This window comes from Parasutterella muris, assembly GCF_009767915.1.
In the GTDB taxonomy this organism is placed as follows: Bacteria; Pseudomonadota; Gammaproteobacteria; order Burkholderiales; family Burkholderiaceae_F; genus Parasutterella; species Parasutterella muris.
In genome coordinates this window covers 1-57,671 of the sequence record NZ_WSRP01000003.1, presented here as the reverse complement: position 1 = coordinate 57,671, position 57,671 = coordinate 1, and the positions used below count along the sequence as shown (strand labels likewise).

Below are 57,671 nucleotides of genomic sequence, written 5' to 3'. Positions count from 1 at the left end.
CTCTGCAAAGACCGGTCTTGGCATCGATGAAATTCTTGAACGCATTGTGGAGCGTGTCCCTGCGCCTAAGGGCGACCCGAAAGCGCCGCTGCAGGCGCTAATTATCGACTCCTGGTTCGATAACTATGTCGGCGTTGTGATGCTGGTGCGTGTTGTGAACGGAACACTTCGTCCGAAAGATAAGATTCGTCTGATGGCGACCGGTGCAAACCATTTGGTTGAACAGGTCGGCATCTTTACACCGAAATCTCAGACGAAGACCGAGCTCAGCGCAGGGCAGGTGGGCTTTGTGATTTCCGGAATCAAAGAATTGAAAGACGCCCGAGTCGGTGATACGGTCACAAGCGCTCAGAATCCGGCTTCGGAGCCGCTTCCCGGCTTTAAGGAGGTTAAGAGTCAGGTGTTTGCGGGCCTTTACCCGGTGGAATCAAACCAGTACGAAGCGCTTCGCGATGCGCTCACGAAGCTGCAGCTTAACGACGCGGCTCTGCACTTTGAACCGGAAGTTTCTCAGGCGCTCGGTTTCGGTTTCAGAGCGGGCTTTCTCGGGCTGCTGCACATGGATATTGTGCAGGAGCGTCTCGAGCGCGAATACAACATGGATTTGATTACGACCGCGCCGAGCGTGGTCTACGAAGTACTGCTGCGCAACGGCAATGTTATCCATGTTGAGAATCCTTCAAAGCTGCCGCCGGTGGATAAGATCGCGGAAATCCGCGAACCTATCGATTCAGTGACCATTTTTGTGCCGGACGAGTATGTCGGCGCGGTCATGACGCTCTGCAACCAGAAGCGCGGTATTCAGACGAACCTCGCCTATCACGGCAGACAAGTGCATCTGCACTATGACCTTCCGCTCGCGGAAATCGTTTTGGACTTCTTCGACAAGCTTAAGTCACTGACCCGCGGCTATGCTTCTATGGATTACGAGTTCAAAGAGTACAGAGCCTCTGATGTCGTCAAGATCGATATCATGATTAACGGTGATAAGGTGGACGCGCTCTCTAGCATTGTGCACCGAGCCAACTCGGTTTCCCGCGGCCGTGAAATTGTTTCCAAGATGCGCGGCATTATTCCGAGACAGATGTATGACGTCGCCATTCAGGCGGCCATCGGCGCAAACATTATCGCGCGTGAAAACGTGAAAGCGCTTCGTAAGAACGTGCTTGCCAAGTGTTACGGCGGTGACATTACGCGTAAACGCAAACTACTGGAAAAACAGAAAGCTGGTAAGAAACGCATGAAGCAGGTCGGTACCGTCGAGATTCCGCAGGAAGCCTTCCTTGCAATTCTTCAGCAAGACGACAAATAACCCTCATCGAGGAGCATCACTATGACTTTTTCTCTCATTCTTTTCCTCCTGACCGTTTTTACAGGCGTGCTGTGGGTTCTTGATGTATTTGTCTGGAAACCTAAACGCGTCAAAGTCATGTCTGATGAACTGCAGCAGTTCGACAGAAGCAACGAAGATGCGCTGCGCAGAGGTGTACAGTCCGTGGTGGCAGCTCGCTCTGCGATGGTCACGCGCATGAATGAGCGTCCCAAGTGGCTTGAATATACTGCCGGTTTCTTTCCGGTAATTTTCTTTATTTTCATTCTGCGCTCATTCATTTTTGAGCCTTTCAGAATCCCGAGCGGATCTATGATGCCGACGCTTGAAAGCGGCGACATGATTTTAGTGAACAAATATAACTACGGTCTGCGTCTGCCGGTGCTGAACACCAAGATTGTTCCGATCGGTGAGCCTGAAAGAGGCGATGTGATTGTCTTCCGTTATCCCGCGGATGAAAAAATTGACTACATCAAGCGTGTTGTCGGTTTGCCTGGCGACAAGATTGAATACATCAACAAGCGGCTGACCATTAATGGGAAGCCTGTGCCCGTCACCGCTGACGGTAAGTATTACGATGAAGCCAAGATGCAGGAGCTTGATCAGTTTGTCGAGCAGCTCGGTAAGAAGGATCACCGTATTCTCAACAATCGCGCGGCCCCTGCCGGCGCTTATCCGCTTCCGATTCACAACAACCCCGACGCTTGTGATTACGTGAGAGGCGGATTGATCTGCACCGTGCCCAAGGACACATATTTCGTCCTTGGTGATAACCGCGACAACTCCGAAGACAGCCGCTACTGGGGTTTTGTGCCGGAGAAAAATTTAGTCGGACGGGCCAATATGATTTGGATGAATCTTTCGAAGCCGAGCCGCATCGGTTTCTTTGACTAGGAGCAAATATGCTGCCTCTCAGTGAACTTGAAAATAGAATCGGTTATAAGTTCAAAAACGAATCGCTTTTGAAGCGCGCGATGACACACCGCTCTTTTTCTTCGGAAAACAACGAGCGTTTGGAGTTTCTCGGAGACTCCGTGCTGAACTGCGTCATCGGCAACGCCTTATTTTTGAAGGACAAGCATTTTGACGAGGGTTCTCTTTCACGCGTTCGCAGCAACCTTGTCAAACAGTCCGCCCTTGCGGAAATCGCAGAACGCATCGGTATTTCCGAATTCCTTCGCGTTGGCGAGGGTGAGCTGCATACCGGAGGAAATCGTCGTCCGTCAACTATTGCGGATGCAGTAGAAGCCATATTTGGGGCGGTTTTCACCGACTCCGGCTTCGAATCGGCGCAAACTGTCATCATTCGCTTATATGAGCCGATGCTGAGCAAGCTGACGCCGGATACGCTGGGCAAAGACCCGAAGACCCGCCTGCAGGAAGTACTGCAGGGCCATCATTACGGTCTGCCGGTGTATGAAGTACTGGAGGTTCGCGGACTGCCGCACGATCAGGAGTTCCTGGTGAGCGTGAGCGTTCCGAAACTGGACATTAACCTTCAAGGCGTCGGCCGTTCCCGCAGACAGGCGGAACAGGAAGCCGCGCAGAAAGCTCTGGACAGCGAAGCCGTTAAGAAATTGAAAGGCTAAGTTATGACAGAAAACACAGTTACAGAAGAAACTAAAGAATTCCGCAGCGGATATGTTGCCGTGATCGGCCGTCCGAACGTCGGCAAGAGCACTCTGATCAACGCACTTGTCGGCGAGAAGGTCAGCATCACGAGCAAGAAACCGCAGACCACACGAGACCGCATCATGGGTGTATTAACCACCGACGACACCCAGTATATCTTTGTGGACACACCGGGTTTCCAAACGAAACATTCTTCTGAACTTTTGTCCAGAATGAATCAGTCAGTTAAATCGAGCCTTGCGGACGTTGATGCGGTGGTTCTCGTCATTGAAGCGACCGGCTGGCGTCCCGAAGACCTGACGGTTCTCTCGCTTCTTTCAAAAGAAGCAAAGAATGTCATTCTTGCGATCAACAAGACCGATGAAGTTAAGGAAAGTGAGGCGATGCTTCCTCTCATTACCGAGTCGATGCAGAAGTTCCCGTTTGCCGAAGTCGTCCCTGTGAGCGCAGAGAAGGGTCGTCAGCTCAAGGTACTTCTTCAAGTGATCAGAAAGTTCCTTCCGGAAGGCGACAAACTGTTTGAAGACGACATTTATACGGATAAATCTCCGCGCTTCCTGGCTGCGGAAATTATTCGTGAGAAGGCTTTCCGCCTCTTGGGCGATGAGCTGCCGTACGGTGTCGCCGTCATGATCGATAAGTGGGAAGAAACCGACAAGCTTGCGCGAATCTTTGCGACACTGATCGTTAACCGCGAAAGCCATAAAGGCATCGTGATCGGCGAAAAAGGCGCGAAACTTCGTGAAATTTCCAGACTGGCGCGCGAAGATATTGAAGAAATGCTTGGCAAGAAAGTTTATCTGGAAGTCTGGGTTCGAGTTCGCAAGGGCTGGGGCGACGATGCCGGTGTTCTCAAGTCTCTCGGCTATGGTCAGTAATCTGTAAGCTTTTTAGGACATTAAGCCTCCGACTCAAGATTGGGTTCGGAGGTTTTTCTTATGCCTGAAAAACGGGAAAGGTGCTCAAAAAGGTCAGGGTAATTACTTATTATCGTGTAAGTTCGTTAGGATGCACGGATTACAGATATATCGTCAGATACGGAGGCGTAAATTGAATAAGCAATACACTCTCGAACGTGAGAACGTCCGTTATCAGAAGAACCTCGCAGACAGCCGCAAAGCTCTGGTTAAGAACATTCGCGCATTTGAAAAACTCAGCAAGAAGGATCGTCTGGACATTGTCAAGAGAGGCGAGTATTTCGCTGTGTATATTTGGGACGATGCGATGCATTTCATCCCTGCAAGATGGATTGCATACGGCTCGGGTACCAAGAGCAATGACAAGACTGTCATTGCGGTCAACCGTATCAACAAGCTTCTCGGAGTTGAAGGCCCGGAAGCAAAGAAATCGCTTGAAAAAGCTTTGGACTTTTACTGCGAAAGCCTCGGCGGAGAGCCTGTGCGCAAGAACCATCTCTTCTGGCGCCGTGACTGCATCACCAAACTGACAAGACTCCTGACTAAGTAAAAGTCTTGCAAACAAAATAAATCGGGACGTCGAGTCCCGATTTTTTTGTACGCTAAAAATATTTACGGACGGGCGGGTATTTCAGGCAATAAACGGTCATAATTCCAAGATCGAACTTACAAATACTTGAACAAATGATCATCCGAAGAAAATTTATCGCCGCGCTTGTCAGCAGCGCTCTCTGTGGTTTTGCTGCGCAGGCGAAAGTCGCCTCGGAGCTGTCGGTCCCTAACATTCATTCGCCTGAAATTGAAAAGCAGCCCTTCTATCCTTTTATCGAATTGAAAGGTTCCGCGCTGCAAAGGGGCGTCACGTACGGTCAAAGTGCCGCTGAGCAGATAGACAGAAACATTAAGTTTTATGCATCGGTCTTTCAGTCATCCGCAGGCATTGACTGGGAGAAAGCGAAGTCGCTGGCGGCAAAATTTTTACCGGTCATTCAAAAGTACAGTCCTGAGTCCATTGAGGAAATGAAGGGAATCGCACAGGGAAGCGGAAAATCTTTTGAAGACATTCTCACGCTGAATTGCCGAAGCGAAGTTTTGTTTGCAAACTCGGACGCATGTACCTGCATTATGGTTCCGGCCGAATTAGGAGAAGGCGGCAACGTGTTTATGGGACAGACATGGGACTGGTTTGCAAAGGCAAGATCCAACTCAGTGATTCTGAAAGTGGAACAAGAGGGCCGTCCCACGATTCTAATGGTCTGTGAGGCCGGTTTGGTCGGAGGCAAAGGACTTAATTCTGAGGGTTTGGGTGTTTGTCTTAATGCGGCTTCCGTCGGTAAAGGCAAAATTGGTATGCCGCTGCATCTGATGATGCGCAATATTCTGAATTCGAGCCTACCGACAGAAGCTCTGAAGGCGGTTTCTGCTGTTCCACGGGCTGGTTCCGGTGTCTTTAATATCGCTTCACGCAGCAACTATGAAATGCAGGTTGAATTTTCTCCGGACGCATTTGATGTGATCATGAGTAAGGGCGAAGCGCTTGTCCACACCAATCATTATCTGTCCGCTCTGATTGCGCCTAATGACGTTGCCAAGAGTTTTATTCCGTCAACCTATACGAGGCTGAACAGAGTACAGAAACAGCTCTCAAAGATGAAGGGACCGATCGGCATGAAAGGGCTTTTCCGACTGCTGAGCGATCATGAACTTTATCCGGAATCTGTCTGTTATCACGAAGACCCTCGTTTGACCGGCGATCGCTACTGCACAGTCTACGCCATTGTGATGGATGTGAGTTCGGGTATCCTTTGGATTAGCACAGGATACCCGTGTGAAGGGAAAATTTCTGAATACCGACTCTAATCGTTTAGGCCTTTTGCGGGCAGCAGGGCTGTTTCGTTAACAGCGGAAGTGAGCTCGCCCCCTAATTTCTCTTCGACTTTCCCGAGGTCGGCTTCCAGATCCGCGATGATGTCGCGTTTGGCGGTAAGCATCTTGGTGAGCCGCGCTTTATCCAGCTCACCTACGCAGCGGCCGACGACGACACAGGCGATGCCGTTTCCGATCATGTTGGTGATGGAACGTGCTTCGCTCATGAAACGATCTACGCCAAGGATAAGCGCAAGTCCGGCGACTGGGACATCACCGACTGCGCTCAATGTTGCTGCAAGTACGATGAAGCCGGAACCCGAGACACCGGCTGCTCCTTTACTTGTCAGAAGGAGCACCAGAAGCAGCGTGATCTGCTGGCTGAGCGTCATTTGAATATCGCAGGCCTGTGCGATAAAGACTGCGGCAATTGTCAGATAGATCGCTGTACCGTCAAGGTTGAACGAGTAACCGGTCGGAATGACAAGGCCGCTTACGGATTTACTGACGCCAGCTTGTTCCATTTTCTTCATCATCTGCGGAAGAACCGCCTCGGATGAAGACGTGCCGAGCACAATTAAAAGTTCCTCTTTAATGTAGGCAAGATATTTAAAAAGAGAAAACCCACAGCTTCGACAGATCGCGCCGAGAATAAAGATAATGAAAAACAGACAGGTGGCGTAAAAAACCAACATCAGTTTACCGAGCGGGATCAGTGTATGAATACCATATTTGCCGATTGTAAACGCCATGGCGCCGAAGGCGCCGATCGGGGCGACTTTCATGATCCATCCGATCATGGTGAAAAGGATGTCGGATCCTTTCTTAATCAGACTGTAGACCGGATGGTTAACGCCGCCCAGATGCTGCAGAGCGAACCCGAAGATGACCGAGAAGAATAAAACCTGGAGGATTTCTCCTTCGGCAAAGGCGCCGACAACGGTAGACGGAATAATGTGAAATATGAAATCAAGTGTTGACTGCGGCTTTTCTGAGGCCGCGTACATTGATACCGAACTCATGTCGAGTGTGGACGGGTCCACATGCATGCCGCTTCCCGGCTGAAAGAGATTCACCATGAGAAGACCGATGATCAGTGCGAGCGTCGTCACCGCCTCGAAGTAGAGAAGAGCTAAGCCTCCGACCTTGCCGACTTTCTTCATGTTTTCCATACCGGCGATGCCGGTGACGACAGTGCAGAAAATGACCGGAGCGATGAGCATTTTAATTAGCTTGATGAAGCCGTCTCCAAGCGGCTTCATCTTCGCGCCGAGGTCCGGCCAAAAGAATCCCAGCAGGACGCCGAGAGCGATAGCAGCAAGCACCTGCACATAAAGGACCTTGTAAAAAGGTTTTTTCATTGTTCCGCTCCTAAAAAGCTGAATAACGTATTTACGATTAGTAAAAATACTTAATCACAGGTATTTATATGTAATATATCTGATGAATTAGTGGTTTCCCTTAAAAAGTCCGTGAGTAAATGTTTCTTTTCCCGTGAGAGTCGTTGACAGAGGCGAGTCGGGGATGTGCGTAACAGAGTGTTTTCGATTTGAGCCGTGCCGACTGCAGCCGCTAAAATAGTCGGACCACTGATGAAAGGACATTATTTTTAAATGGCAGAAAAAGCTCGTTCGGACTTCCGCGTCAACGGGCAGCCCACTTTTGTGCTGCACACGTATCCCTGGAAGGAGACCAGTCTGATCGTGGAGTTTTTTACGCGCGATTTCGGCCGCATGTCGCTTGTTGCAAGAGGCGCAAAGCGCCCGATGTCCCAATACAGGGGTTTGTTAAATCCCTTTTGTCCGCTTGCGATTTCTTACTCCGGCAAAGGCGAGATTAAGAATCTGATTCGTGCGGAATGGTACGGCACGATTCCCCTCGGAGAAAAGTTTCTGATGTCGGCGTTTTATATCAATGAGCTTCTGGTGCGGCTTTTGCCCAGAGGAGTTCCGGAGCAGGCGCTGTTTAAATCCTACTACGAGACACTGAAGAAACTCGCTTCGGGCGAAGAGCCGCTTGTGACGCTGCGCTACTTTGAGCTTGATTTTCTGAACGCACTTGGTTACGGCCTGCCTGAGGGTCCCTTTCCGGCATCGAGATACCGCTTTGTGGTGGGGGACCTGATCGCTTCGGACAACACCGCTTTGGAAAACGCCGGGGTCTCTTCCGATACGCTGCGCGCGCTGATTTCCAGAACTCTGCAGCCCGGAGAGCAGGAGAGGGAAGCCCGAATGTTAACCCGTGACCTTATCGGTTATTATCTCGAGGAAATTCCGCTGAACACCCGGCGGATCCTTAATGAACTTAAAAAGATTTAGCAGTTATGAAAAATCCGACACCCGGAAAAAATCCTTTTGAACTGGCTTCCTACGTCGACAAAATGCCGCCTGTGATTCGAGATCTTTATCTTGATATGACGATCGGCTATACCGATTTCGGAGGGCGCACGGGCAGAGCTCGTTTTTATCGCTTTTGGATTTTTACCGTACTTTATTTAGCCGTCCTGATGTGGATCAGCGATACCGCCACAGATACGGTTTTAGTATTTCTCGGACTTCTGATCTGCGGCTGGCTTTACATTGCGGTACCGTCCGCAGCGATTTCGGTGCGTCGTCTTCACGACGCCAACAAATCCGCGCTGTGGGCATGGATGCCGCAGATTCTGATCTTTTACTGCCTTGCGGAATTCGCGATGATGCAGAGCTACAACTGGTTTATTTGGGCGCCGTTAGGCGCGCTCACCGCGGTTTCATTCGGCGTGATGAGTCTTCCGAGTTTTCCGGAGGATAATCGCTGGGGTAAGTACAGCGGCAGCGGAGAGGACAAATGATCGGCGGCTTGGGCTGCGATATCGTAGAAATCGCCCGAATAGAGAAAGCCTGCACAAGACAGCCTAATTTTGCCCGTACGGTGTTGTCTGAAGACGAGCGGGTTGTATATGATCATAGAAATTCGCTATCGCGTGTCCGAGGTCTGCGCTACCTAGCCTCCCGCTGGGCGGCGAAGGAAGCGTTTTCAAAGGCGATGGGCACCGGTTTCAGAGGAAGCGTCAATTTTAGCGATATCAGTGTGCTGAACAATGAGCTCGGGGCGCCGTACCTGAAGTTTGGAGGCGCGCTTGCCGAGGAAATAGAAAGCCGCGCGATGCGGTTTCACATCTCGCTGAGCGATTGTGAAACTACGGCGATCGCCGTAGTGATTTGCGAAAGGAAAGATTAATGGAAAAAGTAGATCGTCCGCTTGGACCCTTGGTGGTTGATATTGCCGGAACGGAACTGACGGATGAAGAAATCAAGCTTCTTCAGCATCCGATGGTCGGCATGGTGATTTTGTTCACACGCAATTTCGAGAATATCGATCAGCTGCACAATCTGACGCATGACATTCACGCGCTGCGCAATCCCCCGCTGATTATCGGCGTGGACCATGAAGGCGGCAGAATTCAGAGATTCCGTGAGGGTTTTACCCGCATTCCTTCGATGAATTCACTTGGTCAGCTTTATGATAAAGAGCCGCAGCGCGCACATAGTCTGGCGGCAGCCTGCGGTTTGGTTATGGCTGCTGAACTTCGTGCCTGCGGTGTGGATTTCACCTTTGCGCCCTGTCTGGACTTGGACTACGGTCAGAGCGCGGTTATCGGCACGCGTTCATTCCATCGCAATCCGAGAGTTGTGAGCATTCTTGCGACCGCGCTGATCGGCGGAATGTCCCAGGCCGGAATGGCCTGTTGCGGCAAGCATTTCCCGGGACACGGCTATGCGTCTGCGGATTCTCATGTTGAGCTTCCGGTGGATGACAGACCCTTATCGGATATTCGCAGCAATGATGAAGTTCCGTATAAATCTCTGGGCGTACTCCTGACATCAGTGATGCCCGCGCACGTGGCCTATTCTCAGGTCGATTCCGCTCCTGCAGGCTTTTCTAAGAAATGGCTTCAGGAAGAGCTTCGGACAAGACTTGGATTCACAGGTTTGATTTTCAGTGACGACCTGAGCATGAAGGGCGCGGCGGAGATCGGTGAGATTACCGCCCGCAGTGACGCGGCGTTTGCTGCCGGATGTGACATGATCCTGATCTGCAACGATCCGGACGGAGTTCAGCAGGTTCTCGCCAACCAGCGCTGGATTCGCACAAAACTCTTTGATGAGCGTTTGGCCAGAATTCTTCCGCGCGGCAAATTCCCGAGCCGTGACGGGCTTGAACTGAATGCCAACTACAAGACGTGTGTGGAGATGATTGAGGCGTTTAACGCTGAACTGAATCAGAAAGCGGAGACGGCTGCGGCGTTTTAACGAGATCGGGATTCAGTAAGGCCGTGCTTGGTGAGCAAATCACTGCGCCGGTCTTTTTTATTCTTTTCGCGCAGCGAAGCACCAATTTATCTTTGGTGATGAGAACGGCAGGCGCCTCACTCACTGCGAGATCGATGAATTTCTGATCCAAAGGGTCTCTGCACCGTGCCTGTGCTTCAGTTGTGACTGCCACGTTTTCTGCGACGGATAAAAAGTCTTTAAGCGCTTCTTCCTGAGCCTTTTGCGTCAGATTAAAAGCCGGTCTGGTCAGTACATCTTTGAATTCATCAATCGCCTCCTGTGTTGTGACGGTTCGGAATTGTCCCGCGCAAGCAGCCTCCCAAAGCGGAGCGGTTGTTTTATCGCGGAAAACAAAGAAATCAAGCAGGAGATTGGTATCAAAGATTACGGTCTGCATAAAAGGAAAGGGCCGCTTTCGCGGCCCGATATCAGAGTCGGTTAGGCCTGTGCAATGATCTGATCGACGATTTCTCTTTCTTCGGTCAGTGCTTTGACATTCTTAGCGATTCTTTCTTTCTGGAAGTCGGAAAGTTCAAGACCTTTAACGATTTCATAGTCACCGTCTTTGCAGACGACCGGGAAGCCGAAGGTGAGACCTTCAGGAACGCCGTAAGAGCCGTCAGAAGGAACAGCCATTGTGACCCAGCGGCCGTTGGAGCCGTTGACCCAGTCACGGACATGGTCGATCGCTGCGTTCGCGGCAGAAGCGGCGGAAGAGTGGCCGCGTGCTTTAATAATTGCGCTTCCGCGGGAAGCGACAGTCGGGATTAAATCTTCTGTGTACCAAGTCTGGTCGATGAGGTTCATGACCGCTTCGCCGCGAACCGTGGCGTTGGTAAGGTCAGGGAACATTGTGCCGCCGTGATTGCCCCATACAGGAAGCTTTTCAATATCGGTGACTTTGCAGTCCAGCTTGTGTGCAATTTGAGAGAAAGTGCGGTTCTGGTCCAAGCGCATCATTGCTGTGAAGTTGCGCGGATTCAGATTCGGAGCGCAGCGGCGGGCAATATAAGCGTTGGTGTTGCAGGGGTTGCCGACGACGAGAACCTTAATGTTGGGGTCAGCGACTTCGTTCATGGCGCGGCCCTGTTCAACGAAAATCTGAGCGTTGGCGGCAAGCAGATCGGAGCGCTGCATGTCGGCGGAACGAGGACGGGCGCCGACGAGCAATGCGATCTGAGCACCGGCGAAGCACTCTTTAGCGCAGCAGGAGGAGCTGACGCTGTTAAGGAGCGGGAAAGCACAGTCGTCCAATTCCATGATGACTCCGCGGGAGGCGGCCATGGAAGCTTCGTTGTTGCGTTCGAGCAGCATAAGATCGATAGGCTGATCCTTTCCGAGCATGTCGCCTGAGCAAATACGGAAGAGCAGCGAATATCCGATCTGGCCCGCAGCTCCTGTGACGGCGACCTTAATTGGTTTTTTCATTTGGAGTATCTCCTTAGTTCTATAAAGATTTAATTGAACACAACCTGATTATTTTATCAGCTGGGTTTGAGGAGAACGCTTTTTAGGCGGATACCGCGGATTTAGTTTCATTCGTATGTTCGGTAGAATTTCCTCATGAAGCCTTTTATCCTGATTTCTCTGATCGCTGTCGAGCTTTTGTGTGCGCCGGTTGCTTTTGCCGAAGTAAAAGCGCATCCGCCGCTTGTGTTCGTTATTAATTCTGCAGTTAATCCGCTGCTGAATCAGGCATTCGTTAACGAAACGATTGAAACCATTCGTCGGAATGTATACCCGCGCAGGCTGGAAGTGAAATACGCCGAGCTTCCGGAAATCGAAGAGATGATGGAGAAGAAGACGGCGGATTTTTATCTCGCAACGAGCAGCACGGTTCGCCGGTTTCAGGATATCGGGCTGCGCGACATGGTGACCGCCTCATCGCCGTTTTCCAAAGATCCGAATAAAAGCGAAGGTTCGCTCATCATCGTGAATGCCGGTCGAAAGGACTTGAACACGATTGACGATTTAAAAGGAAAAAAGGCGGCGGCTGGCAGAGTGACTGCGTTCGGAATGTATCTTGCGGCGATGGGCGAAGTGGCTAAAGCCGGCTACAACCCTCAGCAGTTCTTTTCCGGGACCTCTTTTTACGGGCTTGACCGAGACAAGATCATCGAAGATGTGCTGACAGGAAAAGCAGATGTCGGCATTCTTAGAATTTGTTATTTGGAAGATGCCGTCAATCGAAAAGTTGTGGATCCGACTCGATTGAAATTTATTAACCTTCAGCCGGAAGACGAACATATCTGCCTGCATTCGACTGCGCTGTATCCTAATTGGAGTATTGGTTCAAGCCCGAATCTTCCGGCGGCTTATGTTTCGGCGGTAACAGCCGCGCTTATTCATCAGAAACCGACCGCGCTTGGGATTCATTGGTCGGTCGCGAGCGACTACACTGAACTTGATACGCTCCTTCGCGCGCTGAATCTCGGTGCTTACCAGCGATTCAGCAGGCTTTGGTTTGGGCGGATGCTTCACGAATACAAGTACGTCTTGTTAGGCGCCGGCGCAATGCTTCTTCTTTTGCTCACTTACACGTACTTAGTCTCCAAACTTGTAGAGCGGCGGACTCGACAGCTCAGAGTCTCTCTTGAGCGGGAGAATAAGACGTTTCAAGAGGCAAAAGCTGCTAACGAAAGACTTTTAAGAATGCAGAGAGCCGGGGTTGTCGGTCAGGTCTCCGGACTGATCGCGCATGAACTGAATCAGCCTTTAGCGAGTATTAAGTTATACGCCAGAGCGCTTCAGCGCGCCTCTGAAGCCGGCACGCTCACGGAAGCGAAGATGAAGGAGGTACTTGAAGAGATGCGTGCAGACGCGGATATGGCATCCGCAATTGTCGATCGGGTAAGACAATACGCTAAAGGTCGGGACAGCGGAAGACAGACATTGGCGCTGAGTGAGCTCGCGGCAAAGTCTATTCGTGAATTTAATCGACAGACAGGCTCAGAGTCCGGGATTGTGACATGCTTTAACAGCAGGGCGATAGTATACGTCAATGCCTTGGAAATAGAACTTTGTATTGTCAACCTGCTGAGAAACGCGTCCGAGGCGCTCACCAAACAGAATATCAAGCACCCGAAGATTACCGTCAGTATCTTTGAAGATGCAAAGCGCGCAGAGCTAAGGATCTGTGACAATGGAAATTTATCGGAAGAAAAGCTGAGTCTTTTCAATGAACCGACACAGTCTGACAAATCCTCCGGGTTAGGGCTCGGACTGCAGATTGTTCGCGGAATAGTTGAAAACCACGGCGGAAAGATCTCTTTTAGTCGAAATAACGTCGGCGGTCTTAGTGTTTTAATCACTTTGCCGCTTCATGAGGCGAATCATGGAAAAAAGGCTGCAGAAAACGCTCATACGAATCGTTGATGATGACACATCGTTCTCCGGCGCTCTGAAGTTTCTTCTGGAAACGGATGGTTGGTGCGTAGAGTGTTATTCAGGCGGGAGAGACTTCCTCGTCGGCGACAGCCCGTCCGTGCTCGGCTGCGTGATTTTAGACGTAGCGATGCCCGGGATGAGCGGTCTTGAAGTGCTGGAAGAAATGCGTTCTCGCGGATACGCGACTCCTGTTATTTTTCTGACCGGGCACGGGGACTTGGACATGGCGGTGCAGGCCATGAAGGACGGCGCGGTGGACTTTATTCAGAAGCCTCTTAATGAGTCAAGACTTTTGGAAGCGGTTGCCAAGGCGGTGAAGTGGGATGAAAGTCACCGAGGCTGGACGATTGAATCAACCGATGAGATTAAACGGTTTGAAACGCTGACCAACCGGGAGAAACAGGTGATTCGTCTTGTGGCGTCCGGTCTGATCAATAAGGAAATTGCCGAGAGGCTGTCGCTGTCTGAGAGAACCGTGGAAGTACATCGGCAGAACGCCTCGAGAAAGCTGAAACTTCAGTCGGTCTCCGACATTACGCGTCTTTTGTCGCACATTGACGAAAAAAATTGAAGAGCATTTGATTTTTGTCTTCCTACTTAAGTACCGATTTACCGGATACTCCTTTCATCGAACATCGTTTTGCAACTAATCTGATCTCAGGAGAAAGGCAATGAATAAATTATCTTTAGCGGTTATTTGTGCACTCGGTCTCGGTATGACTGCTGTCAGCGCCGAAGAGGCGGATGTCGTCGTGGTGGGTTCCGGCGGCGCCGGCCTCTCTGCGGCTGTTACAGCAGCTCAAGCCGGTAAGAATGTCATCGTGCTCGAAAAAATGCCGATTATCGGCGGCAACACGCTCAGAGCCGAAGGCGGTATGAATGCCGCAGGCACGCTCCAGCAGCTTGAGCACGGAATTACAAACGATTCAGCTCAGATTATGAGCTTAGACGCTCAGAAGAGCGGCCATTATCTGAACAATCCCGAACTGACCCTGACTTTAGCTGAGAACGCCAAGGACGCCGAACAGTGGCTTCTGTCTTTAGGCGCTCCGTTCTGCCATCGTATGGGCCGCGGCGGCGGTCAGACCAGAGCGCGCGGACACGGCCCCTGTGACGGAGCTCCGGTTGGCGCGGCAGTGGTAAAAGCTCTGTATAGCACCGCATCAAAACTTCCGTCGGTACAGATTCGTCCCTCCAGCAAAGTCACGCAGCTGATTGAAAAAGACGGTAAGGTGGTCGGCGTCAAAGTTGAAGGCAAAGACAAAAAGGAATACACGATTGACGCAAAAGCTGTCGTTCTTGCGACCGGCGGATTCGGCGCAAACGCCAAACTGATTTCTTCTCTGAGACCGGAATACAAAGGCTTTGCGACCACAAATCAGCCGGGCGCTCTTGGTGAGGGTTTGGAGTTGGCAAAGGGCGTTGGTTCTACTTTTGTCGATCTCCGTGAAATTCAGGCTCATCCGACCGTTATTCCGGTTAAAGGTATCCTGATTTCAGAATCTATGCGTGCCAGAGGCGGTTACCTGATCAATCAGGAAGGCAAACGATTTGTCAACGAACTTCTCCCCCGTGACGTCGTTGCCGCCGTGCTCGCGCAGCCTACCGGAAAAGCATGGCTTCTGATTGACGACAAACTCGTCAAGTCCAACAAACTGGCCGCCGGCTATGTGGCCCAGAAACTTGCAGTTTCCGGAAATAACGTATCCGAACTCGCTAAAGCGATGGGTGTTCCCGAAGCCAATCTGAAAGCCGCAATGGCGCAGTACGATGAAGCTTACAAGACGAAAAAAGATACCGCCTTTGATCGTCCTGAAATGATCGCGGCAAACAATGTCTGGCCGATGTACGCGTTCCAGATTACTCCGGCGATCCATCATACGATGGGCGGTGTAAGAATCAATAAGAATGCGGAAGTCATTGGCGTAACCGCAAAACCGATTCCCGGACTGTTCGCAGCGGGTGAAGTCACAGGCGGCGTACATGGCGGTAACCGTGTTGGCGGCAACGCCGTTGCGGATATCGTGACATTCGGAAGAATTGCAGGTGCTAACGCCGCTAAAGCAGCAAACTAATCTGACCGAATAGGTCAAATCGCAGCAGCCCGAGGCTCTCCGGAACCTCGGGCTGATTTTTCTGCTTACCCCGCATTTTTTGCTGAATCGGCACGCATTTTTTCTTCTCTGTAAACATAAAGAAACCTATAATTTAAGTTTGTGTTGCCTCTTAAACACGAAGACACTCGGGAAACCCGAGGCGTCCGTAGGTCCGCTCACGACCGACGAACCCTAACGCGGCAAGAAATTTGTCCAAGGTGAAATTGTGATAAAAGAATTAATTCAGACTTCTTACCTCTTCGGCAGCAACGCTCCTTATGTCGAAGACCTCTACGAGCAGTATCTCGAAGATCCTGCTTCCATCGATGAGAAATGGCGCCAATTCTTTGACCGCCTTCAGCAGACTCCGGCTTCCGACGGACGCGTGGAAACACCTGATGTGCCGCACGCTCCGATCATTGAGGCATTCGCTCAGCGCGCTATGCAGCCAAGAGGCGTCAGCTGCCCGGTCAGCGAAGGTGATCTCGAAATCGCAAGAAAACAGGTTGCCGTTCAGTCCATCATCGGTGCATACCGATTCCTCGGCGCCCGATGGGCAAATCTTGACCCTTTGCACCGCAGAGAACGTCCTAAGATTCCGGAACTTGAGCCGTCTTTCTACGGACTCTCCGACGCGGATATGGACACCGTCTTCTCCGCCGCAAATACGTACTTCGGCGCCGATAAGATGACGCTTCGTGATCTGATCGCGGCATTGCGCCAGACATACTGCGGAGACCTCGGCATTGAATTTATGTACATCAGCGATCCGGTGATTAAGCGCTGGTGGCAGCAGAAACTAGAACCGAACCGTTCGGTTCCTTCCTACGACAACGCAGCCAAAAAACGCATCCTTCAGCGCCTCACGGCGGCCGAAGGTTTGGAGCGCTATCTGCATACTAAATATGTCGGTCAGAAGCGCTTCTCTCTCGAGGGCGGCGAAAGCTTTATCGTTTCTATCGACGAAGTTGTAGAAGCGGGTGCCGAACAGGGCATCGAAGAAATGGTCATCGGTATGGCCCATCGCGGACGTCTGAATGTTCTGGTCAATACGCTTGGTAAATCTCCGAGCGAACTCTTTGCAGAGTTTGAGGGCAAATATAAGAGCAAGGATTTACCAGCCGGTGACGTTAAGTATCACAACGGCTTCTCGAGCGATGTTGTCACTGCGGCCGGCCCGATTCATTTAGCACTTGCGTTCAATCCCTCACACTTGGAAATTGTTGATCCGGTGGTCGTCGGCAGTGTGCGCGCCCGTCAGGACAGACGAGATGATCCGAAGGGACGCCGAGTGATGGGTGTTATGGTTCATGGTGACGCCGCGTTCGCCGGTCAGGGCGTGGTTATGGAAACGCTCAATTTAGCCGATACCCGCGGTTACGGCACGGGCGGCACGATGCATATCGTCATTAACAATCAGATCGGCTTCACAACGTCGGACCCGCGCGATAAGGGTTCGATGACTTACTGTACGGATCCGGCAAAACTGATTGAGGCGCCGGTCCTTCATGTGAATGGTGACGACCCGGAAGCAGTGGCCTACGCGACGCGTCTTGCTATGGAATTCCGCAAGAGCTTTAACCGCGACGTGGTCGTGGATATCGTCTGCTTCCGCCGCCTCGGACACAACGAACAGGATACTCCGAGCCTAACACAGCCTCTGATGTACAAGAAGATCAATGTTCATCCGGGCACGCGTCAGGTTTATGCCGACAAACTAGCGCTTCAGGGCGTGGTTTCTCAGGAAGAAGCCAAAGAGCTTGTTGCTCAGTACCGTAAGAATTTGGAAGAGGGCAGAACGCCGAGAGAAATGCCGCTCATTACCTCTAAGAATCCTTATGCGGTGGATTGGTCAAGCTTTAACGGGCTTTGGAGCGAAGAAGTCCGTACCGGAGTGCCGGTTGATGAACTGAAGCGTCTTGCAGACATCATCACAACAATTCCGGAAGGATTCAAACTGCATCCGCTGCTGCAGAAAGTCATCGGAGATCGTCGTCAGATGAAGGACGGTGCGCTGCGTGTGGACTGGGGGCTTGCCGAACACCTCGCCTTTGCGACGCTTCTCGTGAGCGGCTATTCCGTTCGTATTTCGGGCGAAGATTCCGGCCGCGGCACATTCAGTCATCGTCATGCGGTTTGGCACGATCAGAACCGCGATCGCTGGGATTCCGGTATCTGGGTCCCGCTTGAGCACCTCTCTGAGCATCAGGCGAAATTTACCGTTATCGACTCAGTGCTGTCGGAAGAATCTGTTCTGGCGTTTGAATACGGCTACGCGAGCTCTTCTCCGAAGTGCCTGACGATTTGGGAAGCGCAGTTCGGCGATTTCGCAAACGGCGCTCAGGTCGTGATCGACCAGTTCATCAGTTCCGGCGAAGCGAAATGGGGCCGCAAGAGCGGACTGACCATGCTGCTTCCTCACGGTTACGAAGGTCAGGGCCCGGAACATTCTTCAGCCCGCGTGGAGCGCTATCTGCAGCTTGCCGCCGATACCAATATGCTGATCTGTCAGCCGACAACGGCCGCGCAGATTTTCCATCTGCTTCGCCGCCAAATGGTGGGTTCTGTTCGCAAACCTCTGATCGTTTTCTCTCCGAAGAGCTTATTGAGAAACAAACTTGCGACAAGCGAGCTATCCGAGCTTACCGAAGGAAGCTTCAAGATGGTAATCGGTGAATCCGAACCGATTGAGCCTGATAACGTTCGCCGCGTTTTAATCTGTACCGGCAAGGTTTATTACGACCTGATTAAATATCGCGCCGATCATCAGATCGACAATGTCGCGGTGATTCGTATCGAACAGCTTTATCCGTTCCCGCACAAGACACTCGGAGATGAGCTTAAGCGCTATCCGTTTGCTTCTGAAGTGGTCTGGTGTCAGGACGAGCCTCAGAATCAGGGCGCATGGTTCTATGTCCAGCATCATCTGCTGGAAGAAATGGTTCCGGGAGCCAGACTCGGATACGCAGGACGTCCCGCTTCGTCGTCTCCGGCGGTCGGCTATGCCGGCAAACATGCCGAGCAGCTTAAAGAGCTTCTTGAGAATGCCTTTGGCCGCCTGAAAGGTTTTATCCAGACGAAGTAGTTTGTACAGAGAACAGTAAAGAATTCGGAGTAAAAAATGTCAATTGTTGAAGTTAAAGTTCCCGAACTGTCGGAGTCCGTTTCTGAGGCGAGCCTGATTGAATGGAAAAAGAAGGTTGGCGAGCCGGTGAAGGCCGATGAAATTCTTATCGAGATCGAAACCGACAAAATCGTTTTAGAAATTCCCTCTCCGGCTGACGGAGTGCTCTCAAGTATCGAGCGGCCCAACGGTGCTTCCGTATTGAGTGATCAGCTGATTGCGACGGTTGATACCGAGGCTGTCGCATCCGCTCCCAAGGAAGAGGCACCGAAGGCCGAGGAGGCCGCTCCCGTTCGGCCCGCAGCGCAGACTGCGGCAGCCCCGAAGGCGCCGACCGTGATGCCCGCGGCTGAGAAACTGATGGCCAACAGCGGTATTGATGCGGCGGCAGTCGCGGGAACCGGTTTGGGCGGAAGAATCACAAAGCAGGATGTGCTTTCAATGCTGAAGACACCCGCTCCGGCTGCAAAACCGGAAGTTAAGCCGGCAGCAAAACCCGCAGCCGCACCCCGCGCAGAACTTTCTCCCGCGCTCGGCGATCGTCCTGAACAGCGCGTGCCGATGTCCCGTCTGCGTGTTCGCGTCGCAGAACGCCTTGTTCAGTCTCAGTCCGACTGTGCCATTCTGACGACATTCAATGAAGTGAACATGGCGCCGGTGATGGCGCTGAGAGCGAAGTACAAAGAAAGCTTTGAAAAGAAATACGGCATCAAGCTCGGCTTTATGAGCTTCTTTGTTAAGGCCGCGGTACACGCGTTAAAGCAGTTCCCGATTATCAACGCTTCGATCGAAGGCAGCGATATTATCTATCACGGCTACATTGATATCGGCATTGCAGTGGGTTCCCCGCGTGGGCTTGTCGTGCCGGTTCTTCGTGACGCCGATCAGAAGAGTTTTGCGCAGATTGAGAGAGAAATCGCCGACTTTGCCGCACGCGCCAAGTCCGGCAAGCTGACGCTTGAAGAGTTAACAGGCGGCACATTCACGATTTCCAACGGCGGTGTGTACGGATCTCTGTTCTCAACGCCGATCATCAATCCGCCGCAGTCTGCGATTCTGGGAGTGCACGGCACGAAGCCGAGACCCGTCGCTGAGAACGGCGAAGTCGTGATTCGTCCGATGAATTATCTGGCGATGAGTTATGACCATCGTCTGATTGACGGCAAAGAGGCCGTATTAGCGCTTGTTGCCATGTGCGACGCGCTTGAAGATCCCGCTCGTCTGCTGCTGGATCTGTAGGAGAATTCAATGAGAGAAGATGTTCAGGTTTTTGATGTCGTTGTCATCGGCGCCGGTCCCGGCGGCTATGTTGCGGCGATCCGAGCCGCACAGCTCGGACTCTCCGTTTGCTGCATTGATGACTGGATGAAGGAAGGTAAAGCCGCGCCCGGGGGCACATGCACCAATGTCGGCTGCATTCCTTCTAAAGCGCTGTTGGCGACGGCCGCGCTTTTTGAAGAGATTGAACTTAAAGCGGGTGAGCACGGAATCGAAGTGGATTGTCCCGCGATCGATGTTGCCAAGATGATGGCCCGTAAGGATAAGATTATTCGTCAGACCAATGACGGTATTCTGTATCTTTTCAAGAAGAATAAGATCACCTTCCTTAACGGCAGAGGATCTTTCGCGACTGCAGACGCGGACGGGTATCTGATCAACGTCGACGCGCCGGCAGAGACGAAAGTCATGGCTAAGAGCGTGATTCTTGCAACCGGAAGCAAGCCTCGTGCCCTGCCGAACGTTCCCTTTGATGAAGACCGCATTCTTTCCAACAGCGGAGCTCTCGCGCTGAAAAAAGTTCCGACCACCCTCGGCATTATCGGAGCGGGCGTCATCGGACTGGAAATCGGCAGTATTTGGAAGAAGTTCGGAGCCGATGTCAAAGTTCTTGAGGCGATGCCGGATCTGCTGACGTTTGCAGACTCTTCCGTCACCAAGGAAGCAAAGAAAATCTTTGAGAAGCAGGGGCTTTCCATGGAATTTGGTGTTCGTATCGATCACATTGAAGACAATGGCGAACGCGTCTCTGTTTCTTACACCGACAAGGACGGCAAGAAGTGCGAGATGTGGGTGGAACGCCTTCTTATTTCGATCGGACGCGTGCCGTTCACAGCTTCCCTTGACGCGCCGGTCGTCGGCTTAAAACTCGATGAACGCGGTTTTGTCGAAGTGGACAAAGAGTGCCGTACCAATCTTCCGAATGTCTGGGCAATCGGGGATCTCGTGAGAGGTCCGATGCTTGCGCACAAAGCTGAAGAAGAGGGCGTTGCGGTAGCCGAAAGAATTGCAGGCCGTAAAGCGTTTGTTCATTTGGAGCGCGTCCCCTCCGTGATTTACACCGAACCGGAAATCGCCTGGGTCGGTAAAACGGAAGACGAACTGAAGAAAGCGGGACGAGAGTATAAAGTCGGGCAGTTCCCCTTTATGGCCAACGGCCGCGCACGCGCAGTCGGAGAAACTCAGGGTTTTGTGAAGATGCTTGCGGACGCTCAGACCGATGAAATTCTCGGCGTTCATATCATCGGACCTCAGGCCGGAGAGCTGATCGGCCAGGCCTGTGAAGCGCTTGCATTCGGAGCGACTGCCGAAGATCTCTCACTGATTTGTGAACCGCATCCTTCTTTCAGCGAAGCACTGAAGGAAGCGGCTCTCGCAGTGAATAAAGAAGCGATAAACTTCTGATAATCAGATAAGGGCGGCGCTTGCGCCGTCTTTACTCTTTTTTACGCAACCGAGCTGCTGTATTCGTGCACAATATCGGTTGATTTTTATAAATAATGTATTCGGATCCATCGGAGAGAAGATGAAGATAGCCCACTTACTGCTTTTGCTCGGAAGCTTATGTCTGAACGCTCATGCGGCAGACTATCCGACCAACACACCATTTGCGGACCGCTATCCTCCCGATACGATTACAAACGCACAGAGAGCTCGTGAGGTCATTCAGGCTTACGAGCATGAAAAAAACCTTTGGGACGACTGGTACGAAGCCGAAAAAAAGGCCTGCTACCGGAATTTTTTTGTGACCTACTGCCTCGACAGCGTTCGTGAGGAGCGTTACACGCATATTCAGGAAGCGAGGCAGGTTTGGCTCGTTGCGCGCGATTTCTTACGCAAGGAACGATCCGACGAAGCGGTAAAGACACGCAAAGAAAATGAGGCGAAACAGGCCGCGAAGAACGAGCGCATTGAAGCTGAAGCGGCCGAGCGGGCAAAAGCGAAGAAAAAGCAGCCGGTAAAAACAACACCGTCCTCGAGAAAACCGGCTGAAGCCCGACCGGACAGAACGCTGAGCGCGGAAGAAGAAAAGGCCAACGAAGAGGCTTTTGAACAGAAACAAATCAAGCATCAGGAACGTGTTGCAGAGCAGGAAGAGAAGGCTCCGACACCGCCCTCCGAGACCGAACAGGAACGTATTGACGAGCGCGCAAAACGCCGAGCCGAAGCCGAGAAACGCAAGATTGAAAATATTCGCAAGCGTGAAGCCAAGGCCGCTGAATATGAACGTCAGCTCAAACTGCGTGAAGAGCAGAAAGCTCAGGGACTGGTTAATCAGCTCAATCCCTAAGAAACATCTAAAGGAGTATTGCCTCAATGGAAGGGCAGTTTAGTAAGCAAGTTGAGGCGGTTTTCGCTAAGGACGGTCCTCTGTCAAAAGCGACGGAGAATTATGTTCCGAGAGCATCTCAGATAGAGTACGCGTGTTCCGTGGCCGAAGCGCTTGAAACCGGAGAAAGTTTGGTTGCGGAAGCGGGTACCGGAACCGGGAAAACCTTTGCTTATCTTGTTCCCGCGCTGCTGCACAGCGGCCGAGTGTTGGTTTCCACTGCGGGAAAGACGCTTCAGGATCAGCTTTATTTCAAGGATATTCCTGCGATTTTAAAAGCGCTCGGCATGGGTGCGCGTATCGCGCTTTTGAAGGGCCGCGCGAACTATATCTGCAAACTTCGTTTAGAACACGCCTGTGAAGAGAATGCCGCCAAATCGCGCGAAGAGGTGGTGCATCTGCAGAAGATTCAGCGCTTTGCGCAGCAGTCCGAAACCGGAGAAAGAGGCGATATTGTCGACGTACCGGAAGACTCCGGTATTTGGCCGGAAGTGACGAGTACCGCGGATAATTGTCTTGGCAACAAGTGCGAACATTACGAAGACTGCTTTGTGATGAAGGCCCGAGAAAAAGCCAAGGAAGCCGATATTCTGGTGATCAATCACCATCTGTTCCTCTCGGACATCGCCCTTAAGGACAATCAGATCACAGATTTTCTGCCGGACTTTGATTTGGTTGTGATTGACGAAGCGCACCAGCTTCTGAACATCTGCAGTGATTTTTTCGCGGAGAAGCTTTCGTTATCTGAGATCAACTCTTTTTTGAAAGATGTGTTGGTTGCAGCGGGTACTCTTTCCGGAGAAATCGTTGTTCAGTGGAAAGAGCTGACCAAGAGTGTCGATCAAAGCATGAAAGACTTGCTTCTGACCTCAACCAATATCCTGCAAGATACGGATAAGCCGATCGCGATAAGCAAGTTCTCGGACGCCCGTTTACTTGTTGAACCGATGCAGAGGCTCCTGTCATCGATGGCGGACTTGTCAGACGCTCTTCTGCAGAGCAAAGACGCATCTGCGGAAGCGGAGTCCTGTTATGAGCGTTCCGCTAAATTTGTCGAAAGTCTGCAGTACTGGACGGACGTTTTTTCCGGTAAAAAGACCGACAGTAAAGTTCCCATTATTCATTGGTTCACGCTTCGAAAAAGCACCATGAACTTCAACGCGACTCCGATTTCTTTTTCTGAGAAACTGAACTCGGCGCGCGACAGTCAGGGCAAGCCTTGGGTGCTGACATCCGCGACTCTTTCGATGAACGGAAACTTTGATCATTTCGTCGAAGAAATGGGTCTGGAAGATGCGAAAACAAAGCATTGGGACAGTCCCTTTGATTACAAGAGTCAGGCGCTCTTATATATTCCGGATGACATTCCTCAGCCGGGTGTGCAGGATTTTCCGGATAAAGTCGCCGCAAAAATCTGGCCGTTTATCAAAGAGAATCAAGGCAGAGCGTTTGTTCTGTGCACGACGCTTCGCGCCATGGAGACGATCGGTAAACATTTGCGCTACTACGCCGAGCGTGACGATCTCCCTTTAAAGATTCTGGTTCAGAAAGAGGCGCCTAAGCAGGAGCTTCTGCGGCAGTTCAAAGAGTCGGGCAGCGCCGTGTTAGTCGGTTCCATGAGCTTCTGGGAAGGTGTGGATATTAAAGGAGACGTGCTGTCTCTTGTGATCATCGACAAAATTCCCTTCCCGCCTCCGGGCGACCCGGTATTTGACGGTAAATGCGATTTCGTGACCGCTAAGGGAGAAGATCCGTTCAAAAAGATTTCTATTCCCCAGGCGACCATGCATCTGATGCAGGGAGCGGGGCGCCTGATCAGAGATCATAAAGATTTAGGCATGCTGATGATTTGTGATTCGCGGCTGACCAGACGAAATTACGGGAAAGTGATTTGGCAGAGTCTTCCGGATTTTGCGCGCACCACGAGGATGGATGTCGCCTTTGATTTCGTTAAAGAGATGGCGGCAATGCGCAAGGAAAAATCTTAATTCTTCGGCTGTCGGCACTGAAGCCAGCGCTGAGCCATTTCCTGTTCCCGGTCGACATCCGGAAGCTTTTGGTAGCCGCAGACAAGGCGGCCGAGATAATCCTGCGGCTCCTGACCTGTGAAGCTGAAGGGAACCTTTTGGGAGAATTTGCCCGGCGCGTCTTTAAGATAGTTGATCAGAAGAAGTTCTCCCTGAGGCTTCTTAGACGCGTCACGGCAGGTATTTACAAGAACCCGCACACGATATGGCGTTTGATCGTTGATGTTGTCGCCGACTTCAAGAATTTCCATCTGAAGATAGTCTTTCCTAAGTTCGCGAACCTGTTTTCGGCTGCCTTCCTGAATCCATCGATTAGGAGCATAGGGCCGCCAATCTCCCGGATACTTAACCTGCGTCGTGAAAAACGGAAGACGATTGGACTTCATTGCCTGCTCGGCAAGATAATCCAAATCATCGCAGGTCATTTGCGAGGGGATTTCGGGGATGGTTCTGCATCCGGAAACAAGCACCGCGGCGATCGCCGCAAAAATCAAACTTCTATTCAGCAAAATATTAAACAGAGAGCGCGTCAGGACACGCTCTCTGATATCGATAATAAGTTCAGAAAAATTTTAGTCCTGAACAGGAACACCTGCGGCCTTATATTCTTCGGCTCGCTGGTAGGTTTCAAACGAAGCGCGGTTTTGGTTCGCGTCAATCACGCGTTCCACGTCCTTGACCTTATCTCCCATGCCGAGCTTCTCATAAGAGTTCTTCATGATAAGCAGAGCTTCGTTGGCCTGGGGAGAAGTCTGGAAATCTCTCAGCACGATTTGGGCACGGTTAATTGCTGCGATATAGGCCTGACGATCGTAGTAGAACTTAGCGGTATTGACTTCGTATTTAGCCTGAGCTTCTACGAGTTCATGCATTCTTTCGCGCGCGTCACGGGCGTAACGGCTGTTCGGGAAGCGCAGGACAAGGTCTTTGAAGATATCAAAGGCGTCTCTGGCAGCCTGAGCGTCGCGCTTGGAAAGGTCCTGACGGTTGAGGAAGCTCATCCAGCCTGTGTCTTCGTCAAGCGTAGCAAGACCCTTGATGTATAACGCGTAGGGTGAGAGCGGGTGTTCTGGATACTGTCTGAGGAAGCGGTCGCAGTTGGCGATCGCTTCTGTCGGTTCGTTTTCGCGATAGTAGGAATAAGCGACTTCAACCATGGCCTGCTGTGAATAACGTCCGTAAGGATAGCGGGCCTCAAGTTTCTGGTAGTAGTCGCGGGCGGTTTCGTAGTTTCCTTCATTGAGGTTATCGCGCGCTTCTACATAAAGCTTGTCGGCTGTCCAGCCTTCCGTAGGATCTTCAATTCCTTTAAACATACCGCATGAAGCAGTCGTTAAAATAACGGAACCAAGACAGACACATGCGAGGGTGCGTCTAAGCAAAGACTGACGAGTACGAGACATAGGTTTAGATATTAATTATGGATACTGAATTAACAGATTATAGACAGAGTGAGGCCTCTGACGAACAAGAAGCGGGAAAAATCTCAAAAATAAAAACACTTGAGGTTGGAATTGATCAGGACGGAGAGCGCTTAGACAAAGTGCTCGCCGCCAATCTTCCGGAGGTTTCAAGGTCGCGTCTAAAAACTCTGATTGAAGAGGGTTCGGTCCAAGTGAACGGCGAAGCGGTTATCAAGCCCCGTCATAAGCTGGTTTTCTCGGACTCTGTCCGGGTGGAGCTGACACCGAGAGCGGAGGATCTTGCGTTCAAAGCGGTTCCGATGGTCCTTGATATCGTTTACGAGGACGAGGACATTCTCGTCATCAACAAGCCGGCCGGTCTCGTGGTTCATCCGGCGGCCGGGCACTGGGACGATACACTTCTCAACGGCCTGCTTGCCTACGATCCGATTTTCAGATCGCTGCCGCGTGCGGGTATCGTGCACAGATTGGACCGAGATACCACCGGTCTGATGGTCGTGGCTAAGAATGAGAACGCTCAGCTTGATTTGGTGCGCCAGCTGCAAGAGCGGACCGTTAAGCGCGAATATTGGGCGCTGACCCGAGGTATTGCGCCAAAAGATAAAGTGATCGACAGCGCGATTGAACGCGATCCGCGTAATCCGCTGCGTTTCAGCGTAGGCGCGGGCGGTCGCGCTAAACCCGCAAGCACACACATCAAGTGCATTCAGAGTACAGAAATTAAAGGTAAGCCGTTCTCTTGGGTCGCCTGCCGTCTTAAGACAGGAAGGACCCATCAGATCCGAGTTCATATGGAATCTATAGGTTTCCCTTTAATCGGAGATCCGCTTTACCGCAATAAGCTTCCGAAGCCGAAGGAAGACGGTTCAGTGCTTAATTCATTTAATCGTCAGGCCCTGCATGCGAGTCGGCTTGGCTTAATTCATCCGCGTACCGGCGAGCCTCAGGAGTGGTTTGCAGAGCCGCCGCAGGACTTTATCGCGTTGATGGAGGAGCTTCAGTTCGGGCCTTGGGATGAACCTTCGCAGGTGTTTGGCGATCCGGTGTGGCAGGCAGAAGAAGAAACAGCCGCCTCTGAGGAAATCGGAAGAATCTCTTCCTGGGATGATTTTGATTTCGGGGATGAAGACGAAGAAGATTCTGATCTCTGGAAGATTGAAAGAACAAACGAGTAGAAGTATGAGAAGCAAACCCGAATTAGAGGTGCTGGTGCCGCAGTGGCCCGCACCCGCAAATGTGAAAGCTTTTTTCACGCTGAGAAGCGGCGGTTTATCAGCCGGCGCGTACGGCGCAGAGGACGGTTTTAACGGTCTCAATCTCGGTGATCATGTCGAGGACAGTCCTTACGCGGTTAAGGCCAACCGTGCGATGGTGACTGAAATGATCGGATCGGAAGCCGCCTGGCTTCGTCAGATTCATTCGACAATCGTTCTTGAGGCGGATCAGGTTAAAGACGCCCCGCAGGCTGATGCCGCGTTCACGACACATTCCAAGGTTCCCTGCGTTGTCATGACCGCGGACTGCGTTCCCGTGCTTTTCTGCGAAAAGAATGGAAAAGCGGTCGCAGCGGCGCACGCCGGCTGGAGAGGTTTGGCCGACGGCGTGCTTCAGGCTTGTGTCGAAGCGATGAGCGGCAAGCTGGAGGACAGCAGTGCGGAGATTATGGCTTGGATCGGACCGCATATTCGTAAGGAAAGTTTTGAGATTCGCGAGGATGTCGCGGATTATTATAGGAATTCAAAATTAAGCGGCGTTTGCGGCGAAGCGATTGAGAAAAAAGCAGACGGCTCGATGCGTTTGGATCTCTCTATCTTTGTTCGGGAGGCGCTCAGGCTAAGCGGAGTCAGCGAGGTATACGACTGCGGTCTCGACACTTTCAGCGATCCGAAACGTTTTTACAGCTACCGCAGAAGCGGCAGGACAGGCAGACATGGGGCATTCATCTACAAACTTTAATACTCGAAACGCTTCCGAGGAACTGACGTGGTATTACGTTCAGCCCGGATTTAAGCTCATAACGCCGATCAAATTTTTCCTGGCAGTTTTGGCTTTTGTCTTGATTCTGGTACTTTTGGCTCTCTTAAACCCGCAGCTGGTATTGGATTCTTATTGGACGCTTCTGATTGTTCCGCTGGATGCGCTTTTTGTGGGCTGGATGCTTCTTACGCTTCAGCCGCATCGTCAGATCTATTACCGGCTGGATTCAGAAGGTGTTTCAAGTGAGTTTCGATCCACAGCTTCTCCGCTGGCGGGGCTCGTCAGTTTTCTGCTTGGAACTTTCTGCACGATGATTGGGCTGAAGAAGTCGCTTTATTTGAATAACCATTCTTCCCGAAGCCGAGTTCTCGATTGGGGGGAAATTGTTTCTGTTCAAAGTTCTCCGAATATGAGAAGGATTGTGCTTCAGGCAGGACTTCACGGTCAGCTAACGCTCTGGACGAATGCCGAGAACTTCAATCATGTACTCACTCTAGTGAAAACTTATATCGATGAAGCGAGGAAACACTATGATTAGAAAGCTTGTTTTGTTTGCATTGTTATCGGGAGCCATGATGGCAGCTGAAGCTAAAACATTTACGATTGACATTCGCACGCCTGCTGAAATTCAGGAAACCGGGCGTGTCGAAGGCTCACTTACGGACGATTTCAGATCGCCCGACTTTATTGAAAAGTTCAAAGCGATGAATATCGCCAAAGACGATGAAGTTCAGCTGTACTGCCGATCCGGCGCTCGAGCAGGCAGAGCAAAACTGATGCTCGAAGAGATGGGTTATAAGAACGTCAAAAATCTTGGCGGTTATGAAGCCGCTTCAAAAACTCTGAACCGACCTTTAGTGAAGTAATAAATTAATGAACATTAAACGTCCGCCCCGTGTGGGGTTTGTTTCTTTGGGCTGTCCGAAAGCCTTGGTTGACAGCGAGAGAATTGTCACCGAACTTCGGGCAGAGGGTTATCTGATTAGTTCCACATACAAAGATTCCGATCTTGTGGTTGTGAACACCTGTGGTTTTATTGATGCGGCGGTTCAGGAATCGCTTGAAGCGATTTCGGAGGCACTCAGTGAAAACGGAAAGGTGATCGTGACCGGCTGTTTAGGCGGCAAGCAGACGGAAGAGGGAAATTTTATTGCGAATAAATTTCCGAAGCTTCTGGGTGTTACAGGTCCTGAGCAGACCGATGAGGTGCTTAGACTGGTGCATGAAAACCTCGAGCGTCCTCATGAACCGTTTGGCGATTTAGTTCCCGCGGGCGGAGTTCTTCTTACGCCGAAGCATTATGCCTATCTAAAAATCGCCGAAGGATGCAATCATCACTGCACCTTCTGTATTATTCCGTCGCTTCGCGGCCCCTTAGTGTCTCGTCCGATCGGTTCGGTTATTCGCGAGGCTCAGAATCTTGTTAAAAGCGGCGTTAAAGAGCTTTTGGTGATCGCGCAGGATACTGCTGCTTACGGCCAGGATGTGAAATACAAGCTTGATTTCATTGGCGGCCGTGCGGTTAAAACCAACATCAAGGTACTGTTTGAAGAATTAGGCAAACTTGGCGTATGGGTTCGACCGCACTATATGTATCCCTACGCCTCGGTTGACGAGATTGTTCCGCTGATGGCCGAAGGAAAGATTCTTCCCTATCTGGATGTTCCGTTCCAGCATGCGCATCCGAGGATTTTGAAGGCAATGAAGCGTCCCGGAAGTGAGTACAACATGGAGCGTATTAATGCCTGGAGGGCGATCTGTCCGGATATCACCATACGTTCGACCTTTATTACCGGTTTCCCCGGTGAGACGGAAGAGGAATTCCAATATCTTTTGGACTTCTTGAAAGAAGCTCGATTAAACCGAGTCGGCTGCTTTGCTTATTCTCCGGTTGAAGGCGCCGCGGCAAATGATTTGCCTGGGGCTCTGCCCAAGGAAGTCAGAGAGGAGAGAAGGGCGCGCTTCATGGAAGTTCAGGAGCAGATATCGCGTGAACTTTTAGCAGAGAAGGTCGGCCGCACGATTCGGGTGCTGGTCGATGAAGCGGCGGACGAAGACGGCATAGCCACAGCCCGTTCGACGGCGGATGCTCCGGACATTGACGGTTTGGTCTTCATAGAAGGCAATCCGAGCGTTAAGCCTGGTGACTTCGTTGATGTGCGTGTTACAGATTCTTCCGACTATGACCTGTTTGCAGAGATAGCTGACGGCGAACAGCGATAATCCGGAAATCCAATATGGGTTTTATATAGGTACCGGGTGGTGCCTTTCTTTTGTAACTTATTGGTTAAGTTACAGTAATGGTCAACTATGTACTTTATATATGGGAGAGGTAGTCGGAGAACAGGCAAATAGATGGCTAAGTTAGTAAAGAGCGACTTTGTGCATGGAGTCGTAAGAACTTATAAGTGTCTTGCTTTTGTCCTAGAAAAATTGCAGGAAGCTTGAGCGGAATACCTAAAAGGACTCTTGAAGACACGCGAGTTAGATTCGTGTGCAAGGTCAACAGACAGATAAAACTGCCAGGAGGAGATATTGAGAATAAGATGATTGTGAGCTAAAGGGGTAGGACTCCCGTACTTGGGAGCATCTTCAGCAGAGCGATAGTAAATTATAAATAACCCTATACTAAAAAATATAATTATAAAAAGGGGAATAAAATTTAAATAATTTTTAACGAAGCTATACTGTGGTATAGAAGGCTGTATTTCATTTTGTTATGGAAAATCCTAATCAAATTCGCTTGAACAACGGTCAGAAGTATGTTTAGAATGATTTCATCAAACTAAAAACGAGAAAGAAATGCGAAACAGCAACCTCGAAAAACTCATCTACCCCTCCCCAGCAGCGTTGCGCTGATTGTGGTATAACTTCTTCTTTTACAGAGAAAAATTCGTGCAGTGTTTTAGACCGTCGTCTCAATTTTGAGGACGGTTTTGCTGTACCTGTAATCGCTTTAAATACGACATTTCAAGCTTCAGAAAACGATAGAAGCGCTTGGAATGACACAAAAAGACCTCTGATAAGTTCGTCCATTCAAATGGATCGGGCTGTCGGAGGTTTTTGTTTATTCAGCTTTGGTTCGAATTTGAGAATTGGTGCGTTAGTTCAGCACTGAAAGAATCCCGTGCAAACGGGTTTGTTAGTCAGTGGCCGAAAGAGCACCTATCAGATTAAAGAACTGAGGAAAGATGTTCTTAGGCTGCTTTTAATTCCTAGGAGTATTTTTGTATGAATAAATTTAAATTGTCTTTGCTTGCAGTTGTTTGCGCAAATGCCCTGTATGGGAGTTTTGCTTACGCTGGTACTGAGTTAGGAGGAGGGACCGGAGGTACCGGATCTATGGCAATTGGGGGAGGTGTAGCCGCTGAGCCAACAACTGCGACAGGGTATAGAGCAGTCGCTATTGGTGGTAATGCGTCGGCCTCGGCAACTTACGGTCTTTCAATTGGTTATGACGCCAGAACAAGCGGGACCGGAGAGGCTGGCGCTATAGCATTAGGTCGGACTACAAGTGCCTCTGTCAATGGTGGAGTAGCTTTGGGTGGCTATTCAACCGCCACTCGCGCCGCCGGCACCTTTGGAACTTCTTCTGATGGAACAGAGCTTACTGAAGCGGTCTCTTTTGGCAATGTTGGAGATAAAACCATTAAAGAGTGGACTTCGACTCAAGGTGTAGTTTCTATTGGTTCCGACACTGTGAGCCGTCAGCTGACAGGTCTAGCCGCCGGTTCTCAGGACAACGACGCGGTTAACGTCGCTCAGCTGAAATCTCTGCAGCAGTCTTCTGTTTTCGGTCAGGGTTCAAGCATTGAGATTCCGGCCAGCGAAGACGGCTCCACCCCCGCGGTTAATGCAGTCAATGCCTCAGTGTTAGGTGACAGCGGCAAGGTGATGGCTAACGCAGGATCGGCCTTTGGTGCGAATTCTCAGGTTCAGATAGGAGCTAAGGGAGCGGTGGCAATCGGCGCTAACTCAATTGCCACATCCAGACTTGACGCGAATGGAGCCGCTCCTACCGGATATCTTATGCCAAGTGAAGGCGTAACGGATAAATCTGTTTGGCAGGCAGATGTGAATCATGGCGTAGTTTCCTTTGGCGGCAGCTACGAAGCTGATGACGGTACAGGAAATACTCAAACCGTTACTTTCAACCGCCAGCTCACAGGTGTAGCCGCCGGTTCTGAAGACAACGACGCAGTCAACGTTGCTCAGTTAAAGGAAGTTAACAATCAGGTTCAGGGTTTGGTCTCTGGTCAGACAAAAGTTAGTACGATTGATCTGGTGGCCGATCCCGGTGATCCGGAGAACGGAGTTGAGCCTACGAGAATTGGCTTAAGATTTGAGGCCGCCAGCACTTCCGCAAGAGCTGCTTCTCAATCCGAAGGCGATAATATTGGTCGCTTAGCGTATACCGATACCGATGGGACGGTTAGACGAGTGGCTACTATGAGTGACGGTATTCTCCTCAGCGGCGGTCCGACATCGGGCGGAGCAGCGGTTGAATCAGTTAAGGTTGGTCTCGATCAGGGAATCACCTTCCTTGGAGAAGATGGTTATCTCACAACTGAAGTAACCGCCGGTGAGAACGGAGCGGTCGTGAAGATTGCAACGACTCAGGAACTGAAGAACCTTTTAGCTAATTCCGGAAACACGGGAGACACAGGCAACACTGGCGGTTCAACCGGTGGCTCGACAGGTGGTTCTACTGGCGGTTCGACAGGTGGTACATCGGGCGGCTCCAGCGGCTGGACTCCGACTGCCGCTCAGCAGGCGGCCATGAACGGTACTTTCGAAAACGGTATCAATGTCGGTGCCAGCGGCGCTGTGACAATTGCTGCCGGAGAAGGTAATCAGGCGATCACTCTTCAGCAGAACAACGTCAACATGGGCGGAAACCGCATTCAGAACGTTGGCGCTCCGATCGCGGCAACAGACGCGGCCAACAAACAGTATGTTGACAGCACAGCTAACAGCCTCAGAAGCAAGATTCATGATGTGGATCGTGATCTGAGAGCCGGTGTTGCAATGGCGATGGCTGTGGGCAACCTGCCTCAGGCGTATATGCCCGGTAAGTCGATTCTTGCGATGTCCGCAGGTACTTACCACGGTCAGGGCGGTTTTGCGCTCGGTCTGTCGCATGCCACAAATGACCGCAACTGGGTCTTCAAAGGCGCAGCCTCTGTGGATACACGCGGAAACTTTGGCGGCACACTCTCTGCCGGCTATCAGTTCTAAAGAGAACTAAGTGAAACGGCGTCAGTGCGGAGTTTATCCGCACTGCGCCGCTCCATAGAGGAAATTCAATACAAAATTCGCGGCTATCCCTAAGGTGGAATCTTTGACATTCTTCTGAGGATGCTGTCTGTCAAAGGAATAAAGATTATGAAAAAAGTGGTCATGTTATGTTTACTCGCAGCGAGTATGTCAACGGCGTTGGCGCAGACAGCGCTGAAAATAAACGGTCAGACGATATCGGCGGCAGAACAGAAAGAGCTGATGGAGCTGCTGGCCAAAGAGAAAGGTATAAAGGGTCAGGAGGCTCAGCTGACAATGGCAAGACAGATTCTGTCGGAGGAGAAGATTATCGGCCAGGTGGCTTGGCGTCAGAAGCTGGAGCGAGATCCTCTGGTTAAGAGAAAGATTGCCGAGAGCAAGAACCGAATTTATAGAGAAGCTCTGGTGAATAGCTACTTATCGAAGCATCCGGTAACGGATCAGGAGCTGTCAGCGGCTTATGAAGCGCTGAAACGACAGCACAATCCCAATGAGGTGCAGATTCGCTACATTCTTGTGGACTCGGAAAAGGAAGCTAAGGACCTTCTGTATTTAATCGAGATCGGAGAGAAGATGGACAAGCTAGCCAAAGAGAAGTCTTTGGATAAGGCGAGCGCCGCTGACGGAGGTCTTTTGCCGTTTACCGCGGTAAGTAAAGTCAATATCCCGGGCTTTGCCAATGCGGTTAAAGGATTGAAGAAGGGTCAGCTGTACAAGCAGCCGATGGGTATCAGATTTTCCGCTTGGAGGATAGCCGAGTGGTGCCGATGCCGCCTCTTGATCAGATAAAGACTCAGGTTCAGGCGACAGCGGTACAGCAAAAGAGCGCGGCGTACCTGAACAGCTTGTTCCGCGGAGCAAAAATAGAGCAGGCATCATCCGAGAAGAGAAAAGCGAAGACGGTTCTTCCTGCTAGAAAGTAGGTCACATATGCAGGAACTTAAATTGCTGATGAGAAACGGCCAGACGCTCTGCGTTTGCAATAGCAGTGAGAGCGATCGTGTGGTATCGGAGTTTGGCCGCTTTCTGGATGAGTTTCGTCTGAGCGAGGGCGCATCAAAAGAGAAATTGTTCATATTTTCGGATCCTCTTCTAATGGTTCGGCTCTCTGAGGTTGCAGCGGTCTCTCTGGTGTTTAAGACGACAGAGAGTGAGCAGAGGCAGAAAGAGCAGAAGAAGCGTTTGAGCAGGAAACCGTCAGAAACAAAGGCATTGAATTAGAGATTGAGAAGGCAGTCGTGAAGCAAAAAGAGTTTGATTTGTTTCTCGTGTAGTACTTAGGCCGTACGTTTCTGTAAATATATCCTCAGGTATTTAGAAGGCCGGAGCTTGTTTCCACCAGGACGGAGGCAAGCTCATTTTTTTGCGGCCTCGGAAATTTAAATATTGAGGCCTAAGGGTATCAGAGCGAAGAATACAAATGGACTGCCTCCTCGCAGTGACACATTCTAAAAGGAATCATCTTATGGCACGTCCAAAAACATTACCGGATGATCATTATCGTCTTTCCACATACAAAAGGGGCTCGAAGCGTTACGTATATGGCTATCGCAATGTATGGGATCCTGTACGTCGTCAGTCTCGGTCGGCAAAGCGCTTCTATGTCGGCGTTCTTAATGAAGTCACGCGTCAGGTGAGGCCTTGTCAGCGATTTCTTGCGAATCATCCTGAATACGAAGGTAAAGTCCTCTACTACGAAAATCACGAACTGATTGAAAAACGATAGGCTGCGGATCTTCGAATAATTTTTTCAAAACAATTAGATGTCGAACGTTGACGACAGATATAGAAGTTTGCCTTAGTACCGACGAAACCTTGATTTGGCTCTTCTGTCAGTGCTTAATTTGATTATTTATTTGATTCTGTTCTTAATGACCTGACTAAACTGAGCCAATAGATATTTAGGAGGCGGGTGTTATGAACATCGTATTTACAATCCTGTGGGCTGTCGTGTGTCTTTGCTGCTTTGCATGGCTTATTTTCCAGGTCGTCACAAAGCGCATGCGGGTTGTCACATTCGTGCTGTTGCTTATTCTGTTTGTCGTAATGGCTTTGGGTATTTGCGATCTCCTCGGATTAGGACTAGAAATGGGCTAGTGCTCGAAGAGAGTGTTTTTTGTATCTGATTTGACCGAGGGGTCTTCAGAAAAGTAGAAGAGCGGCTTTGGTGGTTTCATTGATTACCAAAGCCGGTCTTTTTGCGTTCGCTGATACTTTAGGCGTCGGGAACATGGCCGAGAATTTTTCCAAGCTGTTTGGGTGTCAGCTCTTTCTCAAGCCTCTCATTCTGTATTCCGTCTCTCAGATCTTTAATCTGAGCCAGAGACTGCTCATCGTTTGCATAGCGCCTGAGAATCAATACTGCGGCTGTGAAAAATATCATGCCGAGTAACAGCAAGTGGGCGAGGTAGGGGAATACAACTTCTGAGATTGTCGCGCCTGCCTGCGAAGCGCGAAGCATGGCGCCAGCGGCCGGCGTTGAAGGCAGCAGCTTGCTGAATAACAAAATCGGTTCCGGGAAATTCTGCCAGGGGAAAAGATTGCCGGATAAAAATACGCAGGGAATGGAAGTCGGAACAATAATCTGAACGATATAGCGCAGGCGCTTACACAGCGCCGCAATCATGACCGCCATGGATGTAATCGCAAAACTAAAAACCGCCGAGACGGCAAGTGTTGCCGGCACGTTTCTGAACGCGTTGACGCCGTGGAAGGCAAATGATGCACCCTCGATATACATGGTCCAGAGAAAGGCCAGAATAAAGAAAGGCAGATACATCGCAATAAAATGCGGGAAGCTTCGCATCGCAAGCGCCAGTGCGTAAGGGTACTTTCGGCGCCAGAACCAATCGTTGAGCAGCATGCCGATGCCCGCGGTAAAGACGGTCTGAATAATGATGACAAAGACAATCGGTACCGTGAAGTTCAAATAGCCGTTAACCGTATTGAACATCGGTTGGAAAACAAACGCCGGTGCACGATTTTTAACTTGGGCAAGCTTATCAAGCGGTATTCCGTGCTCGAGCAGATGCCCGGCTATTGCGCCGGTCACAACTTCCTGAAGGGGACCTGCCGCACCGTTCATAGACACCCTGGCTTTGACGATAAACGCGCCGTTGGAAACGAGCACAAGTGCTGTCGGAATGTCGCGGACTGTGTTACGCTCAAAATTCGGAGGAATGATCAGAATCGCACTGACGCCGCCCTGGCGCATAATGCGTTCTGCCTCCTTCTGATCGGCAGCCTGAAACTCCACATGAACGGAGGGAGAGGCTTTTAGCTCTTGGATGAGCCTGCGGGAAAGAGGCGTCATGTCCTCATCGACCGCCACAATGTTTAGGTGATCGGGGAGCTGCTCCATGTAAGGCCAGCAGTAATAGAAGGAATAGAAGAAGATCGCAAAACAAAAGAAAGGCGCGCAGGCTAAATTACTGACGCACTGTCTGAGCGTAAAGAGAAAACTGTCAAAGAGGCTTGGATGTTTAGCTGACATGATCGGCCTCCGCCTCTAATTCTCGTTTTGCAAATATCCGGTATTTCCATCTGAAGACCGGAATACCCAGAATCAGAGGAATAAATATCATCAGAAGAAAAACACCGAACGTGGTTCCCATATCCCAAATGTCTGCACCGAGAGTCCATTGCTGCGTCTGACCTTCGATGAACCAAGTCAGCGGAAGACACTTAGAGAACGTCCTTGCAATGTCGCTCATGGAGTCAAGCGGCATCGAAAAGCCGGTGAAAGGCAGTGCGGGTGCGGCAAAGCCGGAAGCCACCACCAGCGAAAAACGCCAGGTCGGAGCAATCCCGCAGATCAGAATGGCGCATGTCAGCATAACCAGCAGACAGGCCGCACCGCAGATAAACCAAATAAATAAACTTGAGGCTTTCAGCGCGGTAAATCCGCTTACTCCGGCAAATAATCCGATGTAGGCGAGAATGACCAGACAATAGAAGAAATAGTGGGGCAGGAGTTTGCCGCAAAGCGCTGCGGTCACATAGTGCTGCGCGGTATCCATCCACTCATTGATTCGGTAAAGGTAGACTTCCCGAACGATAGCCGTTACAAAGGAGAGAACCGCAGCAAGCATAATCACGCCGGGCATCAGGTTGCTGCCTAAAAAGGCGAGGAAGCTGAACTGCATATTGCCGAGCGCGTAAAAGTCCGAATGAACACCCGAAACAATTCGCTCTGCGCCGCTTACGCCGCTTCCCGTAAGAAGCGTCACCTTGGCCATATTCTGTAGCGTCATCGCACTCATAATCGTGGCTATGGAGGTTTGGATTGTGCCTGCGACCGCATAGCGGTTTTCATCCAGATAAACCGACAGCGAGGAGCCGGTCCCTTTGTACTGCTCCTTCATGTAGCCCTCAGGGACTTCAATGATGCCGTAAACGGAGCCGTGCTTCAGTGCGGCAAGCGCTTCATCGTGGCTGTTGTACGTGACGAGTCCCATGGTTCTGTCCGCATCCAGCGCTCTTCCGATTTCACGGCTCATCGATGTATTGTCGTGGTCGACATAAGCGACAGGTACATCGGTAATGACGCCGTTGTACAAGAGGCCCCAGACAATCAGAACCCAAATGACCGGCATAAAACCGCAAAAAATAATTTCCTGCGGTCTGCTGATGAGCTGTCTGACCTCTCGGGCCGCTACTGCGGCGACAAGTTCGAACCATTTAATCGGAGAAATCATGATGATCTACTTGTAATCGTCTACAAGAACACTCATGCCGGGACGCAGTCCCTCGACTTTTTTAAGAGGGCGGGCTCTGACTTCAAAAGTCTTCATGTCGTAGCCCGAGTCCATGCGTGTGCTTCTCCATGTGGCGTAATTGGCCCGCGGACTGATGTAATAAATTTCGTAGTCGATTTTTTCGTCGCCAAGCGCAGGGACATACGCTTTAAAGACCTTGCCGATCTTGATGTCGGGCATGTTTTCTTCGCGAATGTTGAAGCTTGCCCATTGATCGTTCAGATCAACCAGGGTCACGACCGGGAAACCCGCTGCGGCGATTTCGCCTTCGATCAGTATGACCTTATCGACTTCTGCACCGATTGGCGCGTAAAGTGTTTTGTCAGCGGTGAGGGATTCAACTTGTTTGACGCCGGCCTGTGCTTCCGCGGTCAGATCCGATACAGCGGACTTTTCCTGTTCTCTTGCACCGATCAGAGCGATTTCGTACTGTTGCTTGGCGGCATTGGCCTGCTGGCTTGCCGCTTTCCAGTTGGTTTGAACTTCGTCGTACTTCTGTTTGGACACCAGACCGTCCTTGTAAAGGGCGGAAATTCGGTTGTATGTTTTAAGCGCTAAGTCGGCCGCGGCCTGAGCTCTTTCCCATTGAGCCTTAGCGGCTTCTTTTTCCTGAGGACGGGCGCCTTCGTCAACAAGGCTCTGTTTGGCCTGAGCGGCGCGTTTCTGAGCTTCGAGCTGCTGAAGTTTGGCTTCAAGTTCAGGCAGATGCATTTCTGCGACCGGCTGCCCCGCGGCCACAGTGTCTCCTTCCTTCACGAGAACTTTCGCAACGCGTCCGGGAACTTTTGATGCGACGGTGACCGTTCTTGATTCCATTTGTCCTTGTAGTGGCGGAAGAGGCGGAAAGGCCGCACGATAGACGCCGTACACCAGGAAAATTATCAGTGCGGAAAGCAAAATGAGCAGAAGGAGAATGCCGATCTTTGACTTATTGGATACTTTGAGATCAGCATTTTGATCCGTCTGCGCCGCCGCTTGATTATGAGCGGGAGAGGGTTTGTTCGTGGACTCTGACATAACGATTACTGTTCGATAATGACTTGACGGTTGTTAACGGCGTTCATAAATTCACTCATTTGTCCCGCGATCGCGTGCAGCATGGCGTAATTGGAGACAAATTCAAAGGCGGCGAGACGTCGGCCGACTTCTGCCTGCAGAAGCTGATTGCGCGCTTCGTTGACATCGAGCGCGGTCGCAAGTCCCTCGCCGAAACTCTTGGACTTCAGGCGAAGGTTTTCGCTCGCAAGTTTGACGGTTGAAGCGCTGAGTTTGTACTGCTCAATCGCGTTCTTAGTTTTAAGCCATGCGACTTCAACACCGGTTCTTACCTGATTGATGGCTTCGGCTTTGCCGGCTTCAGCCTGGCGAACCGTCGCCTCGGCGCTTCGGATGCTCGCTCGTCTGTCCTTAGCGTCCCAAAGCGTGAAATTGACGCCGATACCCGCGATCCAGTTCGGTTCGACAAGCGTCTGATAGTGTTTGATGAAGTTATAAGTGCCAAATGCGAACACCTGAGGGTGCCATGCGCCTTTCTGAGCTTTGACGCCTTCGCTTGCCTGATCGGCTTTGGCCTGAATGACGGCAATCTGAGGGTTGGCCGCAAGAGCTGTATCCACCCAGTATTTAAGCGGCTGAAGCGGAACGTTCAAGACAAACAGAGGTGTTGAGAGATCCCCGAAGTCGTCATCTCTGAGCAGTCTCGCAAGCTGCAGTTTGGCGACTTTAGCGTTGTCTTTGGCTTTCAGGTATTCGCGATGACGATTGTCTCTCTGAACCTGTACGGACATACGCTCAATCTTGCTGATCATGCCCTGTTTTTCAAACTTTTTGGCTTTCGCAAGTTCCTGATCCTGATGAGCCAGCATGTCTTTTTGGAGTTTCTCGATGGAAACCGCAAGCTGTGTGCCGAAGTAGTAGCCCGCAAGCTGAGCATCTAAATCTTCAACATCGGCTCGTTTCTGAGCCATCGCTTCATCGACCGCGTATTTGCTTGCTTCCTGTGCCGCGGAGATCTTACCGCCCGTGTAAATCGGCCAAGTCGCTGTCGCAGACGCTCTTGGACCGTTCAGCGACATTTTTTCATGAAGGCCGACATTGAATGATGTCAGACCGGGCAGCGGAATCGGTGAAGGGACTTGCGTGTTAATGTCGATTTTCTTCTGCCCAGCGATTTGGAAGGCCTGAACAGTTACTGTCGGACCGCCGAGCATTTCGAGCGATTTCTGAGTTTCCTGCTTACTCTGAACATTGGCTTCGCTCGACTTGATTTTGTCGCTGCGTTCGTACAGCCAGTCTCTTGCGACTGTGAAACTGAGCGGCATTGCTGCCGAAGCGAAGTCAGCCGCCGCGAGTGCAAGCAGAAGACAGGTGCAGATCTTTGTCTTAAACATTTGTATGAGTATCTGTCGTCAGGATATGAAGGTCATCCCGGTTATTTATGTTTCACCTTAAAGGAGGAGAAAAGCAAGGCTTCCTCCGCCCCATAGGCTATCTGTATTCTAAATTCAATTGTTTTAAAATTGTCCGATACGGGCGCTTCGCAGGCTAAATTAGTTTGCCGTCCAAATACACATTAAGGCTCATCGGTGGATTAAGGATTCTCTTCATGCTTTCAAATCAATGGAAAAGTCTGCACCTCGGTCTTTGGGAACTGGTTTTCAAGGTTATGGACGAAGGTTCGATCACACGGGTGGCAGATATGAATTCCATCCAGAGAAGCCGTCTTTCGCGATTGATTTCTTCGCTCGAGGAAGAGACCGGGCATCGGCTTTTAGAGCGACAGGGCAGGAAGCTTGAACCGACAATGGCCGCTCTGGAGCTTCGCGCAAAGATTGAGCCGATGATTTCGGACATCAGAAAGGCGCTGGAAGCCGAGAGAGAAAACGCGGACTCAGATAAAGGCGGCATTCGGTTTGGTGCGATGCCGGGATTTCTGCAGACTCAGGTTGTGCCTTTGATTGCGGAATTCCAAAAGCGCCATCCGCAGGTTTCCTTTGACGTGATCGGAGATGATGATCCTAAAGCGTTCATGGGCGGTCAGACCGATCTCATGCTTTATTACGGTCCGGTCAACAGTGCCAATCTTGTGGAGAACTGGGTCACCAGATCGCTTTTTGTGCCGTGCGCCTCTCCCAAATATCTTAAAGAAGCGGGCTCTCCGACTTCTCCCGAAGAACTTGTCAATCATTCGGGCGTCATCTACACGGGCCGCGTTCGACCGCACTCGGATGTGATGGAGAAGAACGGCCGTGTTCAGACATTCCGCTGGAAATCCATGATTCGGTTCAACAACATCCTGCTTGCAAAAACCGCGGCGGTGGAAGGCTGCGGCATTGTGCTTGATATGCCGCTGCATCACTGTTTTGACGAGATTATGGAAGGCAAGCTGGTTCCCGTGCTTAACGGCTGGCGCATTCCTAATTTGGACAACTATATCGGCGCAACGCTTGCCGCCTCTAAACTTCGCCGCGTGCAGATGTTTATCGATTTTTATGTTCGCAGACGAAGAGAAATCGAAGGCGAGCAGAAGCGTCGTCTGCAGGAAAAATATTCTTTTATTGTGTAGTTTTTTCTCCGAAAAAAACGGCCCGAAACTTTGTGTTTCGGGCCGACCCAAGGAGAACTATCAAAAAACTAAATCCGAATTACTTGCCGTGGCAGCCGGCGCAGAAGTTTTCCTGCGGCGCATGACCTTTGTGGCACTCCAAGCAGCTCAGATCTTCGAAGTGCGGTGCATGCGGATTCAGACCGTCAAACTTAGGCTTAATCTTTTCGCCTGCCGCTTTCAGCTGATCCGGGTTGTGGCACTGAACGCATTTTGTGTATTCCACATCCTGACCGCCTGTCGGAGCCTGGTGGCAGACCGTGCAGGGCATATTCTTCGCCGCGTGCTTTTCAGCGACTCCTGCCGCCTCAGCGAAGCTGAATGAGAACAGAGCAGCTGCGGCGAGGCCTATAAATAGGGGTGATAATTTCATATAGGCCTCCACAGATTATTTAGCGAGATTTGCTGCCTGCTGACCGGCGATGCGGCCGAATACGAAGTTGCCAATCAGAGCGTTGCCGCCGGCACGGTTCGTACCGTGGATACCGCCGGTGGTTTCGCCGGCTGCGTAGAGGCCCGGAATGACTTTGCCGTTCACATCCACAACTTCAGCGTTCGGTGTGATTCTGAGACCGCCGCAGGAGAAGTGAACGTCCTGAGTTTCTTTACCGAAGAAATACGGCGGCTTGTTGATGAGCTGAGTGAATGTGGTCTTGCCGAAGTCCGGGTCTTCCTTCTTGGCTGCAAATTCGTTGTAGCGGTCGAGTGTGGCCTGAAGAACCTTCGGATCAACGCCCATCTTCTGAGCCATTTCTTCGACGGTGTCGGCCTTAAAGACGATGCCTTTCTTCAGCTTGCCTTCAACGGAGGCGCCCTTCAGAGACTGGTCGTCCGTGATGACCCACATTGTTCTGCCGGGAAGAGCGAGAACAGCGTCAGCGATGGCGTCGCGTCTTCCGCCTTCATTGACGAAGCGCTTGCCCTGAGGATCTACGAAGATGTCACCGCCTACGTAGTCGATGCAGCGGCCGCCGACGAACGGAATCAGCTGGATGTAGTTCATGCCGTCAGTATCAGCGCCGATCTTTGTAGCCATGTTGATACCGTCACCGGTAGAGCCGTCAAAGGATTTGCCGGTCGGGTTGGCGGTTGTTTTGAAGGAGGCGTCTAAGCGTCTGTCATAGCGCATACGCATCGGAACGTTCGCGGTGAAGCCGCCGGTTGCCAGAACAACTGCTTTGGCCTGATAAGTAATCTTTTCGCCGTTCTTTGTCTGAGCGACGACGCCTTCAACCGGAGATTTGTCGTCTTTGCGGATCAGCTCAATTGCGCGTGTATTGGTCTTAACCTATACACCGTGTTCTTTAGCTGCTTTGTTGAGAACGCGGATGTAATCGTGTCCGGCGTTCTTGTCTCCGGAGTTGTGAGAACGAGCGAAGAGGCCGCCCCAAGCTTCGAAGACACGCGGGTTCCACTGTACGCCGAGTTTTTCCATCCATTTAATGGCCGCTTCGGAATTGTCGGCAAGTGTTTTAACCAGTTCGGGATTGGCGCGGAAGTCGCCGGCTTTCATTGTCTGAGCAGCCATCTTTTCTGCGGAGTCTTCAATGCCGAGCGCTTTCTGACGTTCGTGGTCAACCGCGTTCACGGAACCGCCGGAGATGACGGTATGGCCGCCGACAACAGGATTCTTTTCAAGAAGAACAATGTTTTTTGCACCGGCTTCGGCAGCGGAGACGGCGGCTGAGAAACCGGCACCGCCCGCGCCGACGATGACAACGTCAGCCTGAACAGTTTGGTCGGCCCAAGCGGCGGAAACTGCGAGTGCTAAAGCGGAAGCAACGATAATTTTCTGCATTTTTAATCTCCATCAAGAAGTTGAGTTTTAAAAGTGAAACCTTGTTGATGGATATTTTGTCGTGTCCGGCTTTTGGCTATAATGTACCTTCGTGCATATGCACCAAGGTGCATACTCGTTATCGCCGATTGAGTTCTTCGGCGATTTTGAGTCCGGCGATTCGGCCAAACACAAAGCAGGAGATTAGCGAGTCGCCTCCTAAGCGATCCGCGCCATGGATACCGCCCGTGACTTCGCCTGCCGCATAAAGGTTTTTAATCGGACGGTCCGCCTGATCCAGGACTTGGGCTGAAGGATTGATTTTGAGACCGCCGCAGCTGAAGTGCGCGTCAAAGCGTTCTTTTCCGAAATAAAAGGGCGGTTTCTCGATTTTCTGAGTAAATGTGGTTTTACCGAAGTCCTCGTCCCTTCCTTGTTCAGCAAACTTGTTGTAGCGGTCAATCGTGTATTTCAGGACTGCGCGGTCGACACCCATTTTGTCCGCAAGTTCTTGGATGCTGCCCGCTGTGTCGACAACGCCCGTCAGAAGTTTTGCTTCTAAGCCGGAATTCTTGGTTGACTGAGCGTCAGTCACCACCCACATGACGCGGTCGGGAAGATTCAGAAACGCTTCCGAGACAAAGCGCACTTCAGCGCTTTCATCCACAAATCTTTTTCCGGATGAATCAAGGAAGATGTCGCCTCCGACGTAGTCAAGAAGGCGGCCGCCCTGAAGCGGAATGAGCTGTATCGCATCCATATCCACGGTTTTCGCGCCGATTGTCTCAGCCATAAGAATGCCGTCACCGGATGCGCTGTCGTATCCTGTTCCGTTGGGATCGGCGGTACTGCGGATGTTGCCGTCGAGCCTCTGGTCGTAGCGCATCCGCATGGAAATGTTCCCGGTAAAGCCTCCGGTTGCGATAAGGACCGCTTTAGCTCGAATCAGTCTCTGCCGCTTGTTTTTATCAATGACGCTGATGCCTTGGACTCTTCCATCCTCAAAAATCAGGCGTTCAGCTTTGGTGTTGAGCAGCATCTGCACGCCCAAATCCCGGGCATGGCGATTGAGGGTGCGCAGATACAGCATGCCGTTCCGTTTGGATCCGGCAGAATGCGCTCGTTTATGCTTGCCGGACCAGGCTTCAAAAACCTCTTCCTGGAAAGGGATTCCAAGTCCGGAGAGCCATTGGAAAGTTGGGTAGGCATTGCTGACAAGCGTTCTTACCAGTGCCGGGTCGTTACGATATGCGCCGGTTTCAAGAATCTGCTGCTCCCATAATTCGGGACTGTCTTTAATGCCTTGGCGCAGCTGCATTTCCGGATCCACGGCGTTGACGCTTCCGCCCGAGAGCGCGGTGTGTCCGCCGATGAAGGGAGCTTTTTCAATGACAAGGATATCTTTTAAACCGGTTTCCGCGGCAGCGGCCGCAGCGGAAAGCCCTGCGGCGCCGGACCCGATGATGATCAGACTGTATTCTTTTTCAGATGCGGCTGAAAGCGTAGGAACGTAGCTCAGCAGCAGCGAGCCCAAAAGAAAAAAGCGTCTATTCATACGATACCTGCAGTTCGTTAAGGAAGGCTGCCAGCTCCACGGCTGAGGCCACATTAAGTTTTGCGCAGACGTTTGAGCGATGCATCTTTACCGTACGCTCGCTAATGCCTAAGTCATAAGCAATGATCTTATTGAGTTCCCCTTTAGCTACACGCAGTGCAACCTCTTTTTCTCTTGGCGTTAGAGACTCAAAGACCGATTTCAGCTTCTCGCGGGATTCGATGCTTTCTGTCAGTGCAACACTTTCTTTGACCGCTTTGCAGACGGCAGCCTGAAGCCGCTCGGGTTTGGAAGTTTTTTCAAGGAAGTCAGAGGCGCCGCGCTTGAGCGCGTGCACCGCCATATCCAAATCTCCATGACCTGATAGAAAGATGATAGGAAGGCGGCAGTCCTTTTGATTTAATTTGACCTGCAGCTCCATGCCTGTCATCTCAGGCATACGCACATCAAGCACCAGACAGCCCGGTCTTGAAAGATCGTCGGTTTCAAGGAAGTGAACGGCGCTTTCGTATTCTTTGATTTCCCAGCCCATCACGCTGAGGAAGAACGAGGTGGAGCTTCGAGCGTCTGCGTCGTCGTCAATAATTCTAACCAGCGGGTGCTTCATTTTCCTTATCCATTTTCAATGGTGAACTTCGCGCTTATGCCGTTTGGCTGAAGGCGGCTGAATTCCAGCGTGCCGCCGTGACTGTCCGCGATTCCTCTCACAAGAGAAAGACCGATGCCCATTCCGTTGGGCTTAATGCTGTCGCCAAGAGATTTAAGTCTGGCAAATCCGGCATCGTCGAGCGCCGGGCCGTTGTCTTCCACCTCAATACAAAATTGATCGGTGTCGGCGTCGGTAATCGTAAGAGAAACGGCCGGCTGACTTTGAGATTCTGCGGCGCTGCAGGCGTTGCGCATCAGATTGATCATCAGCAGTTCCAGTTCCAGAGGTTCGCCGCTGACATAAGCGTGTTGGGGTCCCTGGTATTTAATCGGAATATTTTTGTACTGTCCTGAAGCGAGAACGGTAAGTGCGCTTTCTGCGATCTGAGTTAAATCGCATCTTTTGAGTGTGCCGCGTTTGCGTTTGGCGTAATTGCGCACGCGGATGATGATGTCGCCGATCCTCTCGCTGTTGGATTCCAGATTTGAGATGGCTTTTGCGGTCAGCGCGTCCGAGCGGCCTTCTTTTTGGAGGTGATACTTGAGGCCTGCCAAGTAGTTGTTGATCGCCATCAGCGGCTGCTGGCATTCGTGAGCCAGCATCCCGGACATCTGGGAGATCACGCCGAATTTTTCCAGCTGAGCGAGTCGGAGTCTGGATTCGCGCTGCTCTTTTTCCAGCTGAATTTGTCTTTCAAGCGTTCGCTTGACCTGAGCCGTCCGTTTGGCAACGGTCCTTCTGAGATAGAACCAGTTGCCGATGAGCATGAGAAGCAGTAAAGCGGCGACTCCGATCTCTGTTCCGAAGCGGCTGATGACTCCGTTTAGGCTCCAGTCTTTGAGATAAGCGTAGGGACCGATCTGAAGGTCGCGATACAAGTCGCTGACTTTGGAGAAGCGGTTGGCAATCGTCCATTCGTAGTCGTTGGTCGCTCCTATGGAAATGAGTGCGGAAGTTACTTCCCAGGCCAATTTCGGAGAGGTCTGTTCCACGGAGGCAAAGACAATGCCGGGATAGAGATCCGTTGAATGCGCGCAATGAAGTGTTGTATTGGATTTTGGCGCGACAACCTTGAATTCGCTTTGGTCCAGCAGGCCTTCATCCGCCATTTTCTCAAGCAGGCAGGCTGATAAGATCGCGACATCCGCTTTCCTTTCGACGAGCGCCATCAGCGCGTCCGGAAATTGAAAATGCGAGAAGAGGGCTTTTGAGAAAAAGTTGTCTGGGTTAAAGCCGAGCTTATGTATTTCATGGAGTGCGATGAGCCAGCCGTCAAAGGAGTTCGGCTGAGAGGCGACAACGGTCTTTCCTTTCAGCGACGCCAGGGAGTCCAGATCTTTTCGATCGGCGAGCGTCACAAACGTACTTGCTTCGGATGCAGACGGATCCTCAGAGAGGACGGTCTTTCTAGTCGCGATGTGCATCGCACCCTGCAGGAGACTGAGCTCGTGAAATGTTCCTGCAGAGCAGATAAAGAAACTGACATCCTGCCTTTTGAGATCTTCGGCTGGATTGATCGAATTCACCGGAACAAATTTGAACTGATGCTGCGGAAGTTTTTGGTTTAGATAATCCAATGTCGGGCTGAGTGTTTCTGAAAACAGGCCCGGATTGAAAGAGTCAATGATGCCGATTTTGATCTCATCGGCATGAGCGTAGGTACAAAAGGTCAGCGCTGCGAACACAGAGGCTGCAGCGTTAAATATCTTTCTAACTCTGTTCACCGTTGACCACTTCATCATTTTTAAATTTTTTGGGCCATTGTTACATATTCTCGGGTGGGTGCATAGAGAGGTTTTTACCCGAGAGGATTAGCAAATAAACGGTAATTCCAAAAGTCGAAAGAATACTGAGTGTCAGGAACGCGCAGATAAAAAAATGGGCGGCCGAAGCCGCCCGGGGGAAGGGCCTATTAGTTCAGGATGAACATTAAGACGGTTACAACAACCAGTGCGAGAATGACCGGGATCGCTGTGCGTTTGACGATTTCCATCGGATTCACGCCGGCGATACCTGCGAGAATGATGACGCCGCCTGCGACCGGAGACATTGTGCGGCCAAGGCCCGCGGCAATCTGAGCGACTGCGCCGAGCTGAACGACGGTCAGACCGAAATCAGCCGCGTTCGGAGTAATGGCTTCGTTAAAGGCAAGTGCAGCGGCATTGCCGGAACCGCAGATCGCGGCCATAACAAAGGGACCGACAGCGGCGGCGAACATGGCGACCGACTGAGAACCTTTCATGGCGTCAACGAGCGTGCCGGTTAAACCGATCGACTTCATGCCGGCGGCAAAGAGCGCGGCAGCGGCGATCAGGATCACGACATCACAGAAGCCGTCGCCGGCACCGCGGCAGAAACGCTTGGAGACGTCGCCGACTTTCTGCTTATTAAAGATCGCGACAACGATGCCGATTGCGGTACCGATCAGCATGCAGACCGGAACGGAGAACGCTTTAGTCGGAAGAAGACCGACCTGCTTGGACGCAAGGACCAGAAGCGCGAGCGGAATAATCGGAACAATCGCTTTGATCGGATTAACTTTGAAATCTTTCTGAATTTCTTCGCCTTCGGGCAACTCTTTGGTGATCTCTGTCGAGCCCACGCCTTCCTTTAAGAACGCGCAGATCACGGCAAGAACGATCGCGGCGACGACGGCACCCACGGCGCACGGAAGCGCTTCCTGCATAATCACGATCATGGCGTCAGCGGACGGGATTTCTTTAGCTTTGAAAGCGATAGAAGCAATCTGCGGATTGAACATCAGGCCCGGGCTGACCACTGAACCCCAAGTTCCGACAAACACGGCGGCAGCCGCCATGACAGGACGAACTTTGAGCGCGATCAGTGCAGGAATCAGCAGAACACCGACCGCGGCCGCAATACCGGCCGCTGACGGCAGAATGATGTTGAGAACCCAGGTAATCAGCGCGGCGCCGGGGATGACTATGAACGGTACATGTGTCAGCGGTTTAACCAGCATGTTGACTAAATGATCTGAACATTTGGTATACGTCATGACATAACCAAAGCCCATGACGGTCACAATAGTCGGAACCAAGCCGCCGTTAACGAGCTGTTTGACAAATGCGTCTACTGCGACGGACACCGTTGTGGATGATCCCGCGAATACCTGGCCGATGAAAGCCATGATTAAACCGGAGCAGGCGAGCACCAGACGGGCTTCATAGTTTTTATAAATGAGGTAGAAAGTTAGAACAACAATTGCTAAGCCAATCCAAATCATAATGAGTTCCTTAGGGTTGAGAGAGAAGGTTTTCGAAGGCTTTATCCAGCATTTCGTTACTTTGCTGAAGTTTGTCACGAAGGGTCTTGACGGTGTCGGTGTCTAAAGCGATGCGCTCTTCAAGCTCTTCAATAGATTTGCGAACGTTTTCGGGGGAAGGGGAACCGGCTCCGACTGTATTTTTAACCGCGTGTACCGGAGAAAGCGCCTCGCGCAGCTGGGATTCCGTGAGCTTGAATTCCTGCGCTTTTCCGTCGAGACGCTCTGTGACTTTACCGAAGATCTCGGCGGCTAGCTCATACGGGAAGTTATCGGGATAAAGCTCTTTTTGACGGGCGACTGTCACGATTTCGCTGGCGAAGGTGTGGCCGATTCTAAAGGGAAGGCCGAACTTTCTCTGCAGCGCTTCAGCAAGCGCCATCGTTGTGGTCCAGTCGGAATTTAATTCTTCCAGGCTGCGTTTGGCGTTCACACGAAGCTGAGAGAAGGCAAGATCGGTCAGCTGAAGCATTTCAACGCCCTTAACAAAGACGCCGGAACAGTCTTCAAGCACCGTTTCCTTATTGTCGTACATGCCAAGCTGCAGGTTGTGCGCCCGAAGGAAAGATGTCTGCATCGCGCCGACCACGTCAGAGGCAACCGCACGGGTTTTATTTAGGACGCCCGGGTTGCGCTTCTGCGGCATCGCGGACGAGCCGTAGGCAGCAGACTGATCAAGCAGCAGCCAGGGCCGAGTCTGTGAATACTGCTGAGCCAAGTCCTGCATCAGCACTCCGATGCGGATCGCCACGTTCGCGGAAATCGAGGCGGCTTCAAGCGGTACGTCAAAGAGACTGATCTGAGCGGCGTCCAGACCGTTTTTTATGGGGCTGTCAAACCCTAAAAGCGAAGCAAGCTTCTCGCGGTTGAGCGGCCAACTCGAGCAGGCGAGAACCGCAGCGCCAAGGGCGCTTCGGTTGATACGCTGATAAGCTTCATTGATACGATTCGCGTCGCGCTCGAACGATTCCAAAAATCCGCACAGATAGAAGGCAAGCGTGATCGGCATCGCCTGAACGCCGTTGGTGTAGGCAGGGATGTAAGTCTCGACGTTGTCTTTGGCAATTCTCAGCAGTCGGGTGCGAAGCGCATTGAAAGCGTCATAGAAATCGAGAACCGCCAGACGCAGTCTTGCCTGATTGAGCGTAGTGAACATGTCCTGACGGCTGCGTCCGGAGTGGATCAGAGTGGCGGATTCGCCGCAGGCCTCAATCAGAAGCTTTTCCAGAGGCATGATGTCCGTAAGGCGTTCCCTGCCCGGTTCATCCTGAATCCCTTCGGCTCTTTTCTGCGCGCGTGCAATTTTGACCGCGGTCTCATGATCAATGATGCGCTCGCTCTCGAGCATAACCAGCGAGGCTCGGTTCATGCGGTTCTGCCAATAAGCCCAGTCTTTTTTCTTGGCTTCGGGGCTTGTCGCGTCAAATGCGTCATGTCCCCATGGCGTCACACGAATAGTCATTATTTCTCCCGGTGATTGAGTATTGAATACGCTTACAGTCTATTCTTTGCCGGGAGAAGCGACGTTCTAATTTTGCACGGATACTTGTATTATCATTGATCTATTTCTAACTGTAACAGTCGATGTTCTTCGAAAATAAATCAAAAGATTGAATGAAAGGATTTTATTTATTTAAAATTTGACACGAATATTCGTGCAAAAATTGATCATATAAGGGAAAATTCTAAGATAGGAATCGAAAAAATTCCTTAATAAGCGAACTAACTAAAAAGGGCGAGCAGTCCGGAGAGCGGCGCGAAATCGAACGCCTGTTTCGCATGCGGACGAACCTTGGGTTTGGCATGCCAGGCGATGGAAAGGCCGGCCGCCTCCAGCATCGGAATATCGTTGGAGCCGTCGCCCATCGTGATGAGCTGGGAGAGTTCAATGCCGTGCTGCAGAGCGTAGGCTGACACATAGGAAATCTTGCCGCGGCCGTCAATAATCGGCGTGCCGAAAGGTCCGGTCACGCGGCCCGTCAATTTACCGTCGATGATTTCAAGTTCGTTGCTGATGACGTGTGTAAAGCCGTAGCGGGCTTTGACCACTTCCGTGACGCAGCTGAATCCGCCCGAGACAAGAAGCATCGGAATTCCGGCTTCTTTAAGCGCAGAGACCAGTTTCTCCGCTCCGGGATTTGGCCTGATGTGACGATCAATCAGACGATCCACGATAGAGGCGTCGGCGCCGGCGAGCAGTTTGACGCGGGCTGTGAGACTCTCAGCGTAGTTATGAATTTTGCCCTGCATCGCCAGTTCGGTAATTTTGGCGACATCTTCGCCTTTGCCGACAAAGGATGCCATCTCATCGAGTGTTTCCAGATTCAGAAACGTGGAATCCATATCGGTCGCAAAAAGCTTGAACTGACTCAGCTTCAAACTCGGTTCAATCCAATTGGCGTCGATTTGAAGCGCGCGGCATTTGCCTGCCCATCGCGTCTCAAATTCCTCTCGATTCATTCGCTGAAGACGAACCGCGCAGGGCTCTTTTATGACTCCCTTCCGGCCGATGGTATGCAGAAATTTTTGCAGAGTCTCTTCATGTCCGATCTTGGTTTGGAGAACTAGATCCTGGTTCACGTCAGCTCCTTGAGAATTCTGAGAATGGCATCCCCTCGTTTATCAGGGGTCTCGTTATAAGCCTCTAATCGTAACCGATTCGGTCCCATCATGCGCATATTTCTATTCTTTTGAAGCATGAAAAAGAATTTTTGAGGATCAAAACTGGGGTTATCCACAAATGTCATGATGATGGCTTCATCGGCCGCATCGATTTTTTTAACGCCGAGCGGCTTAGCTTCAATACGAATGCGATGGGTAAGAATGAGATTCTTTGCCTCTTCGGTCAGTTTGCCGTAGCGGTCAACGATTTCTTCCTGAATTTCGTACAGATCTTCACGTGTCTTGACCTGCGCAAGACGCTTGTAGAACATCAGACGGTTATGGACGTCCGGCACGTAGTCCGAACGCAGCAGGGCAGGCGAGTGCAGGTTGATTTCCGTGGTCGCTTCCAGCGGCGAAAGCAGATCAGGTTCACGTCCTTCTTTAAGCGCGGTCACCGCCGAGTCAAGCATTTGGGTGTAGAGGTCAAAGCCCACACCCGTCATGCTCCCGCTTTGATGCTCTCCCAAGACCTCGCCGGCTCCTCGGATTTCTAAGTCATGCATCGCCAGATAGAAACCGCTTCCGAGTTCTTCCATTTCCTTAATCGCTTCAAGCCGCTTGCCGGCGTTTTTGGTAATTGCGCCTTCGCCCGGCGTCATTAAATACGCGTAAGCCTGATGGTGCGAGCGGCCGACACGGCCTCTCAGCTGATGCAGCTGCGCCAAACCGAATTTATCCGCACGGTGCATGATGATCGTGTTGGCGTTCGGGATGTCGATGCCGGTTTCAATAATGGTCGTGCACAGAAGCACATTGGTACGCTGTGCATAGAAGTCCCTCATGACGCGTTCAAGTTCACGCTCATTCATCTGTCCGTGGGCGACGCCGATACGAGCTTCGGGAAGCAGTTTTTCGAGTCGAGCCCGAGCGTTCTCAATTGTTTCCACTTCGTTATGCAGGAAATAGACCTGACCGCCGCGTTTAAGTTCACGCAGCACAGCCTCACGAATCAGAGAGTCGCTTTCGCGCTGAACGAATGTCTTGATCGCAAGACGTTTCTGCGGCGCCGTCGCAATCACAGAGAAGTCGCGAATGCCTTCAAGCGACATGGAAAGCGTTCTCGGTATCGGGGTCGCGGTCAGCGTCAGAATGTCCACCTCCGAACGAAGCGATTTCAGCTGCTCTTTCTGCCGCACGCCAAATCTGTGTTCTTCATCAATGACGACTAAACCGAGATCTTTGAATTCGACCTTGTCGGAAAGAATCTTGTGCGTGCCGACCACAATGTCAATAGAGCCGTCCTTCAGGCCGTTGATCGCAGCCTGGGTCTCCTTAGTCGAGCGGAAGCGGGAGAGTTCGGCGATGCGGACCGGAAAATCCGCGAAGCGGTCCTTAAATGTCTGAGCGTGCTGCTCAGCAAGCAGAGTGGTCGGACAAAGAACCGCGACTTGTTTGCCGCCCATAACTGCCATGAACGCCGCTCGCAGCGCGACTTCAGTCTTGCCGAAGCCGACGTCGCCGCAGACGAGTCTGTCCATCGGATTATCGGAAATCATGTCTTTATAAACCGCTCGGATCGCAGCACTCTGATCGGCGGTTTCTTCAAACGGGAAAGCCTCGGAAAATGCTTCGTAATCGGCCAGACTGAACTTAAAGGCGAAACCCTTGCGGGACTCTCTCAGCGCATAGATATTGAGCAGTTCGGCCGCAGTATCACGGACCTGTTTTGCGGCTTTCTTACGAGCCTTTTCCCACTCGCCGCGTCCGAGCGAATGAAGCGGAGCGGTTTCCGGATCCGAGCCCGAATATCTGGAAATTAAGTGCAGCTGCGCGACAGGAACGTAAAGCTTGGCTTCGTTGGCATAATCGATCTGAAGGAACTCAGCCGGGCCGTCCGGCGTATCCATTGTGGAAAGACCGCGATAGCGGCCGATGCCGTGCTCCAAGTGCACCACCGGATCACCGACTTTCAGCTCCGACAGATCACGGATCATCATGTCGATGTTGCTTTCGCGTTCGGTGCGTCTGCGCTTTCTTCTGACCGAACGCTCGCTGCCCGCATAAAGTTCGGTTTCCGTCAGAATGGAGATCGCCGGATCCTCAAGATGCATTCCGTCATAGAGAGGTCCGTAGCAGAGCGCGAAGTCCTTGCCGCTTTCAAGGAAAGACTCGAAATTCTTCGTGGTAGGAATCGCAAGTCGATTTTCTTTCAGGACTTCGGAAATGGTTTCGAGGCGTCCTGCGGAATTGGCCATGATCAGGAGCCTGCAGCCTCGAACCTTGGAAAGATCCCGGTAGGCTCTAAGGCCTTCAAGCGGATCTTCCTTGCGTCTTTCGATGGAAACATTCGGAAGATCGGGCGCCTCGTGCAGTCCGTCAAGAAGCACTAAGCGCGGATATTCTCCCGCGTGTTCGAAGAATTCTGTTGCCGTCAGATAAAGCTCTTTCAAATCAAGAAGCGGGCGTTCTCCGTCAGCGCGAAGAAAACGGGCGCGCTCCTCGGTTTCTTTATCGAACTGAATAATCGCTTCGTTGACATCTCCGAGCAGCATCAAAGTGCAGTCTTCGCCGATGTAGTCAAAGAGGGTTTCCGTCTTATCAAAAAAGAGCGGAAGATAGTTCTCAATTCCGGCGGGCGCAATCCCGTTTTCGATGTCTTTGTAGAGCGAAACTTTAGAAGGATCGCCGTCAAATTTTTCTCTCCAGCGTCCGCAGAATCGGCTTCTCGCATCTTTGTCCATCGGAAATTCGTGCGCGGGAAGCAGACGAATTTCATCGACCTTTTCAACTGAGCGCTGATTATCTGGATCAAAGATGCGGATTTCGTCGATCTCGTCGTCAAAGAAATCCAGTCGGTACGGCTTTTTGGCGCCCATCGGGAATAAGTCAAGAAGTCCTCCGCGAACGGCGAACTCACCTTGCGCGACCACCTGAGAGACATGCTCGTAGCCGCGGGCGACCAGATCTCTGCGAAGTTCGGTCGGATCAACGCGCTGGCCCTTTTGGAAGAAGAACGTCGTTGCGCCGATAAATTCCCGAGGCGAGAGCCTTTGAGAAGCGGTGCTCGCGGAAATCAGCAGCACATCGACGCCATCCTTGACGGAATGGCGGTTGAGAAGTTTAAAGAGGGTCTGAAGCCGCTCGCCCACCAAGTCGGCATGCGGACTGAGAACGTCGTAGGGAAGAGTCTCCCAATCCGGAAAAACGCTCAGGCGAAGTGAGGGATCGAACCAGCGGACTTCTTCGGCAAGACGAATCACATCTCCCGGATCGGAGCAAATGACGGTGAGAAGCCGACCGGAAGCTTTCAGGCGGGCGCCGTTCTGAGCGACGGAAAGCGCTAGCGCGCTTCCTGCAGGTGCTTTTTCTTTGTATCTTTCTTTAGGGTTCAGATCCGCGGCGGACTTGCCGACGACGGGAAGTGCGTTAAAGGCTGTTTCTTTCGACATTTGAAGTTAAACCTTCCAGCGTGTCGAGGATAAGACACCAGTCGAGCCATGCTTTGCGCTTTTCTCCGGGCGAGCGAAGCAGGTAGGACGGATGGAAAGTCACAATGACTTTACGGTTTCTTCCCCCGACATTAAATTCGTGTACTTTGCCGCGCAGCGGGTTAAGCGCCTTAGCTTCACCAAAGAAGCGGGATGCGGCGGGTTTGCCCATCGCGACAATCAGATCAGGATCGATCAGCTCGATCTGCCGATCAAGGAACGGCTGACAGGCGATTTTTTCAGATTTTTCGGGCGTCGCGTTCATCGGCGGACGACATTTGAGCATATTGAAAATGCCGAGATCCTTTTGACGATCGAGTCCGCAGGCTTCCAGAATATGATCAAGCAGCTTTCCCGAGGGGCCGACAAAAGGCTTACCCTGACTGTCTTCTTCCCGACCGGGCGCCTCGCCGATCAGCATCAGGCGCCGCTTCGGTTCACCCTCGCCGAAAACCGGCTGAATTCTTTGACGGCTGATCGCGCAGACTTTGCAGTCATGCACCAATTGTTTCAGCTCAGTCCAATCCGCATGGAGAATTTTTTCCTGTCTTTCAGAAGAAAAGCCTTCCGCGGAGACGCTTCTGTCGTTCATGCCGTGCGCAGTGTTCTGCGGTTCAGCTGCCGCTTTACGAACAGGCTGAGGGGGCGTGCGGTGCGGCATTTCGCGCGGAACGCTATGAGCGGAAGCGGTACGCAGAGTTGCCTGCGGCGCATCTTTCTGCACTGCTTCAGAGCGTACAGGCGCACGATTCTCGGGCGCGGGTTTTGGCGCTTCGGTCAGCGCGGGAGCGGCTTCAGGCTCCTCCGCTTGCTCTGCGAGACTGAGCAGTTCACCTCTTTCTACCCATTGAGGTCCGAGATTAAGGGCGTTCCAGAGTTCGGTTTTTCTTTTATCGAGCACGATGTCAGCTTCCGTTCAGGTGCATGGTTATGGCGTCTTCTTTGCCGTGCGGGCCTTTGTAATAGCTTTTTCTTCGTCCCATCACGGTAAAGCCGAACTTCTCATAGATGCGGATGGCGGGAGAGTTGCTTGCGCGCACTTCAAGAAACCAATGTTTAATATTGCGCGCTTTCGCTTCATTAAGCATTTGACGAATCAGAAGGGATGCGATGCCTTTGCGTTTATGCAGAGGATGCACCGCGATGCGTAAAAGTTCGCCTTCGTCAAAGATATAGCTGAAGATCAAATATCCGACAACCGTGTCGGATGAATCTACCGCGACGAAGCATCCGTCTTTATTTAAAGAGGATTCGACGGAAGCGCTGCTCCAAGGTTCGTAAAAGGAGAGCGCTTCAATGCGGACGACCTCGTCAAGGTGCGCCGCCGTCATCGGGAGAACTTTAAACAAGTCCGTCATTGTGTCTGCCTAGAGAAATAATCCGGCTTCTCTTTCTTTGATTGTCATCGCGACATGGTCGCGGACATAAAGGGGAGAGGCGTTTTCCGCGCTTGTGAGCCGGCCCTCGGCAAATGCCTGCTGCGCAAGCGGCATCAGCATGGAGGCGTTCACGTCTTCTGCAGAAAGGAGTTTTACGGAGCCGAGCGAACCGATTTCTTTTTCGTATACGCGAAACGCGTTACCGCAGACATATTCAATACTGTAGTCGTCGCACAGCGCTGTAATTTCTTCGGGCTTGCGGGTGCAGGGAGCCAGGATTTCGACAAACTCGCCGTTTTCATAGCGGTAGGCCGCGCAGTAAGTTTCATGCATGCGCGCGTCGATCGCCGAAAGCAGTCGACATCCGTCGGCAATGACATTGCGGTGGCAGTAGGCGAGCGCCGTAAGGGTTCCGATAGGAATAAGCGGCAGGTTAAGCGCCCAGCCGATGCCTTGTGCAAGGCCGCACGCCACGCGGACGCCCGTAAAGGCGCCCGGACCGTTGCCGAAGGCGACCGCGTCAAGTTTATCGGCGGATCCGCCTGCGGATTCGAGCGCTCTGCGAATCATTCCGATAAATACTTCGGTATGTTTCTGATCGACTTCCGACTGAATAAAGATTTCCGAATTGAAACCGGAAACCGCCGCTGAGCAAAGCGTTCCCGAAGATTCCAAACATAATATCGCAGCACACATAAAACGACTCCTTATTGGCGTCTATTTTAACGAATTCCGCGGAATTCTCCGTGCGTAAGCGCGGGATGGATAGCGGCCGGCCGAATGTCAATTCAGCCGATGATTTTTGATATATCTCTCAATAATGGCAGTTGTTGCTCCGTCTCCAACTGATATTACACAGTAACTTTTTGTCCAAAAGCGTTTGCCCCAAAGCATCCTTCGAATCTGATTGAAGAATTCTTGACGAATTTTCAGAGATGATATGGTTTTTAGTTTACGTACCGGATTTGAAAGGCAAATTGTCGGAGGGTAAGAGATCAATAGATGAACATGATCCTCTTCTCCAGAGCACTCCAAAAACCTGACTTGATCCCGTTGACACAAGTCAGCAAAAATTTCTTTGAGCCTTTCCAAGATCGTTGATGAAATAACTTTTCGTCGGTAAGCTACGACGAAGATCAAATGAGCTTTGAGATTGAAAACACAATGAGAACCGGTAGATAACTGCATATGATTCAAAAAGTCGAGCGACACGTTATTCGTAAAAACAATGCTAACTGGCAAGCCTGCCACAAGCTTTGTTCATTGTCGCGCAAGCTCGGCAACTGCGCAGTCTATCTGCTTAGACATCGTGTCTTTGAAAAGGCGCCTGTACTGACACGCAAAGAACTTGATACTGAACTCAGGCATCAATACGGCAGTGACTATCGAGCCATGCCGTCGGCGGCTTCCGCGCAGAGGCAAGGACAAGTCATAGCCAAACAGTTCAAAGGTTTCTCCAAGGCGGCCGTTGAATACTCGAAGCACCCTGAGAAGTTTCAGGGGAAGCCTCGGCTACCGGGCTATAGGAGGAGATATCGAACGTTCTATGTCGGCCGCAACGGCTATCAAATCCGTGATTATCAACTGACAATCACGGG

At 51.4% G+C, this 57,671-nt stretch carries 51 protein-coding genes and 2 pseudogenes (1 of these 53 running past the window's edge); 31 read left to right on the top strand and 22 right to left on the bottom strand.

All coding sequences use genetic code 11. The features are described 5' to 3' along the window. From lepA to E5987_RS01490, 6 genes are all read left to right on the top strand, one after another. Positions 1-1,312, top strand: the 3' portion of a protein-coding gene (lepA, locus tag E5987_RS01515; protein ID WP_160334319.1) for a translation elongation factor 4. Its footprint begins 482 nt before the window's first position; the window shows 1,312 of its 1,794 coding nt (coding positions 483-1,794); the start codon falls outside the window, past its left edge; it ends in the stop codon at positions 1,310-1,312. Positions 1,313-1,333: 21 nt separating this feature from the next. Then, the gene (gene lepB, locus E5987_RS01510) at positions 1,334-2,224 is read left to right on the top strand and encodes a signal peptidase I (RefSeq protein WP_160334318.1); all 891 of its coding nucleotides are present in this window, start codon (positions 1,334-1,336) and stop codon (positions 2,222-2,224) included. 8 nt (positions 2,225-2,232) lie between these two features. Continuing rightward, entirely contained in the window at positions 2,233-2,919 is a 687-nt protein-coding gene (rnc, locus tag E5987_RS01505; RefSeq protein WP_160334317.1) for a ribonuclease III, read from the top strand. 3 nt (positions 2,920-2,922) lie between these two features. Continuing rightward, positions 2,923-3,840, top strand: a complete 918-nt coding sequence (gene era / locus E5987_RS01500; protein WP_160334316.1) for a GTPase Era — start codon at positions 2,923-2,925, stop codon at positions 3,838-3,840. A 172-nt stretch (positions 3,841-4,012) separates the two neighbouring features. Beyond that, on the top strand, positions 4,013-4,429 hold the full coding sequence (locus E5987_RS01495; protein WP_160334315.1) for a hypothetical protein: 417 nt from the start codon (positions 4,013-4,015) through the stop codon (positions 4,427-4,429). 134 nt (positions 4,430-4,563) lie between these two features. Next, complete coding sequence (locus tag E5987_RS01490; RefSeq protein ID WP_160334314.1) at positions 4,564-5,739, top strand: C45 family autoproteolytic acyltransferase/hydrolase; 1,176 nt, start codon at positions 4,564-4,566, stop codon at positions 5,737-5,739. On the opposite strand, the gene E5987_RS01485 is transcribed toward E5987_RS01490, so the two are convergent. Then, a complete protein-coding gene (locus E5987_RS01485; RefSeq protein WP_160334313.1) occupies positions 5,736-7,106 on the bottom strand; it encodes a dicarboxylate/amino acid:cation symporter in 1,371 nt (456 codons plus the stop codon). The genes E5987_RS01490 and E5987_RS01485 overlap by 4 nt on opposite strands. 252 nt (positions 7,107-7,358) lie before the next feature. On the opposite strand from E5987_RS01485, the gene recO reads away from it, so the two are divergent. From recO to nagZ, 4 genes are read left to right on the top strand one after another with little or no spacing between them, the layout of a single operon-like run. Beyond that, entirely contained in the window at positions 7,359-8,063 is a 705-nt protein-coding gene (recO, locus tag E5987_RS01480; RefSeq protein WP_160334312.1) for a DNA repair protein RecO, read from the top strand. Between the two features lie 5 nt (positions 8,064-8,068). Next, entirely contained in the window at positions 8,069-8,575 is a 507-nt protein-coding gene (locus E5987_RS01475; RefSeq protein WP_160334311.1) for a DUF805 domain-containing protein, read from the top strand. Continuing rightward, positions 8,572-8,964 (top strand): holo-ACP synthase, encoded by a 393-nt coding sequence (gene acpS / locus E5987_RS01470; RefSeq protein ID WP_160334310.1) that lies wholly within the window; start codon positions 8,572-8,574, stop codon positions 8,962-8,964. Before E5987_RS01475 ends, acpS begins: the two co-directional genes overlap by 4 nt. Then, positions 8,964-10,037, top strand: coding sequence for a beta-N-acetylhexosaminidase (nagZ, locus tag E5987_RS01465; protein ID WP_160334309.1), 1,074 nt, complete (start codon positions 8,964-8,966; stop codon positions 10,035-10,037). Before acpS ends, nagZ begins: the two co-directional genes overlap by 1 nt. Here nagZ and E5987_RS01460 read toward each other — a convergent pair. Together E5987_RS01460 and E5987_RS01455 are read right to left on the bottom strand one after the other, a co-directional pair. Beyond that, positions 9,991-10,455 (bottom strand): putative toxin-antitoxin system toxin component, PIN family, encoded by a 465-nt coding sequence (locus E5987_RS01460; protein ID WP_160334308.1) that lies wholly within the window; start codon positions 10,453-10,455, stop codon positions 9,991-9,993. The two genes, nagZ and E5987_RS01460, sit on opposite strands and share 47 nt — an antisense overlap. Positions 10,456-10,496: 41 nt before the next feature. Continuing rightward, positions 10,497-11,486, bottom strand: coding sequence for a malate dehydrogenase (locus tag E5987_RS01455; RefSeq protein ID WP_160334307.1), 990 nt, complete (start codon positions 11,484-11,486; stop codon positions 10,497-10,499). A gap of 135 nt (positions 11,487-11,621) precedes the next feature. Between E5987_RS01455 and E5987_RS01450 the strand changes: the two genes are divergently transcribed. The 8 genes from E5987_RS01450 (at position 11,622) to E5987_RS01415 (ending at position 24,260) form a co-directional block, all read left to right on the top strand. After that, the gene (locus E5987_RS01450; RefSeq protein ID WP_160334306.1) at positions 11,622-13,433 is read left to right on the top strand and encodes a sensor histidine kinase; all 1,812 of its coding nucleotides are present in this window, start codon (positions 11,622-11,624) and stop codon (positions 13,431-13,433) included. Beyond that, complete coding sequence (locus E5987_RS01445; protein WP_160334305.1) at positions 13,393-14,016, top strand: response regulator transcription factor; 624 nt, start codon at positions 13,393-13,395, stop codon at positions 14,014-14,016. The genes E5987_RS01450 and E5987_RS01445 overlap by 41 nt, the downstream gene beginning before the upstream one ends. A 100-nt stretch (positions 14,017-14,116) precedes the next feature. Continuing rightward, entirely contained in the window at positions 14,117-15,520 is a 1,404-nt protein-coding gene (locus tag E5987_RS01440; RefSeq protein ID WP_160334304.1) for a flavocytochrome c, read from the top strand. A 247-nt stretch (positions 15,521-15,767) separates the two neighbouring features. After that, positions 15,768-18,626 carry a 2-oxoglutarate dehydrogenase E1 component gene (locus tag E5987_RS01435; RefSeq protein ID WP_160334303.1) on the top strand — a complete coding sequence of 953 codons (2,859 nt, stop codon included), beginning with the start codon at positions 15,768-15,770 and terminating at the stop codon, positions 18,624-18,626. Positions 18,627-18,662: 36 nt separating this feature from the next. Further along, the gene (odhB, locus tag E5987_RS01430; protein ID WP_160334302.1) at positions 18,663-19,904 is read left to right on the top strand and encodes a 2-oxoglutarate dehydrogenase complex dihydrolipoyllysine-residue succinyltransferase; all 1,242 of its coding nucleotides are present in this window, start codon (positions 18,663-18,665) and stop codon (positions 19,902-19,904) included. A 9-nt stretch (positions 19,905-19,913) separates the two neighbouring features. After that, positions 19,914-21,347, top strand: coding sequence for a dihydrolipoyl dehydrogenase (lpdA, locus tag E5987_RS01425; RefSeq protein ID WP_160334301.1), 1,434 nt, complete (start codon positions 19,914-19,916; stop codon positions 21,345-21,347). 121 nt (positions 21,348-21,468) lie between these two features. Next, complete coding sequence (locus E5987_RS01420) at positions 21,469-22,233, top strand: hypothetical protein (protein ID WP_160334300.1); 765 nt, start codon at positions 21,469-21,471, stop codon at positions 22,231-22,233. Positions 22,234-22,259: 26 nt separating this feature from the next. After that, complete coding sequence (locus E5987_RS01415; protein WP_160334299.1) at positions 22,260-24,260, top strand: DNA repair helicase YoaA; 2,001 nt, start codon at positions 22,260-22,262, stop codon at positions 24,258-24,260. Here E5987_RS01415 and E5987_RS01410 read toward each other — a convergent pair. Both E5987_RS01410 and E5987_RS01405 read right to left on the bottom strand, forming a co-directional pair. After that, the gene (locus tag E5987_RS01410) at positions 24,257-24,808 is read right to left on the bottom strand and encodes a hypothetical protein (RefSeq protein WP_202074517.1); all 552 of its coding nucleotides are present in this window, start codon (positions 24,806-24,808) and stop codon (positions 24,257-24,259) included. The two genes, E5987_RS01415 and E5987_RS01410, sit on opposite strands and share 4 nt — an antisense overlap. 63 nt (positions 24,809-24,871) lie before the next feature. Beyond that, positions 24,872-25,702 (bottom strand): outer membrane protein assembly factor BamD, encoded by an 831-nt coding sequence (locus tag E5987_RS01405; protein ID WP_160334298.1) that lies wholly within the window; start codon positions 25,700-25,702, stop codon positions 24,872-24,874. Positions 25,703-25,719: 17 nt separating this feature from the next. Between E5987_RS01405 and E5987_RS01400 the strand changes: the two genes are divergently transcribed. The 11 genes from E5987_RS01400 (at position 25,720) to E5987_RS01350 (ending at position 35,074) form a co-directional block, all read left to right on the top strand. Further along, entirely contained in the window at positions 25,720-26,898 is a 1,179-nt protein-coding gene (locus E5987_RS01400) for an RluA family pseudouridine synthase (protein ID WP_160334297.1), read from the top strand. Between the two features lie 4 nt (positions 26,899-26,902). Further along, entirely contained in the window at positions 26,903-27,679 is a 777-nt protein-coding gene (pgeF, locus tag E5987_RS01395; RefSeq protein ID WP_160334296.1) for a peptidoglycan editing factor PgeF, read from the top strand. Then, positions 27,654-28,238 (top strand): hypothetical protein, encoded by a 585-nt coding sequence (locus E5987_RS01390; RefSeq protein ID WP_160334295.1) that lies wholly within the window; start codon positions 27,654-27,656, stop codon positions 28,236-28,238. Before pgeF ends, E5987_RS01390 begins: the two co-directional genes overlap by 26 nt. Next, positions 28,231-28,566: a rhodanese-like domain-containing protein gene (locus E5987_RS01385; protein ID WP_160334294.1), complete on the top strand. Its 336-nt coding sequence runs from the start codon at positions 28,231-28,233 to the stop codon at positions 28,564-28,566. Before E5987_RS01390 ends, E5987_RS01385 begins: the two co-directional genes overlap by 8 nt. A 7-nt stretch (positions 28,567-28,573) precedes the next feature. Beyond that, positions 28,574-29,923 (top strand): 30S ribosomal protein S12 methylthiotransferase RimO, encoded by a 1,350-nt coding sequence (gene rimO / locus E5987_RS01380; protein WP_160334293.1) that lies wholly within the window; start codon positions 28,574-28,576, stop codon positions 29,921-29,923. Positions 29,924-31,042: 1,119 nt separating this feature from the next. After that, positions 31,043-32,938 (top strand): YadA family autotransporter adhesin, encoded by a 1,896-nt coding sequence (locus tag E5987_RS01375; protein WP_160334292.1) that lies wholly within the window; start codon positions 31,043-31,045, stop codon positions 32,936-32,938. Positions 32,939-33,124: 186 nt separating this feature from the next. Continuing rightward, the gene (locus E5987_RS01370; protein ID WP_160334291.1) at positions 33,125-33,766 is read left to right on the top strand and encodes a peptidylprolyl isomerase; all 642 of its coding nucleotides are present in this window, start codon (positions 33,125-33,127) and stop codon (positions 33,764-33,766) included. Then, positions 33,745-33,900, top strand: coding sequence for a hypothetical protein (locus E5987_RS01365; protein ID WP_160334290.1), 156 nt, complete (start codon positions 33,745-33,747; stop codon positions 33,898-33,900). The genes E5987_RS01370 and E5987_RS01365 overlap by 22 nt, the downstream gene beginning before the upstream one ends. 7 nt (positions 33,901-33,907) lie before the next feature. Next, complete coding sequence (locus E5987_RS01360) at positions 33,908-34,198, top strand: hypothetical protein (RefSeq protein WP_160334289.1); 291 nt, start codon at positions 33,908-33,910, stop codon at positions 34,196-34,198. 244 nt (positions 34,199-34,442) lie between these two features. Further along, on the top strand, positions 34,443-34,703 hold the full coding sequence (locus E5987_RS01355; RefSeq protein ID WP_160334288.1) for a hypothetical protein: 261 nt from the start codon (positions 34,443-34,445) through the stop codon (positions 34,701-34,703). Between the two features lie 191 nt (positions 34,704-34,894). Continuing rightward, a complete protein-coding gene (locus tag E5987_RS01350) occupies positions 34,895-35,074 on the top strand; it encodes a hypothetical protein (RefSeq protein ID WP_160334287.1) in 180 nt (59 codons plus the stop codon). Positions 35,075-35,192: 118 nt separating this feature from the next. On the opposite strand, the gene E5987_RS01345 is transcribed toward E5987_RS01350, so the two are convergent. From E5987_RS01345 to E5987_RS01330, 4 genes are read right to left on the bottom strand one after another with little or no spacing between them, the layout of a single operon-like run. Next, a complete protein-coding gene (locus tag E5987_RS01345; protein WP_160334286.1) occupies positions 35,193-36,470 on the bottom strand; it encodes an ABC transporter permease in 1,278 nt (425 codons plus the stop codon). After that, positions 36,460-37,674, bottom strand: coding sequence for an ABC transporter permease (locus E5987_RS01340; protein WP_160334285.1), 1,215 nt, complete (start codon positions 37,672-37,674; stop codon positions 36,460-36,462). The genes E5987_RS01345 and E5987_RS01340 overlap by 11 nt, the downstream gene beginning before the upstream one ends. A gap of 6 nt (positions 37,675-37,680) precedes the next feature. Further along, the gene (locus tag E5987_RS01335; RefSeq protein ID WP_160334284.1) at positions 37,681-38,751 is read right to left on the bottom strand and encodes an HlyD family secretion protein; all 1,071 of its coding nucleotides are present in this window, start codon (positions 38,749-38,751) and stop codon (positions 37,681-37,683) included. Between the two features lie 5 nt (positions 38,752-38,756). After that, the gene (locus tag E5987_RS01330; RefSeq protein WP_160334283.1) at positions 38,757-40,124 is read right to left on the bottom strand and encodes a TolC family protein; all 1,368 of its coding nucleotides are present in this window, start codon (positions 40,122-40,124) and stop codon (positions 38,757-38,759) included. A gap of 215 nt (positions 40,125-40,339) precedes the next feature. Between E5987_RS01330 and E5987_RS01325 the strand changes: the two genes are divergently transcribed. Then, entirely contained in the window at positions 40,340-41,299 is a 960-nt protein-coding gene (locus E5987_RS01325; RefSeq protein ID WP_160334282.1) for a LysR family transcriptional regulator, read from the top strand. Between the two features lie 79 nt (positions 41,300-41,378). On the opposite strand, the gene E5987_RS01320 is transcribed toward E5987_RS01325, so the two are convergent. The 13 genes and pseudogenes from E5987_RS01320 to tnpA all read right to left on the bottom strand — a co-directional run bounded on the left by E5987_RS01320 (position 41,379) and on the right by tnpA (position 57,261). Continuing rightward, entirely contained in the window at positions 41,379-41,711 is a 333-nt protein-coding gene (locus E5987_RS01320) for a cytochrome c3 family protein (RefSeq protein WP_160334281.1), read from the bottom strand. A 15-nt stretch (positions 41,712-41,726) separates the two neighbouring features. Continuing rightward, positions 41,727-43,136: pseudogene (locus E5987_RS01315) on the bottom strand (FAD-dependent oxidoreductase). Between the two features lie 118 nt (positions 43,137-43,254). Continuing rightward, positions 43,255-44,670: an FAD-dependent oxidoreductase gene (locus E5987_RS01310; protein WP_160334280.1), complete on the bottom strand. Its 1,416-nt coding sequence runs from the start codon at positions 44,668-44,670 to the stop codon at positions 43,255-43,257. After that, the gene (locus E5987_RS01305) at positions 44,663-45,277 is read right to left on the bottom strand and encodes a response regulator transcription factor (RefSeq protein WP_160334279.1); all 615 of its coding nucleotides are present in this window, start codon (positions 45,275-45,277) and stop codon (positions 44,663-44,665) included. Before E5987_RS01305 ends, E5987_RS01310 begins: the two co-directional genes overlap by 8 nt. Positions 45,278-45,282: 5 nt before the next feature. Further along, positions 45,283-47,043, bottom strand: coding sequence for a sensor histidine kinase (locus E5987_RS01300; protein WP_288319633.1), 1,761 nt, complete (start codon positions 47,041-47,043; stop codon positions 45,283-45,285). A 188-nt stretch (positions 47,044-47,231) separates the two neighbouring features. Next, positions 47,232-48,563, bottom strand: coding sequence for a C4-dicarboxylate transporter DcuC (gene dcuC / locus E5987_RS01295; protein WP_160334278.1), 1,332 nt, complete (start codon positions 48,561-48,563; stop codon positions 47,232-47,234). A gap of 10 nt (positions 48,564-48,573) precedes the next feature. Then, positions 48,574-50,064, bottom strand: a complete 1,491-nt coding sequence (locus E5987_RS01290; protein WP_160334277.1) for a lyase family protein — start codon at positions 50,062-50,064, stop codon at positions 48,574-48,576. A 260-nt stretch (positions 50,065-50,324) separates the two neighbouring features. Next, complete coding sequence (gene serB, locus E5987_RS01285; RefSeq protein ID WP_160334276.1) at positions 50,325-51,182, bottom strand: phosphoserine phosphatase SerB; 858 nt, start codon at positions 51,180-51,182, stop codon at positions 50,325-50,327. Then, on the bottom strand, positions 51,179-54,655 hold the full coding sequence (gene mfd, locus E5987_RS01280) for a transcription-repair coupling factor (protein WP_160334275.1): 3,477 nt from the start codon (positions 54,653-54,655) through the stop codon (positions 51,179-51,181). Before mfd ends, serB begins: the two co-directional genes overlap by 4 nt. Further along, entirely contained in the window at positions 54,633-55,595 is a 963-nt protein-coding gene (locus E5987_RS01275) for a uracil-DNA glycosylase (protein WP_160334274.1), read from the bottom strand. Before E5987_RS01275 ends, mfd begins: the two co-directional genes overlap by 23 nt. A 4-nt stretch (positions 55,596-55,599) precedes the next feature. Further along, positions 55,600-56,052: a ribosomal protein S18-alanine N-acetyltransferase gene (gene rimI, locus E5987_RS01270; RefSeq protein ID WP_160334273.1), complete on the bottom strand. Its 453-nt coding sequence runs from the start codon at positions 56,050-56,052 to the stop codon at positions 55,600-55,602. Positions 56,053-56,061: 9 nt separating this feature from the next. Continuing rightward, positions 56,062-56,769 (bottom strand): tRNA (adenosine(37)-N6)-threonylcarbamoyltransferase complex dimerization subunit type 1 TsaB, encoded by a 708-nt coding sequence (gene tsaB, locus E5987_RS01265; RefSeq protein WP_160334272.1) that lies wholly within the window; start codon positions 56,767-56,769, stop codon positions 56,062-56,064. Between the two features lie 87 nt (positions 56,770-56,856). Then, on the bottom strand, positions 56,857-57,261 hold the full coding sequence (gene tnpA / locus E5987_RS13420; RefSeq protein WP_160334271.1) for an IS200/IS605 family transposase: 405 nt from the start codon (positions 57,259-57,261) through the stop codon (positions 56,857-56,859). On the opposite strand from tnpA, the pseudogene E5987_RS01255 reads away from it, so the two are divergent. Beyond that, a pseudogene (locus E5987_RS01255) lies at positions 57,262-57,671 on the top strand (RNA-guided endonuclease InsQ/TnpB family protein); the annotation flags it as partial.

Excerpts from the sequence above, each read along its gene's own strand:
- E5987_RS01335 (WP_160334284.1), bottom strand. The coding sequence starts at position 38,751 with ATGTCAGAGTCCACGAACAAACCCTCTCCCGCTCATAATCAAGCGGCG.
- E5987_RS01370 (WP_160334291.1), top strand. The coding sequence starts at position 33,125 with ATGTCAACGGCGTTGGCGCAGACAGCGCTGAAAATAAACGGTCAGACG.
- E5987_RS01485 (WP_160334313.1), bottom strand. The coding sequence starts at position 7,106 with ATGAAAAAACCTTTTTACAAGGTCCTTTATGTGCAGGTGCTTGCTGCT.
- E5987_RS01455 (WP_160334307.1), bottom strand. The coding sequence starts at position 11,486 with ATGAAAAAACCAATTAAGGTCGCCGTCACAGGAGCTGCGGGCCAGATC.
- odhB (WP_160334302.1), top strand. The coding sequence starts at position 18,663 with ATGTCAATTGTTGAAGTTAAAGTTCCCGAACTGTCGGAGTCCGTTTCT.
- E5987_RS01350 (WP_160334287.1), top strand. The coding sequence starts at position 34,895 with ATGAACATCGTATTTACAATCCTGTGGGCTGTCGTGTGTCTTTGCTGC.
- recO (WP_160334312.1), top strand. The coding sequence starts at position 7,359 with ATGGCAGAAAAAGCTCGTTCGGACTTCCGCGTCAACGGGCAGCCCACT.
- rimI (WP_160334273.1), bottom strand. The coding sequence starts at position 56,052 with ATGACGGACTTGTTTAAAGTTCTCCCGATGACGGCGGCGCACCTTGAC.
- acpS (WP_160334310.1), top strand. The coding sequence starts at position 8,572 with ATGATCGGCGGCTTGGGCTGCGATATCGTAGAAATCGCCCGAATAGAG.
- E5987_RS01365 (WP_160334290.1), top strand. The coding sequence starts at position 33,745 with ATGCCGCCTCTTGATCAGATAAAGACTCAGGTTCAGGCGACAGCGGTA.
- E5987_RS01440 (WP_160334304.1), top strand. The coding sequence starts at position 14,117 with ATGAATAAATTATCTTTAGCGGTTATTTGTGCACTCGGTCTCGGTATG.
- E5987_RS01385 (WP_160334294.1), top strand. The coding sequence starts at position 28,231 with ATGATTAGAAAGCTTGTTTTGTTTGCATTGTTATCGGGAGCCATGATG.
- E5987_RS01290 (WP_160334277.1), bottom strand. The coding sequence starts at position 50,064 with ATGACTATTCGTGTGACGCCATGGGGACATGACGCATTTGACGCGACA.
- mfd (WP_160334275.1), bottom strand. The coding sequence starts at position 54,655 with ATGTCGAAAGAAACAGCCTTTAACGCACTTCCCGTCGTCGGCAAGTCC.
- dcuC (WP_160334278.1), bottom strand. The coding sequence starts at position 48,563 with ATGATTTGGATTGGCTTAGCAATTGTTGTTCTAACTTTCTACCTCATT.
- E5987_RS01390 (WP_160334295.1), top strand. The coding sequence starts at position 27,654 with ATGGGGCATTCATCTACAAACTTTAATACTCGAAACGCTTCCGAGGAA.
- pgeF (WP_160334296.1), top strand. The coding sequence starts at position 26,903 with ATGAGAAGCAAACCCGAATTAGAGGTGCTGGTGCCGCAGTGGCCCGCA.
- E5987_RS01400 (WP_160334297.1), top strand. The coding sequence starts at position 25,720 with ATGGATACTGAATTAACAGATTATAGACAGAGTGAGGCCTCTGACGAA.
- E5987_RS01320 (WP_160334281.1), bottom strand. The coding sequence starts at position 41,711 with ATGAAATTATCACCCCTATTTATAGGCCTCGCCGCAGCTGCTCTGTTC.
- E5987_RS01325 (WP_160334282.1), top strand. The coding sequence starts at position 40,340 with ATGCTTTCAAATCAATGGAAAAGTCTGCACCTCGGTCTTTGGGAACTG.
- E5987_RS01450 (WP_160334306.1), top strand. The coding sequence starts at position 11,622 with ATGAAGCCTTTTATCCTGATTTCTCTGATCGCTGTCGAGCTTTTGTGT.
- E5987_RS01355 (WP_160334288.1), top strand. The coding sequence starts at position 34,443 with ATGGCACGTCCAAAAACATTACCGGATGATCATTATCGTCTTTCCACA.
- E5987_RS01345 (WP_160334286.1), bottom strand. The coding sequence starts at position 36,470 with ATGTCAGCTAAACATCCAAGCCTCTTTGACAGTTTTCTCTTTACGCTC.
- era (WP_160334316.1), top strand. The coding sequence starts at position 2,923 with ATGACAGAAAACACAGTTACAGAAGAAACTAAAGAATTCCGCAGCGGA.
- E5987_RS01360 (WP_160334289.1), top strand. The coding sequence starts at position 33,908 with ATGCAGGAACTTAAATTGCTGATGAGAAACGGCCAGACGCTCTGCGTT.
- tsaB (WP_160334272.1), bottom strand. The coding sequence starts at position 56,769 with ATGTGTGCTGCGATATTATGTTTGGAATCTTCGGGAACGCTTTGCTCA.
- E5987_RS01375 (WP_160334292.1), top strand. The coding sequence starts at position 31,043 with ATGGCAATTGGGGGAGGTGTAGCCGCTGAGCCAACAACTGCGACAGGG.
- nagZ (WP_160334309.1), top strand. The coding sequence starts at position 8,964 with ATGGAAAAAGTAGATCGTCCGCTTGGACCCTTGGTGGTTGATATTGCC.
- E5987_RS01420 (WP_160334300.1), top strand. The coding sequence starts at position 21,469 with ATGAAGATAGCCCACTTACTGCTTTTGCTCGGAAGCTTATGTCTGAAC.
- E5987_RS01445 (WP_160334305.1), top strand. The coding sequence starts at position 13,393 with ATGGAAAAAAGGCTGCAGAAAACGCTCATACGAATCGTTGATGATGAC.
- E5987_RS01305 (WP_160334279.1), bottom strand. The coding sequence starts at position 45,277 with ATGAAGCACCCGCTGGTTAGAATTATTGACGACGACGCAGACGCTCGA.
- lpdA (WP_160334301.1), top strand. The coding sequence starts at position 19,914 with ATGAGAGAAGATGTTCAGGTTTTTGATGTCGTTGTCATCGGCGCCGGT.
- E5987_RS01475 (WP_160334311.1), top strand. The coding sequence starts at position 8,069 with ATGAAAAATCCGACACCCGGAAAAAATCCTTTTGAACTGGCTTCCTAC.
- lepB (WP_160334318.1), top strand. The coding sequence starts at position 1,334 with ATGACTTTTTCTCTCATTCTTTTCCTCCTGACCGTTTTTACAGGCGTG.
- E5987_RS01340 (WP_160334285.1), bottom strand. The coding sequence starts at position 37,674 with ATGATTTCTCCGATTAAATGGTTCGAACTTGTCGCCGCAGTAGCGGCC.
- E5987_RS01490 (WP_160334314.1), top strand. The coding sequence starts at position 4,564 with ATGATCATCCGAAGAAAATTTATCGCCGCGCTTGTCAGCAGCGCTCTC.
- E5987_RS01415 (WP_160334299.1), top strand. The coding sequence starts at position 22,260 with ATGGAAGGGCAGTTTAGTAAGCAAGTTGAGGCGGTTTTCGCTAAGGAC.
- rnc (WP_160334317.1), top strand. The coding sequence starts at position 2,233 with ATGCTGCCTCTCAGTGAACTTGAAAATAGAATCGGTTATAAGTTCAAA.
- E5987_RS01310 (WP_160334280.1), bottom strand. The coding sequence starts at position 44,670 with ATGAATAGACGCTTTTTTCTTTTGGGCTCGCTGCTGCTGAGCTACGTT.
- rimO (WP_160334293.1), top strand. The coding sequence starts at position 28,574 with ATGAACATTAAACGTCCGCCCCGTGTGGGGTTTGTTTCTTTGGGCTGT.
- tnpA (WP_160334271.1), bottom strand. The coding sequence starts at position 57,261 with ATGCAGTTATCTACCGGTTCTCATTGTGTTTTCAATCTCAAAGCTCAT.
- E5987_RS01330 (WP_160334283.1), bottom strand. The coding sequence starts at position 40,124 with ATGTTTAAGACAAAGATCTGCACCTGTCTTCTGCTTGCACTCGCGGCG.
- E5987_RS01460 (WP_160334308.1), bottom strand. The coding sequence starts at position 10,455 with ATGCAGACCGTAATCTTTGATACCAATCTCCTGCTTGATTTCTTTGTT.
- E5987_RS01405 (WP_160334298.1), bottom strand. The coding sequence starts at position 25,702 with ATGTCTCGTACTCGTCAGTCTTTGCTTAGACGCACCCTCGCATGTGTC.